The following is a 57,671-nucleotide window of genomic DNA, read 5'->3' on the forward strand; positions in this document are numbered from 1 at the left end:
CGGCCACCCGGCGCGGCCACCCGGCGCGGCCACCCGGCGCGGCCACCCGGCGCGGCCACCCTCGGCTACGCCTGGGTGGCCGCGCCTCACCTCGAGGCGTCGGCCGACTGCAACGTGCCGGCCGGCGAGGAGCTTATGGGGTTAAGGAATGGAAGGTGGCTGAGGACGGGGCACGCCTTGCGGACAGGTGAGCGGGAAGCCGTTGCAGGGTGAGTTGCGGTGGCCGGGGCCGCCGGGTTCAGGTAGATCGGGATGCGTTTCTGCACCGATATACAGTCGCCCTCGCCGGCGCCCGGCTCGTATAAGGCCTGTACTGCGGTGATGCGGTGTGCGGGGGCGTCGCATCCAAGGGCGGCCCCGGAAGCGGCCCCCGGAACGACTACGGAAACGACGGGGGAAACGCCAGCGAGCCATGCAGGCACTTCGCTGGTCCATCCGCTGCTGCATGGATGCCTCGGGATTCGCGGGGCATCCAGGGAAGAGTTGGACTATGCCGAGTGGACGGAGCGGCTGCGTGCTGTGAGCAGGGAGCGGGTGGCGGGGTCTGGTTCGAGGCCGAGTTCGTTGAGGTGGCGTGTGAGGAGGGTGAAGGTGTGGCGGGCGGTGTCGTGGCGCCCGGCGGCTTGGTGCAGACGGATGGCGTGCTGGTAGAGCAGTTCATGGGTGGGGCTGAGGCTGATGGCCTTTTCCAGCAGGGCGAGTGCGGAATCGGCGTCCTGCCGGGTGCCGGTGTGCTCGGCGTGGTGGGCGATGTGGGCGACAGCGTCGGCGGCCTTGCTCGCCAGTGATTCGCGAATGCTGTCACACCAGGGGTAGTCGCCGCCGTGGGCAAAGGGGCCGTGATACAGGTCCGCCGCGAGCCGTAGGGCGGACAGGCGCCCGGCTTCGTCGGTGGCGGTCGCGGCGCGCTGGAGGGTTTGTGTGAAGGCAGCGAGGTCGGTTTCGATCAAGCCAAGATGGAGTTTATGCAATTCTCCATGAAGCTGGATGAATTCCGCTTTGCTGTGCCCGGTGGCTGAGCGGAGCGCGCGCCTTACGGCCCGGCGAAGGTTCTTGAGTTCCTTCGCAGACTGGTCGGAATCCTCGCTGAGGCGGAGGTGACGCGCGATGTCGTCGGCGATCAGCCCGGCGGGATGGGCAGCGAGGAGGGCGAGGAATTCTCGTACTTCATCGCGCAGCCCCAGCCCGACGGGCTCGGGGTTCGGGTGAGCGTAGAGCGTCACCGGTCCCAGAACGTTCAGGCGGACTGGCTTGGCTGGTCCTGGCTCTCGTGGTTTTACGGGCCCTACGGGCTCCGACCGGACAGCCGGTGGATCGTCTTCCGGCTCCTGCTCGGCATCCTCGCTGTCCGCGTCTTGCGGCAGGTGTGCGGGGGCTCGGGCGCCGGGGACCATGCGCGGGCGCGGTCGCTCATCGTGCGCGGTGAGGAGGACGTCCAGGACTTCGCGGCCGGCCTGCGGGGTGAGGTGGAACAACCGCAGGCCACTGCTCCGATCACCGCTCTCCTTATCCCGGCTGACGGTGCCGTCTGCCGCGACATGCCAGGAGGCAGCGCCGGGCAGATCGCCCAGGGTGAGGACGACGAGGTTGCCATGCGTGGCCCGGGCGGCCAGTGCGGTGAGGCGGCCAGTGTGCGCGGCATCCGGCTCGGCGAGGAAGACCAAGGTGCCTGGGCTGGGCTTCTCGTCCTTGGCGTCAGGGGTTGCCAGGGGCGGTTCGCCTCCGGCTTCTTGCACATCGTGCCGGTGGCGGGCGTGCGCGAGGAGGTGCTCTTCTCCGCGGCGGACAGCGTGGTCCAGGTCCTCGGCCGTGGTCAGGGCACTGAAGTCGGGCGGGAGACCTGGCAGGAGCCGGTCAGCCAGGTCGTGGGTGAGGACCCCTGTGACGCGTGGTGTGCCAGGACGTTGGCGTTCGGCCGCGGTGAGGATGCCGACCACCAGCGCGCGGGCGGCTGCCTCAGCACCGGGCCCATTCCACGCGCATCCTCCGGCTTCCGCGAGGGCGTCCAGTGGGACTTCAGCGTGACCGGCGGTGCCGATAGTCACCGTGGAGGGAGGCTGGGCTGGTTGAGGCGGGGTGCGGCGTGTGATCAAGCTGTCTGGATCGGCAGTGGTGGTTCGGGGCAAGGCGGCCTCGCGGGCGGCCAGAACCGCTTGTTCGACCACGGGGCTCAACGGCGGGGGCTCCGCATCGAGACCGGGACGACGGGATCTGCTCTGGTAGAAGCGGAAGAAGCGCAGGGCGGCAAGGAGGCCGGCCGCAGTGGTGATGCCGATGGCGCCCGCCGCACCGATGCTCACCGTGGCCGGTCCTGGCCGCGTGTGGCTCGTGGTGTGCTCGCTGGTGGCTCGGCCGTCGGCGTCATGCTCCATAGCCAGGTCCGGCGTCGGCTCCGTGGTGGGGGTGACAGGCTTACTCGGGGCGGAAGGCTTGGCTTGCGGGGGCGTGGGCTGGGTGGGAGGGCGTGGTGGTGAGGCGGAAGCGGTGATGGGGATGGCGAGTTGCCAGCCGGGCGTGATCACATCGGGGTCGGTCAGTCGCGTACCGTCGGCCTGGACGCGGGTCTTGTTCAAGGCGTAGATCCGCGGCCACTTCAGCGGATCCCCGAGGTGGGTTTCAGCGATGTCCCACAGGGTGTCGCCTTCCACCACGGTGTACTCCACACAGCGGGGCTGGGCGCTGCCTACTGCTCGCGTCCGCGGGCGTCCGTCCTCCACCGGTCCCGGATGGGCAGGAGCCGTCGAGGCGACATCGGCACGCAAGCCCTCAGCCGGGGTGTGTTGGTGAGCATGCGCGGCGGAGGGCCGCCAGAGGCTGATCAGGGCGAGTACGAGTGTGCCCACGCACACTGCGGCGAACGCGCGTCGCAGAGGCAGAGTGTCCACATGCGCCGCATGGGCCGTTTGGTCGCGCAGCAGCCTCGGCAGATGAGCCGCGTACCAGGTGGTTTCCTTCAGGATGGAGTAAGCGAAGGCGGCCCAGCACACCCAGCCCACCATCGCCAGCAGGTCGACCATCACGAGATCGGTGACGGGCTGCGTCAGCCGGTCACTCAGGTTCCGCCACGAGCCGATACGGTCGGGCCACGGCACTTCGGCCGCCTGCCAGAGGATGTACGGCATGCCGCCCAGGAGGGCGAGGATGACGGCGCTGGTGCCGGTGGCCGTGACGGCGGCGCGCAGCCGCGCCCGCCACGAGGATCGGTAGGCCATACGCGGATTCGCCCCTCTTCGGCTTCACAAGTGCGCTACGGGTTGGCGCGTTCGGCACGCACGGTGGCACGGGCCGTGACGGTCAGCGTGCGTACGCCGATCACCCGCAGGATTTGAGCGCGCTGGTGGTGGGTGACCCACACGGTGACTTCATCGCCGTGAACCGTGGCCCTGCCGGTGTCACCGGTGGCGGCGACGTATGAAGTGGCGGCCCGGGTGGCTTTGCCATTCGAAAGCCGGATGTCATCCGCGCTGCGGAGTCGGCCGATATCGAGTTGCTGGGCACCGGCCCGGGCCGCCTCCTGCGCCACGTCCAGCGCGCGAGCCTTTCCGGCCAGAGCCAGTCCGCCATCGACGACGATCCCGGCGAACAGCCACAGCGCCGCCACCACGCCGATCACAAACGCGGTGACCTGACCCCGGTCTCTATTCGTCGCCACCGTCTCGCGGACAACTCTCGAGGACGCTGAGGGTTTCACGGTGCCTCCGGTGCACGTCCACCGGGGAGGAGGCGGTGCCGCTCACCGTCACCCGGCCCGGCATGCCGGTGTGGATGAGGTGGTGAAGTGCGACGGTACAGGTGACTTTCGCGGTGACGGAGCCACCGGGCTGGAGTCCGCTGGTGATGAGCGCGACCGTGGGGCGCGAGCATCCAGCCCCCGCGTGATGGAGCGCGGCCTGAGCGGTGCGCCGGGCGCCGGTGCGGGCGTCGGACTCGGTGCGGGCGAGGGAGGCTGCCCGGGCGGCCTGGTGAGCGGTGTCCGCCACGACGAGCCGGGCGTCGGCCAGACGCCCCAAAGCGACGACCGTCATAAGAACGAGCAGGAGAAGCGGGGTGACCAGGACGAGTTCCACGGCAGCCGAACCGCGATCCGCCGAGGACGGGGCAGCGCTCGTTCCCTCGTTCACGCGTGCCCTCCTGCGGGGGTTGTGATGCGCTCGACCGCACCCGAGGCCGTGCCGCTGGCCGTCAGATGCAAGCCCGGCAGAACCGGCATCACTCTCCCCTGCACACGCACCACAGCTTGCGTGGCGGTACGGCGGACCGTTACCGACGGGGCGATGAGGACACGGCTGCCGAGCTGGGTCAGGCTGCGGACGCCTCGCGCGTGGCCGTCTGCCGCGTTGCCGTGCTGTACCCGTGCGGCGGCCAGGGCGCGTTCGGCCGCGTACTGGGCGATGTGCCGGGCGTGCCAGGCCAGCGCGAACTGGACGATCAGCAACGTGAGCATCAGCAGCGCCGGAACGACGACCACCAGCTGGGTGGTCACGGCGCCGCGGTCGCCCCGGAATCCGCGCGGTACGCGCAACAGATGGTTCACCGGCTTATCCCAGGTCGATGGAGTGGGCCTTGGCGAGGACCTTGGCGACGATGATGCCGACCACGGTGAGGGCGAGGACGGTCAGCAGCGCGGTGACCACGATGGTTTCGGTGGTGTAGCCCGCGTCACCGCGGGCATGGCGGCGAACCAGTTCGGTGTGGTTGCGCAGTGTGGCGGCAATTGCTTGCAGGCGTGGGTGGAGCATCAAGAGCGTTCTCCAAAACGTCCGAAGGCGTGCAGCGGGGTGATTGAGGGCATGCTCGTCAGCTCACCGCGAGGACGTGCACGAGGGCGGGATAGCCGATGAGGAGCAGAAACGCGGCGAAGAGAAGCACGACGGGCAGGGACATCTGCTCGGTGGCCGCCTGGGCCGCCCCGTCGGCTTCTGAGAGTCGGCGTCGTCGCATGGCGCGCGCTTTCGCGGCCAGGGAAGCACGGACCTTGGCGCCCTCGGTGCCGGCCAGACTGAGCGTGGCGGCGAGTTCCGTCAGATCACTGACCTGTAGGTGTTGTCCGAGGTCGCCCAGGTGCTGCCAGGGGCTGGTCCGGGTGAGCTGGGCGACACGCAAGGCATGACGCAGTTTGGATGCGGCCCAGCCGTGGGGTGCCTGGACGGCGTCGGTCAGGGCCTGCTGCACGCCGGCTCCGCCGGCCAGGGAGATCACCGTCAGGTCCAGGATCAAGGTGAGCGTGTGCCGCATCTGGCGTCGGCGTTCGGCTGCCGCCTTGCGCACCGTGATGTCCGGGAGGAAGAACAGCACTCCCGCGAACACGAGTGATCCGGCCAGCGGCATCCACCAGCCCGCGTCGGCACCGGTGCCCACACGGGCCAGGGCGACCGCGATCCACGGTGTGGCCAGACCGGCTGCGGCGCAGGTCGCCTTGCCCGCCAGGTGCTTGTCCACATCCCGCCCGCAAGCGGCAAGATCGGCGCGTAGAGAAGCGGTGGGGAAACCGAGCGCCCGCACCAGCGGCACGGCCCTACGACCGAGGCGTGTTGCCCACTCCGTCTCCCCGTCCGGTGCGATCGCATCGGCCCGCTTCGGGGACGTCGCGTCGAGAGCGGCCACCACATCCGCAAGCGCGGGCCGCGGTGGGCGCAGGCCGTAGGCGAGTGCGACCAGTCCGGCGCCGAACACACTCCCCAGCACGACGGTAATCACCGCGTCCTCCCCGTGTCGTTCGTGGCTTCGGCGGGGTGGTGGCCGATGAGGCGAACGGGTTCGTGTACACGGCCGATAGCGGACAGCCAGGTGAAGGAGGCCGCGAACAGGGCACCGACGACGGCCAGGACCAGCTGGCCCGTCAGGGTGTTGAAGGGGTCCAGATAGGGTCGGTTGAAGACGGTCAAGCCAACAGCCATGCCGAGGGTGACGGCAACCGTGACGCGGACGCCGGTGCGGATGCTGGCGCGGCCCGCGTCGATGCGCTGGCGCATGGCCACCTGCTCGCGCACCGAGTCGGCCAGCTCACCCAGCAGGGCGGCGAGCTGGCTGGCCTGCCGTTCGGCGGCCATCACCAAAGCGGCGACCACGACATCGGCGAGGGGGTCGTCCGCGTCGTCAGCGAAGGTCCGCAAAGCAGCGGGCAACGGCCGGCCGGAGCGGACCGATAGGGCCAAGGCGCTCAGCTCTCGCCGCAGAGCGGTGGGCGCGATGTCGGTAGTGACCAGGACAGCCTGCTCCAGCCCTGCCGCCGCGGAGAGGGTGTCGCGCAGCATCTCCGTCCACAGCGCGAGCGCTTCCAGCCGCTCCGTCCGCGCAACCGCTGCCCGATCGCGGCCGAGCAGACCGGGGAGGGTCAGAAGCGCCGCGGTGGTCAGTACCGCTGCCACGGGCCATCTCGTCAGGGCTCCAGCCATCACCCCGGCCACCACGGCGGCGGTAAGGCGGCGCTGGTTCCACTCCGCGGGAAGGCGACGGGCCAAACGCCGCCCCCACCCTGCCCCCGATCCTTCGGAGACGGGCCGACGGAGCACGCCACAGATGATCAGGAGGAGGCCGGTGCCGAAGGCGACGCCGAGAACGGCCGCGATGGTACCTGCGGTGTCGCCCAGCCTCGTTGGTGTCATTGTTTGGCTCCCCACCAGGTGAAGCCCGCCGCTTCGGCGTCCAGTCCGGCATCGATCAGGTCCTGGAGCGTCTCAGCCCGCAAAGGTGTCGCCCGGACAGCGCGGCCGTCGGGTCCGGATCGGTAGATCTCGTTCGAGACCAGCTGCGCACCGTCGGCGTCGACGACCTCGCGTACGGAATCGATCACGCGTTTCCCCGTCGTGTCCCATCCCAGATGCACGACGAAGTGGACGGCGGAGGCCACCAACAGGTTGGTGGCCTCCAGCGACAGCCTCTCGGGAGCCTGGGCGGCGTATGCGGCGAGCTTGGTGAACACCCCTCGGGAGGTCGAGGCGTGGATGGTGGACAGGGAGCCGTCGTTGCCCTGGCTCATGGCGTTGCACATCGGGATGACCTCGTTGCCGCGAATCTCGCCGACGATCACACGGTCCGGTGACATCCGTAGCCCCCACCGCACCAGTTCCGCCTGGTCAATCGCGCCTTGACCCTCAATGTTCGGTTCCCGTGCCTGCATGGCCACCACATTGGGGTGAGCGGCCGTATCGGTGTTGAGGCCGAGCTCGAAAGTGTCCTCGATGGTGATCAGCCGCTCGGTCGGCGGGATCTGTGAGGCGAGGGCCCTCAGCACGGTGGTCTTCCCGACGTTGGTGCCACCGCCGATGATGATGTTCTTCCGAGCCCGCACAAGCGCCGAGAGGAAACCGGCCATGGACTCATCACACGTTCCAAGGCGCACCAGGTCGTCCATGGACGCGGCAGGGAACCGATGACGGCGTACTGACAACGAAACGCGGCCGGTCACGGCCATCACCGCGAACAGCCGAGACCCGTCGGGGAGCTGGAGATTCAGCCGGGGTACGCCGCGGTCGAAGCGGCGTTCCTCGCCGTCCACGCTCGCGGCCAGGGTGCGTACCAGTTCGATCAGTTCGGTGTCCGAAGCCGCCACTGGAGCACCTGGCTGCCAGGTGCCGTCCGCACGGCGGATCCACACCGCATCACACCCGTTGACACAGATGTTCTCGATCGTCTCATCTGCCAGCAGCCGCTCCAGCGTGCCGCTGCCGAACAGCGCATCCATAACAGCCTGCGCGATACGTTGCTCCGCCGTGCGGCCCATTGCACCACCGCCCCGGGCGAGGGCGACGCGGGCCAGCGACGCGAGCTCCTCGTCCACCAAGCGCCCCACCGTCGCGCGGCGCTGGGTCTCGGTCTCCGGCGGCAGCCCCGCGGCTTCTCGCTCATCGGCGTAGTGGGCCAGGCGGGCTACTACGCGCTGGCGCACCTCTGCGGCCAGCTTGTGCTCCTCGCCGCGGCTCTGCTGGACCAGTGTGTTGTTCATGATGCGGACTCCTTCGGCGCCAGGCCCGCCGCTCGACGGAGGTGCCCGCCGGGGGGTGGCACGGCGCCCAGCCCCGCGAGATCACCACTCAGCCCCTTCGTCACCACCTCGTCGGTGCCGCTCAGCTGCCGTGCGGCAGCCCCCGCAGCCGCCATCAACGGCGATGCCCTCCACCCCCTGGCCCGCAGCGCCGAACGAGCGCGCCCGGCCAGAACGTCAGCCGCCTTGGGGTCCCAGGGCAGGAAGATCACGCGGCCCACACCGAGCGTCGCGGTGATCTCCCCTGCCGCGTACGGGCACGGACCCACCACAGCCAGCACGTACCGCTCCACGCGCGGCCCGGCTTCCGAAAAGTGAGCGTATGCATGCGCCAACGCGTCCGCCCCTCCCCGGGACACCAACACCACCGCCTCAGCTGCCCCCACCACACCCGAGGCGTCGTCGCCGATGCGGCCCATATCCAGCAGAACTGTTCCCCGGTCGCTCTCATCTCCTCGCAGCACACGCTGCCCCGGGCCGGCCACCAAACGCACCGCCTCCCCACACGCCCCGCCACCCGCCGGTGAAGCCACCACACGGACCCCGAACGGCAGGTCCGTAGCCGCGGCCAGGAGCGAACCCGGCTGCTCCTGGCGGGCGGAGGTGGCCACGTCCAACAACCCCGGCGTGTGCGGACACCCGAACCGGACCGCGAGATCCCCGCCCGAAACGTCAGCCTCGACCACCACCGGCCGCACCCCGTGATCCGCCCGGTCCGGCCACACAGCCGCCAGCGCCAGAACGGTCGTCGTCACCCCCGGCGCGCCCTTGACCGAACCCACCGTGATCAGGCGCCTCACGGCGCCTCCCGCCCCTCGGCGGGGAGCACCACCACACGCGGGTGCTCCAACCCAGCGGCCCGCCGTACCGCCCCCGTCTCCACCAGGACCGTCACCACTCGCGGACCACCTGGAGAGTCAGCGGTCTTCGCGGCGGTCACCGTCCCCACGACAGGAGCGACATCCTCCTTCTCCTCGCCGGCCCTGCCTGCGGACCCGCCCGGGCCCTCCAGCACCGCCACTCGGTCACCTCGCACCACCTCGGGCGACGCATTGCCCACCTCGATGGCGAAGGCCACCTCCGACTGCCCCCGTGGCGGAAAGTCCCGGGCGCCTCCGAACTGTCCCGGTGCCAACAACGACCCGGCCACCAGTGGCACTTTGGCCCGCTGCCCCAGCACCCTCGCCCGGTCCGCCGCCAACACCACGCCAGTCCCGGATGCCACCTCCGCCTGACGCAGATCATCCGCGGCGAGAACGTGCCCAACCGGCACATCCCGCGCCAGCACCAACACCTTCTCCCGCCCCCCAACCGCTGAAGCGACCATCACGAAACCAACCGCAGAGACAACCACCGTCCCCACGCCTGCCCACACCCATCCCGGTCTGCGCCGCACCCCGCCGGTCGCCGCAACCGGCCGCTGCTGCGGATCAGACCGGCGCGCACCCGGCAGACCACTACCCGCGCCTCGGGGGCGCGAAGGTGACATAGAGGCACCCACAAATCACTCCGGAAGAGAAAGAAGACGAACTGATTGGCATCGGCATGCATTCCGACAGACCCCATGTACCGCCGTGGCATCAGCGCACGACGACAGCCTGTACCTCATCGACCGCAAGTGGCTTCTCGGCGGCTATCACCAGCCCTGGCACCCGCCCCGTCTGTCCGCCGCCATGCCACTCGACATCCCACAACACCCGGACCGATACCTTGAACGTCCGGCTCGGCTCGTCTGAAGACGACTTCCGGTAGGTGTAACCACAATCAGGCGACGGCCGATCCGGCCGGAACTTCCCTGAGTACTCCGTCCCAGGTCCGGCGCACGTGACACTGCCACCTTCACCCATCGACCACGTCGCCTGACGCGGCCGAGCCGTCGCCGTCACCCTCAGACCTGGCACGACAGCGGTCTCCGTCACCGGCCCCCACGTACCGTGTTCCACCCACATCCACGTGGGCACGCCTACCACTTGCACGAAATCCTCATCCGGACTCGTCCTGATCGCAGGCTTCGGCAGTTGCAAACTCTCCACAGCTCGTCGAGCGACAACCGCTACCGGCACTTTCTGGCGATGCTTGCGCTTGGGTCTTTTCGGCTTTCCACCGTCAAAGCTTGGCAAGATCCCCAAGCCATCACCGAGCCCGTACTCCCACCCGTCCGACGTGACTGTCGGCGACTTGGAGGAAGTACTCCGCCTATGCTGCAAGGGACTGCTTCGGGAATGGGCCATACCCTCTCTACTCACGCCAGCCGTACGTCTGCCACGACTTTCGGCACGCACTTTGCACCCGCCGGCCGCGCAACTCACCCCGCCAAAGATGCCTCGTCCGTCATCAGCTTGCGCGAACGGCCCGGTCACCATGACGTCCAAGACGCCAAGCAGTGAAGCGATGGTCCAAATGCCAACGCGTCGCGCGGTCAACATGTTCCGGCGTCATGCATGTAGAGATACGAGACCTTCCACACGGGGCCCTTACGCAGCACCGTAGCGTCAGCCCTGAAATGGCTGCCCGGAACGTCGTTCTTCAGCTTTCCGTCAAGCCCGTACTGAAGCCAATCGGTGCCATCCACACAGTCTCGCAGTTTCACTTGCCGAACGGCAGCCGTGACGACCTCAGGATTAACGTGCAGCGTTCCCTTGACGACGACCTTCTCCGCCTTGGCCTTCTCCAAGCCGTACTTCATCAGCTCCAGGGCTCCGCCTGTCGCGTGGTCATCCAACAGCGGAGAGCCTGCATCGGATGTGGTCGATGCGGCGGCCAGGTCCCGCCACATCGCACGGTAGGCCGCTCGGGCATCACTCTCGGGCCCATGAGCGATGTGCGAGGAACTGTTCGAGGTCGAGGCTGAGGGCTCATGCGTGGTTGGTGGTGCGCCATCCGAGTCCGTTCCCGAACAACCGGTCGCGCATAAGATGGCAACCACGATGGCTACGGGAAGAATCCAGCGCCTTGTCATATGTTCAAGATTCCGCACAGGCCCCCACCTTCCATTCAACAGCGAAGCAGAGAGTAGCAGGCCGATTGCTCCAGGCTTCGCAGATTCCCGTACCGACGCGACATCAATCCCGGCGGGCACTGGACCCCGCCGCTGCGCAACTAAGACAATCGCATTGACGCCTGAGGTGATATTGCGGCCGCACTTACGGTTGTGGTTCGCGCTCAAGTAATATGTAGGCGCGGCCGCACGCAGAACTTGATTCTCCACGACCAAGTTCTTCTCGTGAACGCATGCGACCGCGCTTGTCGTTGGATCAGATTGCGAGGGGCCTCTTTCGCCGTCGAGGTGCTTCAGTCCTCAGATGCGGTAGAGATTGCCATCCAGGCGACCTTTGTCTCGCTCTCCGACAGGCGGAATCCCCATCGGCCACGAGCAAACGCCTCCACGATCAGCAAACCCCGCCCTCGTTCCGGCAGCTCCGTATCGGCCTTCACTCCGCTGTTGCGGAATGAGGGCAACGCCGGTAGAAACGGATCGCTGTCTTCGATCTCGAAGACAAACGAGGGGCCCTTGCGAAGGAGGCGCATCTCGTACGGACCGCGCGCGTGTTCCAAAGCGTTGGCTGTGAGCTCCCATGCCGCCATCACCGCGCCCCCGACGGTCTCATCGGGGATCCCTAGCTCATGAAGTGCGCACCACAGCGCAACGCGGGTTTGTGAAGCGACATGGCGGGTTCTATCGTTCCAGCGCCAAATCAATACCTGACCACCGTCTCTCATCTGCGTCATGGCCGCATCCCTCGCGTCTTTCGGGGTGCCCGCAGCAACGGGCTGTGGGTGGCGTTTCTGGACGCAAGTTGTATGGCGCTCGTATCGCTCGACAGGAGTGGTGTGGCGACGAAAAGGATTGCGGCCATGCGGATTCCTCCGATTGGTTCGCGAATGGAGCGTAGCCACGACACCGTGGACCAGCGCTAGAGCGGAATAGCCCCGTGGAGTGAACTCTGCATGTCGCTGACTTGCGACTTAAAATCCTTCTGGCAGAGAAATCGACGCTCTCGCTGGTCGGCTACGAGATCGCTTATCTTTGCTGATACGCCTCTCACGTATATGGCAGGGGCGACCCAAAAATGGTTATCGAGCGCGCTCCGGGCATCCGCGAGTCAAAGGAATTCCTGGTCACCTATGCCAAAGCAAGTCCATGGCGTGACTTCACGCGACGCTGGGCCGAAGGTGCGGAATGCCTGGCCTCGAACGGCTACTGCGATACCGGTGCGCGTGGCCTTGAGCGGTGTGACTAATGTGTCGCGTGACACGCATACGCGACCTCCCATGGGGAAAGCGATCTTCCCATGGATGAGTTGAGCGGGCCTTTGTCCTGGCAGAGGGCAAGTCGTGGTGAGTGGGCATGAGAGCGAACTGGTGATGCGCGAGGTGGACGAGCCGACCGGTGGCGGTCCGATCGGAGCCCGCTTGGCCACGTGGCGCCGTCGCCGAGGACTCACCCCGGATGAGCTTGCTTCCCGCACGGGCCTGGCGCTCGATTACGTCACCGAGCTGGAGGCGGGCCGGAACTGGATGGACCGGCGCGGTCGGCTGGCCGCGCTCGCTGCCGCCTTGCGACTGGATATCGCGGACCTCACGGGCCAGCCCTACACGCCGCGTGGAGAGGACCATGCGGCGGTTCGAGCGACCGCCTTCCACCTGCGGCGCTGCCTGCACCGCCACTACCCGGACACGGCGCCCAGGGCGGTGCTGGAGGACCTGGCGGAACGATCCCGCGCCGCCGCGCAGGCGGATGCCGCTGGCGATGAGCGCCGACTCGCGCTCGCGCTGCCGGAGCTCATCGAGGCGACGGACCGCGCGGTCGTCGTCACTTCTTCTGCATCAGAGCAGGAGGAGGCGAACCGGCTGCGCGTGCAGGCGTATCTGCTGGGCTCGGGGCTGTTGCGGCGCCTGGGCTACAAGGACCTGGCTTGGGTGTTGCTGCACAGAGCCCGCCCTGGCACCCGCGAACCGCTACCGATGTTGGTCGAGGAGGTGCGGCTGCTGATCGACCTTGGCTTGCCGGAGCATGCACTGACTCGCGCCGCACGGGTCGTGGACGCCGACACCGGATGGGAGCTGTCGGCCCTGGGCGCCGTTGCCCAGGCGATGGCCGGACGCCGTTTGGAAGCGGAGAAGTTCCTCGCCACAGCGAGTGCGCGGGCCGCTGACGCACAGGAGTCGGCCCTGGTGATCGCGGCCCGTGCCGCCGTCGCCGTCGAGTTCGGCGATGCCGCCGAAGCCGCCGATCATGCCCGTGCGGCAGATCAGGCCGGGCTCGGCGGCGCCCACCGCTCCAGCCTGCTGATAACAGCCGCGGCGGCCGAGGCTCGTCAGGGCCGCAGCGATGAGGCAGCCGTCCATCTCGTCGAGGCCGATGTGGAGGCACCGCTGCGGCTGCGGCTTGCCCCCTTCGCCCGGGACCTGATCGTCGCACTCACCAACCGCACCACTACCCAGGCCGAAGCCATACGGGACCTGGCCGAGCGAGCTGGACTGCGGTGATACCGCCCGACTCGATGGAAAGTTCCCTGATGGCGGGAGTTCGCCCTACGCTAGAGCTGACGCACGGAAGTTGAGGCGGGGGCTATGGACGAAGAGCAGGCCCGGAGGATCGGTGACCGTCTGCGCTCGGCCCGCCGCCAGCGCGGGATGAGCCTGCGCACCTTGGCGGGCCTGGCCGGGGTGTCTGTCGGCTACCTGTCGATGGTGGAGAACGGCCGACGGCTGCTGGACCGCTCCAGTCTCATCACCGCTTTCGCCGAGGCATTGCAGATCGCCCCGTCCGAACTGACCGGCCAGCCCTTCGCCGCAGTGGACCCGCGCTCCAGTGAGGCCCACGAGGCGATCCCCGCTTTACGGCTGACGCTGATGGGCGTGACCATGGCCGCCCCGCCGGACCGCCGCCCACCGGAGGTTCCGGTGGCGGTGCTGGCCGAGCGCGTAGAGCGGGCCAACCGCCTTTATCACGCGGCCGAATACGGCACTCTTGCCGCAAAGCTACCGGCGCTGTTGGCCGACCTGCACGCAGCTGTCGAGACAGCCGGCAGCGTCGCACGGCACGAGCTGCTGAAACTGCTGGCGGACGCCTACCACCCGGGCTGCACCTTGCTCCTGAAGAACCTCGGCTACACCGACTTGGCGTTCATCGCCGTCACCCGCGCCGCTGAGGCGATCGCCGAATTGGACGACTCGGTCTACTCCGCGCTGTCCGGCTTCTTCCACACCCATGTACTCATGGCGGTGGGCAGCCCCGCCGAGGCTCTGGCCCAGGCCACCGCCGCCGCCAACACGCTCCAAGCCCACCTGACGAGCCCGGACGCCTATGCACTGCTCGGCGAGCTCCACTTGATCTCCGCCACCTGCCTGACCCAGGACAGGAAGAGATCGGGCAAGACCCGTGCGGAAGAGGTCCGCGGCCATCTCACCGAGGCTGCCGACCTCGCCGACCGCACGGGGGAGACACGGGCCTGGCACCTGAACTTCGGCCCCACCAATGTCGGCATCCACCACGTCAGCCTCAACACCGACCTTGGCCTGCATGGCGAGGCCGTGCAAGGGAAGGACGGGGTGCACCCCGAGACCCTTGCGGAGGCTCCTGGGCGGCAGGCCGCGTTCCATGCCGATCTGGGCCGGTCATTGACACATTTGCGGGGCCGGGAAGCCGAGGCGGTCGCCGCCCTGCTGACCGCCGAACAGATCGCCCCGCAGCGCATCCACGCCAACGTGCCCGTGCGAAACACCGTCGAATATCTCGCTGATCGGCAGTTGCCCACCCGCGCCGCCCGGGACCTGCGGGGTCTGGCGCACCGCATCGGCCTGTCACTCTGACCAGCGGCGCCCCGAGGCTGAGTACATGGGCCCGGGCGTGCCTGAGTACACCAGCCGCACACGAGCGGGAACGTCCGCCCGTACTCGACGTGTGTGTGGGTGCCCTACGCGACCGGGCAATGGGCGCGCGTACGGGATTCCTGCTCCCTGGTGGACGTTTCACTGGGGCGCACCGACCCCGATCCATAGCTCGGAAATCATGGGTTCACCGTCGTGAACACCCCGGTGTGCCCGGACCCTTACCTTCGGTGACGGTCCGGGCGGCTGCCGCCTGGAGAGAGGGTGAGCCCCACGATGTCCAGCACTGTGCTGCACCACGAGTTCCAGGTGATCTCCACGGCCGAGCACGTACGGCCGGCCCGCCACGAGACCGCCAAGGTCCTCACTGACTGGGGCATATCCAAGAGGGTCGTGGACACCGCCTGCCTGATCATCAGCGAGCTGGTGACGAATGTGGTGCGGCATGCGGCTGTGCTCTCGCCCACCGCCACAGTCACCCTGGCCGTGGACCAGGCCGCGCTGGTACTGAGCGTCGCGGACGCCCATCCACTCAAGCCGAAGGCCCTGCCTGCTGCCCACAGCGTCGGCGGTCGCGGTCTGTTCATGGTCAACGCGCTGGTGGGGGAAGTCCACGGCCGAGCCGAGGTCCTCTCGGACATCGGCACAGGCGGCAAACGGATCGTCATCCACCTTCCCCTGGCTCCCGCTGCCATCTGATCCACCGCACGGCACCCGCGTCAGAAAGCGCCCACAGCGCCGCTGCCGAACACCACTCCCCACCTGAAGGGACAGCTCATGCTCGAATCCGTCCGCCACCTTGATCAGGTGGCCCGTGAGTGGAACATCAACGCCGAAGACGTGCTGCTGATCGCGCTGAACGCGTCCGGCGCCCGGTCCCCGCTGACCAAGCCCCGCATGCGCTTTCGACTGCGGCTGGACTCCCGTCCCGACACCCCGCTGTTCCTGATCCTCTCGCTCGGCCGCCAGGAGTCACCGTTCGAGCTGGACGAGCACGAACTGCGTCTGAACGGCGAGAAGGTCGGCGAAGTCGACGGCATCGAGGACGACGACGCGGTGCTGGGCTACTGGCGCAACGACACGAAGATGCTCACCCTCAATTCCAATGCCCGTAGCCAGTGCACCGGCTGCGTGTTCTGCCCGAACACCCTCGAGGACGCGTCCGACCCGAAGATCAAGGCCTTGGATCTGCCCGGCTACCTCGGTGCGCTGGCCGCGAACTCCGACATGGAGGATCTGTCGTCAGTGCAGACGGTCACGGTTTGCACGGGCTGTTTCCTCCATGAGCACCTCGCCCTGGACCACCTGGCCGAGGTCCGTACGGCAATGAGCGCGAACGGCTGCACCGGCACCCTGCACTTCCTGTCCTCCGTACTGACCAGCGAGAAAGGCATGGACTCCGCCGCCGATCTGGGACCGTTCCACCTCACGCTGACCGCCGAGTGCTTCACCGAACGACGGCAGATCCTCAAGGAGTCCAAGGCCAAGCTCACTCCGGCCGAGATGACCGACGCCCTGGGCCGAGCGAAGCAGCGGGGTATCACCACCGACTTCACCTACATCGTCGGCCTGGACCCGATCGAGGACGCCATCAGGCACCTCAAGGACTTCGTTCCGGTCACCACCGCTTTCCCCCGGTTCCAGACCTACCAAGCCCACAACGCGCTCATGGACATCTATCGCACGCCCGGGTCGGAGACGATCGAGTGGCACCTGACCATGCGCCAATGCCTGGAAGAGCTCTTCGCTCCTACGGGGCTGCGTCCACAGTGGTGGCAGAACTACCGCAGCCCGTGGTGCTTCACCTTCGCCGGGGAGGAATTGACGGGAGCGAAGGTCTGATGACGCGGCCCACCACTCCCGCGCTGACTGGGATTGGGACGACCGTAGTCCGCGCCGTACGTGCGTGGCGGCTATCTCCACAGCCCGCTGGGTTCCCTTCCGTTCTTCCTCAGCCGGTCGCCGCCGCCGTGGGGGAGCCGCCGGCAGGCCCTGCCTGGGCCGAGCACCGCACCCGGTTCGCCATCGAGCTGGTCGGTGACGGAGTCTCCGGCTGGCACGCCCCGGTGGGCGAGGCCGTTCTGCGGATCGTCGTCGACGACCTGGCCGCCGGACTGATCGGGCACGACGCCGCCGCACCGCGTCGCCTCGGCTATCGCAGGAAGGCCGGGCGGCACCGCTGCGGGGCGCACGCCCGGCAGGCCGCCTCCGCGGTCGAACTGGCCTGCTGGGACCTGCTCTCCCGGGCCACTGGGCTGAGCGTGACCGGCCTGCTGGGTGGCACGATCCGCGACACCGTTCCCGCCTACGCCTCCGCGCTCGGTCTTGACCCGGCCCACGCCGCGGCTCCGGAGGCGGCGGCGTGGATAAGGGAGGCGGGGTTCTGGGGCCAGAAGTGGCCGTTGACCAAGCCGTTGCTCCTTGCCGGGCCAAGAGAAGTCGCGAGGGGGCTCGGGCCGTTACGGGAGGCGGCGGGCGAGGGACGGTTCATGGTCGACGGTCTGGGCCGCTGCCACTTGGACGAGGCAATGCGGTTGCTGCCGGTACTGGCCGATCTTCAGGTCACCTTCGCCGAGGAGCTCCTGCCGCCCGGCTCCTGGGGCTGGCATCGGCTGCGGGCGGCCGGGACGAGCGTCGTTCCCATGGCGGCGGGCGAGCACGCCGTCGACGAGGCCGAGCAGATCCGGATGTTGTCTGGTGGGCAGGTGGATGTCTGGCAGGTCGATCCGGGCTGGTCGGGCGGGCTGACCCGGTCACTGCACACCACCGAGCTCGCTGCGGACCTGGGCATGGCGACCTTTCCCCACGGCGACCGGTTGTCCGCCGGCCTGGCCCTGGCCGGAGCGTGCTGCCGTGACACGATCCCGGCCGTCGAGTGGCACCTGACTCTGGAGCCGCTGCGGCAGCAGATCTTCTCCGCCCCCGTCCACGCCGAGGACGGGATGCTGCCGGTCCGCAATGCCGCGGGACTCGCCGAGATCCCGACACTGCCGGAGAAGACGGCGGTACTGGAGGTGACGGGCCCGTGATCGCCCACCACCGGTTGCGCCGGACCCTCTGGGAAGGGGTACGCGGCGTCTGCTTCGACCTGGGCGGCACCTTGGTGCGTACCGAAGCCGAGCCGACCACCGGGCAGGTCGCCCAGGTGCTGGGCATCTCGTTGGATGAAGCCCGAGCGGTGATGGCCCACGAAGCAAAGCGTCGCCGGATCAACCCCGGTGACCTCGCCCGTGATCTGGCCGCCGCCTTCGGCCGCCCTGCCTTGGTCGATCCGCTGACCCACGTGCTGGAAGGGGCCCGGCAGCGGGCCGCCGAACCGGAGCTGTTCGAGGATGCCGAACCGGCTCTGACCGCGCTGCGGGAGCGGGGCTTCGCACTGTTCGCCCTGACCAACAGCCTCGGCTCATCCATCCCGACCGAGCCTCCACCAGCCTTCCGGAAACTGCTGGACCAGGTGATCTATTCGGCGGAGACCGGGGCGGTCAAACCCGAGCGTGAAGCCTTCGCGGCCGTTGAAGATGCCTCTGGCCTGGGCCCGGACCGGCTCCTGCACGTCGGGGACTCGCCCCGGGCGGACGTCGCCGGAGCCGCCGCGGCGGGTTGGCACACCGCCTGGCTGGACCGCCGCATGGCCAGTGTGCCGCCGCTGGCCACCCGCACCGTCCGACTCCACACACTCACCACCCTGCCCCTGCTGCTACCCGCCGGGACCGCACCGGCCCGGACGACGATCTCGGAGACGCGCTGATGGACCCGACCCGCAATCCCTGCCCGAAGGCACCAGCCCACGACCCGCTGGCCAGCTCGGTGCCGCTGTTCGACAACGTACAGCTGCCGCTGCGCGACTGGTGCACCGGCAGCCGTGAGGATGCGGTGACCGGCCTGGTCGCCTTTCCCGACTTCCACAGCCACATCCCCCGCGCCCTCGCGGCCACTTTGACCAGCGGGGGCTTGGTGGGACTGGCGATCGGGGACGTCGACGGGCTCAAGAACCACGTCGAGCAGGCGAATGCCACTGACCCCGGCTCCTACGGACACCTGGCCGGGAACAAGGTGATGGCCCGCCTCGGAGCCGTCACCCGCAGCTGGTTCCGTACCCAGCCCTGGGAAGCCGGGTGCGCGGCCACCTTCGGCGGTGACGAGGTCATCATCGCCGCCACCCTGGACAACGCGGCCGCTTTCCACCGAGCCGTCGCCCGCCTCCGGGACCGGCTCACCGACGAGCTGCCGGTCCGTGTCTCCTTCGCATTGGCCTTCGCCTCCGCCGAGCATCTGCCAGCCGAACGCGGGCCTGGCGGCTGGAAGCACGTCTTCACCGACCAGCTGCTGGCAGCGGTGGACCGCTGTTTGTTCACCCACAAGGCCACCCGCCGCGCCGCGGGCGGCGAAGGCGGCATCATCGCCGTCACTCAGCCCCTGTCTCCCGGCCACACGACCCCGCTCCAGGATCACCGCACCCTGGTGCCGTTGCCCGTCGGTGCCGAGACGCTGCACGTGCTCGCCCGGCCTGTCAGTGCCAGGGGCCGTGGCATGCTGCTACTGCCCTGCAGCGGACCGATCGGCCTGCGCGGCAAGCGACTGCGGGTGACCTTCCCCGACGGCACGGCCCGCACCGGCGTCGCCATCTCGTTGCACGGCCAGGCCGGCATTCCCCACGAGACCGCCAGAATGAAGGAACCCGGCGTCCCGCTCGTCCTCCAGACCGTCCGTGAGAAGTCCGCCCGGGGTGTCCCCAATGACCTGGCCGCCGTCTTGGAGCGGACCGGACTGGACTGGTCGGCGCTGCCCGCCCACGAGCAGGCCCAGATGCTCCACCTGATCAGCGAATCGGCCACCGCCGACATCCGTACCGCCCGTATCACCGCCGTCATCAACGCGGTTGCCACCCGCGCCGGGAGCTGACCCATGGCCCTGACCCACGCGCGCACCGCCGAGCCGGCCCCGCCCGGCTTCCCCGACTGGAGCCACACCGCGCGGCAAGCTGCCGAAGCCGTGCCCGACCAAGCCATCGACGCCTTCTGTCGAGCGTTGAACCACGTATCCGCCGCCCAGCTCTACCTGACCGACAACCCCCGCCTCGCCCGCCCGCTCCGGCCCACGGACGTCAAGGAGACCCCCTGCGGACACTGGGGAGTCTGCCCGCCGGTCAACTACATGCTCGCGCACCTCGGGCCACTTACAGCCCGGCGGCCCGCCGGGTGCGAGGTACTGATCCTGCACGGCGCCGGGCACGCCGGGCCCTCGGCGCTCGCCCACGCCTACCTCAACGGCACTCTGCGCCTGACCGGAGACGGGCCCGGCTGGTCGATGCCTGAACTGCGGGCCCTGATCGCCGGTTTTCCCCACCCGGAACGGTTCGGCGGGGAGATCACCCCGCTCATCCCCGGCGTCCGGCACACCGGCGGACAGCTCGGCCCCGCCCTCGCCGTCGCCCAGGGCATGGTTCTGGACGCGCCGCACCGTCTGGTGGTCCCACTGGTCGGGGACGGCGAGTTGGAGACCGGGGCGACCGCGGCGGCCTGGCTCGCCCGCCGCGCTCTGCACGGCAGCGGAGACCACGGGGCGGTGCTGCCGGTGGTGCTGGCCAACGGAATGAAGATGGGCGGCCCTTCCCTGCTGGCCGGCATGAGTGAGGACGAGGTACGCGGCTATTTCATCGGCCTCGGCTACGAGCCACTGATCCACGACGGCGCCGACCTGCCCGGTTTCCGCCGACTGCTGGCCGAAGCCTTCAGCCGACTGCGGCCACTCGGCACCACCGGGCGGCAACCGGTGCTCGTGCTGACCATGCCCAAGGGACACACCGGACCGCAGCAAGTGGCCGGGCGGCAGATCGCTGGAACTCCGGCCGTCCACAAGACCCCGCTGAAAGACCCCCGCCGCGATGAGGCGGAGTTCGAGGCACTGGAGGCCTGGCTCGCCTCCTACCGGCCGGTCGAACTGTTCACCACCCAGGGCCGTCCGACCGACCTGGTCCGCCAGGCTCTACCCGGTCCGGCCCGCGAGCCGGAGACGACCCGGCCGTCGGCCTCGCTCGACTCCCAACACTCCCGGCCCTGGCCGGACGCGTCCGCGGTCATCCGCGAACGCGCGACGAACAAGGCGTTCCGCCTGTTCAGCCCGGACGAACTCGCCTCCAACCGGCTACAGCTATCGACCGGTGGCTCATTGCCGCCCTGGGCCGTGGAGATCCTGAATGAGGAGATCTGCCACGGCTGGCTTCAGGGCTACACCGAGACCGGCCGGGACGCGCTGCTGGCCACCTACGAAGCCTTCGCCCCGGTCAACACCAGCCTGCTGATCCAGCACCTCAAGCACCGGCGCCTGCGCTATCTCACTGGGCAGGGCGGGCTGCCGTCGGTCAACTATCTGATCACTTCGCTGGGCTGGCACAACATCTACACCCACCAGAATCCCGGCCTGGTCTCGTCGATGCTGGAGAGCGAGGACGGGTTCGTACACGTCTACACGCCGGCCGACGCGACGCGGGCCGCCGCCGTGCTCGCGCTGATGCTGGCCGGCCGCGACCGCGTCAACTTCCTGATCACCGACAAGCATCCCGGCCCCTCGTTCCCGCCCGCCCCGTTCCGCGATGAGCTCACCGACGGCGCCGCGGTCTGGCCCCACCTGAGCCACCGAGGCCTCCCCGACCTGGTCCTCGCCTCGGCGGGGGACGTCCCGGCTCGCGAGTTGTCCACCGCCGCGACGCTGCTGCGCCGATCGCACCCCGAGGTCAAAGTCCGCTATCTGCACATCAACGATCTCTCGGTCCTCGGTCCGGCCCCGCGCTGGCCCTACGCCCTCACCAACCAGACCTTCAGCCGCCTGTTCGGCACCGATACCCCGGTCCTGATGGCCGTCCCCACCCGTCCCGGCACGGTCCGCGCGCTACTGGCCGCCCGCGGGGAGACCAGCCGATTCCACGTCGTCGGCTACCAGGAGCCCAGTCGCCCCACCACACCCGAGGGCCTGCTCGAACACTGCGGCCTCTCCGCCGCCGCCCTGTCAGCCCGCGCGGCCCTCATGATCAAGGAGCACTGCGGATGACCACCCTCGATACGGCCTCCCCGCCCGACCCGGAAGTCCTGAACGCCTTCGAGCGCGAAGGCTTCGTGATCCTTCGCGACGTGATCTCACCCGAGTGGCGGGAGCAGGCCGCGAGCGCCGCGACGCGGCTGCTTGCCGACGACCGCACTCGCGGGCGGGACCGCAGTGCCGACGGCAAGGACGGCTTCCGTGGCATCGTCGCCATGGACGACACCTTCCTGCCCCTGGTCACCAACCCCAAGGTGCTGCCCACCCTCGTCGCGCTGCTCAGCCCGAATCTGCACCTGATGTCCAGCAACCTGATCTACATGCCCTCCATCCCACGCGGCGCCACCCGCACCATTCGCGTCCCCGAGCGGCACGGCTGGCACCGCGACATGAGCCCCGCCACCCGAGACCTCGGCACCCACACCGTCGGCCGCCTGTCCATCAAGGCCGCGTACTTCCTCAGCGACCTCACCCCCGACGCCGGCGTCACCATGATCCTCCCCGGCAGCCACACCGAAACCGGCCCGGTCACCGTCCCGGCCGGAGCCATCGACCCACCCGGCGCGATCACCCCCGACATCGGACCGTGCGACGTGTTGCTGTTCGAGAACCGCACCTGGCACGCCGGTGGCCTGAACACCTGCGGCCACCCGCGCCTCGCGGTGATGATGCAGTACGGCTACCGCTGGCTCGCCCCTGTCGACGACCCCGCTCCCCAGCTCCTGGGCCGCGAGGACCTGACCGACATCGAGCGGCAGCTGCTCGGCCAACCAGACCGCCACCCCGACGGCTCCATCGCACACGAAGGCGCCGGAGGAGCCCCCTTGCGCACGTGGTGGCAACACCTGAACCCGACCCCGGCTCGTTCTCCGAGATGACCGCGACCTCGGCCAACAGAGCAGAAAGGACTGACGAGATGACCCACTACACGCCTGACGAGCTGTTTCCCTCCACCGCCCCCTACTACGCCCGCTACCGGCCCGGCTACGCCCAAGCCTTCTACGACACACTGGCCACGCGCTTCGCCCTGGACGGCACCCAGCGCATCCTGGACCTGGGCACCGGCACCGGCGTGCTGGCCCTCCCTCTCGCCAAACTCGTCGGCCACGTCACCGCCGTAGACCCCGAGCCCGGCATGCTCGATGAAGGCCGCAAGCTCGCCGCCCAGCACGACATCACCAACATCGACTGGCGACGCGGCGACTCCACCACCCTGCTCGGCATGGGCCTGGAACCGGTGCTGCTGACCGTGATGGGCGCGGCCTTCCACTGGATGGACCGTGACAAGACCCTGCGCGACCTGGACCAGCTCATCGAGCCGAACGGGGCCGTCGTCCTCGCCTCCGGCGGCGCGCCGGGCGACGTCGAGCCCGCCCCCTGGCTCCAGGTCATCACCGACGTCCGCACCCGCTACCTCGGCCCCGCGCGCCGGGCCGGATCGAGCACCTACACCCACCCCAAAGAACGCCACCAGGACATGCTGGCCCGCTCCCCGTTCTCCACCGTCGAAACCGCCCACTGGGACCGCATCGTCACCCGCACCCTGGACGAGGTCGTCGGCCTGCAGTTCTCCTACAGCTACTCCAGCCCCGCCCAGCTCGGCGACCGTAAGGACGCCTTCGAACGCCACCTGCGCCAAGCCCTCACCGACTTCAACCCCGACGGCCGCTTCGAGGAACTCGTACGCACCGAGGCCATCATCGCCACCCGCCCGTGACAACGTGCTTGCTGCTACCTGGCCTGTATGAGTCGACGCCTGCCTTCGACGGTGAGTGACGCGTTCTTGTGTCTTATGCAGTGGGTCCCGGGGCAGAGGCGCGCTGCGCGGTGTCCCGCTGGCTGATGGCCTCGGCGACTTGCTCGATAGCGGTACGAATCGTGTCGCCGTAAGGGCCTTGGGGGAGGTTAGGGGCGTGTTCTTTGGCCATGTCGATGTGCTCGGTCGCGGCTTCGAAGGTTCCGAGTCGGCGGTAGTTGTCCGCGAGGTTGAGGTGCAGAGACGGGTAGAAGCCCTCGATATGGAGGCTGACGTGATGCTCTTGAACGCGTTGCTCGGTCACGGCGTCGGCGGCGTCCAGGGCTCGAATGTCCCAGGCCAAAGCCTGGGCGGGATCTTCGTAGAGGTCTGCCAGGTAGTGCGCGAGGGTGCAGCGGTGCAGTGGGTCGCCGGCGACCCCGATCGCGGTCCACAGGCGCAGGAGTTGGTGACGGGCGGAGGCGACGTTGCCGAGGCGGCCTTCGGTGACGGCGTGGCCAATGGCTTCCATGGTCGGGTCGGGGTCGGCGGGAGTGGTGGTCATGGGAGTGGTCCTCGTCGTCTTGCTCAGGCTGAGTGGTCGGGCTTAATGGGCATGGCCAGGGTGGTGAGATCACCGCGGTCGGCCGAGCGGATCGTGACGGGTTGGTCAGGTGCCCGCAGGTCGAGCATCACCTCGGGACCGATGGCGACGCTGACCGCCGGATAGAGCGTGGTCAGCTGGAAGGAGATCTGCAGGTCCCGCCCCGTGACGGCGGCCGGGATCGGCACGTCGGTGTGTGCGTCACCGGTTGGCAGGACGATCATGCCGTGGTGGGCCACGCGCAGCGCGATCCGTTCGCCGGGATGTTCTTCGAGAGCCCGCAGGAACAGATCCTTCGAGACCGTCACACGGGTGGTGACCTCGGGCAGTGACGCGAGCATCAGCCGGTAGTCGGGGAACTCTTCCATCAGCAACCGGCAGTGCTGGTCTTCTCGGTCCGCCAGGCGTAGCCAGATTCCGTGCGGTGTCGCCTCGACACGCACCAGTGCGCTGCGGCGGATCTCGGCGACCGCGGCCCGCAGCTCGTCGCCGTGGAGCGTGGCAGCCCATGTCGAGGTCGCTGGTTCGCCAGGAACCAGGGTTCGTGTGGAGAGCCGGTAACGGTCGGTTGCGGTCAGCGTGACCGCTTCTGGCGTCGCCTCGAGGCGCAGGCCGCCGAGTACCGGCGTCCCTGGCTCGCAGGCGGTCGCGGTCAGGACCTGCTCGACCGCGTCAGCCAGTACGGGGCCCTTCAGAGCGGTGATCGGCAGACTCGGCGTGTCGAAGAGCGAGGACTTGAGAACGACGGCGGCACGCTGCGCGGCTACCGCGTCCCCGAGAACTTTGGCGACGTGCTCGTCGATCAGCCGGAACGCCTCGTCAGGCCCGGCGTCGAGAACGGCCTCGACGGCGGTGAGGGGCATGGCGATCTCGCGCAGCTGCCGCAGCGCGGTGGCCCGTTCCACCTGGTCGGCGCTGTAGTAGCGGTAGCCCGAGACCGGGTCGGCCTCGGCAGGCCGCAGCAGCCCGGAGTCGGCGTAGAACCGCAAGGCGCTTGAGGTCAGCCCGCTTCGCTGGGCGAAGGCCCCGATCGGCATCAGCTCAGAATTCAGCACCCCGCCATCATTGGGCTTCAACCAACTTGAAGGTCAACGCCGTCCGACCGGGCAGCGCCAACAGCCCTCTCCTTCCTGGTAGTGCGTCGTCATCCCTCGGCATATGCGCCGTTGCTGAGAGTGCTCATTTGGGTAGTCTGGCAAGTCGGGGCAGGGCGAGCTATCAGAGTGGGAGGCGTCGGTGCGGCGTGACATGGGGGAGCACTACCAGAATCTCGCCAGCGCGTATGACGACAACTGGGCCTATAGTCTGGACTTCGTGCGGTGGATGTCCGGACAGATCGCCTCGACTCTGCGGCTGTCGGCGAACGACCGTATGGCGGACATCGGCTGTGGCACGGGCCTGTTCGCCGGCGGTATAGCGGAGGCCCTACGCCCACGCCATCCGGTGCTGTGCGCGGATCCTTCGGCGGCGATGTTGGATCAGCTTCCCTCGTCCCCCGCTCTGTCGCCGCTCCGCGCCTCGGCCGAGGAGATCGCGGACCAGACGGTGCCCCTGCCCTATGAGCAGTTGGACGCGATGTGGCTCAAGGAGTCGGTGCACCATGTCACCGACCCTGCCACCACGCTCACGGGCTTGGCCCGGCTGCTGGCGCCCGGCGGTCGGCTGCTGGTGGCGATGTTGCCGGCCACGATCGACTACCCGTTGTTCGCCGAGGCCCTCAAGCGGTACGAAGAGCTCCAGCCCGACCCGGCTGTCATCGCCCGGCACCTTGCTGATGCGGGGCTCCGGGCCGAGCTGACCTTCGTGGAGCATGAGCTGCGCCTGGACAGGGAGCGTTACTTGTCCATGGTCAGGTCCCGGTATATGTCCGTGCTGTCGACCTTCAGTGATGCGGAGCTCGACGCCGGGATCGAGGAGATCCGGGCCCGCTATCCGGGACCGGAGTTCGTCTTCCCCGATCGATTCGCGTTCGTCCTCGGCGTCCGCGACGACTCCACAGGCGCCACCGAATCCGACGGAGGTGCGCGGTGAGCGCTCCGGTGGACGAGCGGTTGCGCCGGTTACGGCACGAGCTGGACGATCACGCCCGGGTCGCGGAGCACCTCGGGATCGATCTGGAGCGTCCCTTACGGTCGCTGGACGATGGCTATCCGGAGAACGCCATCGCCCTGGTCGGCAAGATCACCGAGAAGCTGCTCAAGCAGCTGTGGCGCCACCATGAGGTGGCCGGCGATCCGTCCGGCCGCATGCTCAGCGAGCTGATCAAGGGCTGCCGCCCGCACATCCGCAGCTCTACGGTCCTCGATGCGCTGACCGACATCCAGCGCCTGCGCAACCGCTCGACCCACGACGGCTACGAGATCGCCGAAGAAGATGGCCTGCTCGCCGTGCGCCGCCTGGTCGATGTGCTCGCCTGGTTCACCAGCACCGCCAGTCCCGCCCTGACCGGGAACGACCCGCGGATGCAACCTGAAGTCGCGCGCCGGGTGGAGTTCCTCGCGGGCCTCTACCTGACGCTGGGCTACCGGGTCTCCAAGCGCTTCGTTCTCTCCACCGAGACGGTCTACCAGCTGTTCTGCCGCGAATCCGGCGTACGTCTGGAGTACGTGGAACTTCTGCTGTCCAAGGATGCCGCCGAGCTGCGCAACGTGCTGGAGACCACCGGCGGGGAACTGCTGAAGACCCGGCTGCCCAAGCTCACCCGGTTCGTCATCCTCGACGACGCGGTGGAGCAGCTCCACCCTCTGCTGGGGCACGATTACCGGATCGTGGGCTACGAAGGCTTCATCGACACCGTCGTCGACCTTCAGACCCACTTGGCCTCCTGCGCCACGGCCGTACCGGAGATGCCGCGCGAGCGCCAGCCCTTGCCCGGTGCCCTGCTCACCACCGACCCGCACACCGGCGAATCCCGTATCACCGAGACGGAAGACGCCGAACAACTCCTGACCCGGCTCATGCAGGAGTCGGCCAACGTTCTGATCACCGGCAAGCCGGGAAGCGGCAAAAGCACCCTGCTGCGCGCCCTGGTCAACGACACCCCTGCTACGGCCCGCCGTTTCCGTTTCTACTTCGACCTCAGCCTGAAGCCCAAGGACGAGGCCTTCGCCGAATACGTGGCCCGCATGCTGGCACCCTGCGTGCCGGGCGAACGCGCCCGTGCCTTCGACCTGTTCCTGTACCTGATCCGCTCCGGTTCAGCCCTCTGTGTTCTGGACGCCGTCGACGAAGCCGTGGACGAGCCCAGCCCCGAGGGGTTCCTGCGTTTGTTCGCGGACCTGGCCTCGGTGCTATCGGCCGAGTCCTGCGTCGTGCTCAGCTCCCGGGTCTCCTTCCTGGCCGATTCCCCGCAGATCCGGCGCCTGCTCGACTGCTCTAGCGCGATATCCGAGCAACTGGTCGAGCAGATGTACGCCAACGGCGTGGATCCTCAGCGCGTCCCCCGCTTCAGCATGCTGCGCCTGACGGACGCACCGACCGACCGCGAGCCCGCATCGGATACCGGCGCCGCCGCCCTGTCCACGCCGCTGGCACGACGCCTCCAGAACGCCCTGGACATCGCTGGGGCCCCAACGGTCGCCGAGTTGATCGACACCCACATCGACCACGCCCTCGCCGACGCCGGACTGGCTCACCTCGCCCCGGCCCTCGTTGATACGTGCGGCCGGGCCTTCCTGGAAGACCGCACCGTCTTCCCCCTCCTCGAGCTGCACAATGCGCTCGGACCGCAAGCCTTCGACGGCGGCCGGATCACTCCCGAGGATTTCCGCCTGATCCCGCTGTTCCGCCCCGCCGGCCCCCAGGCACTGGCCTTCATCCACTCCGCCCACCAGGAGCTGCTCGCCGCCCGCTACCTCAGCACCCCGGACGGCCGCGAACAGGCAGCCGAGCTGCCCGGAGCCCCCTACCTCACGGAACAAGTCCGCGCCTTCCTCGCCGCACACCCCACCGCCAACGCACATCCCGCACCAGCCGAGGACTGCGTGCTGCACCCCGGGGTGTACCTCGTCGGTCCAGCCGAACGGCTGCTGCTGCGCCGCGTCCACCACCCGATCCGATTCGACCGCTACCCGGTCACCGTCGCCCGCTACCGCCCCTTCCTCCAGGCCCTGCGCCCCGACGGAACCTCACCGTGGGACCACCCCGACCAGCCGCCCGGCACCACCCACGCGCCCTGGACCGAGCGGCTGCGTGCCCCGGACTACTACGACGACCCCCGCTTTGACGATCACCCGGCCATCTGCGTCAGCTGGTGGGCCGCGTACGCCTTCGCCGCCTTCGAAGGCAAGCGCCTGCCCACCTCCCTGGAATGGGAAGCCGCCGCCCGCGGCACCGACGGCCGCCTCTTCCCCTGGGGCGATACCCCCGACCTCGACGCCGTGAACTGCGCCGACACCTGGGCCGGCCGCCCCCTGGTCACCTACCAGGCATGCAAAGAAGAATTCGACCGCGGCGGCCTGGGCCACGCCTGGGTCACCCCGGTCGACGCCCGTCCCGCCAACCGTTCCCCCTACGGAATCGCCGACATGGTCGGCAACGTCTGGGAATGGACCTCCACCAGCGTGGGCGATCCGGACGAGGCCGTCATCTGCGGCGGCGCCTTCGACAACCCCCTACGCGCCGTCCAGGCCAGCGCCAAGGGCCTGTTCCGCCGCTCCCGAGCCAGCAACGCCGTCGGATTCCGCTGCGTCACCGAACTGTCTCCCACCATCGGTGACGACGTGAAGGAGGACCCGCAGCCATGACGGCAGGCCGCCAACAGAAGTTCGCCTCCGCCGGGGCTCCCCGATTCGGACGCGTCGTCGACCGCCGCCCCCACGGCGGCGGCATCCACGGCCGCGCCAGCAGCTACATCGTCCAGGACGACGAAGACGGCCGCCACTACACCTTCGACTACACCCACATCGTCACCGAAGGATTCCGCACCCTGCACACCGGCGAACGCGTCCGCTTCCACATCGCCCCCAATGACACCTGGCGAGCCGAATTCGTCATCCGGCTCAACCAGCCCCCCCGGAGGCGTTCTACGAGTGAGGCGCACGCGCACCGTCCCCACCGGCGCACGCCAGATCATCGCCGTAGTCCTGCCCGCACGCCTACCCGCCGACCCACCCTGGCCCCAAGGCCCCCTGCCCTTCACCCACGGCACCCGGACCACCACCACCGACACCCGCCGCACCTACTTCACTCCGGCCGCCGCCAGCGTCCTCTACGGCACCCCCGACCGCCCCACCCGCTGGCACCGGCAGGTCCGTCACGCCCACGGCTCCGCCACCATTGACGGCGTAGAACTCCTGCGCACCCCCACCGACGACGACCCCGACCGTGCCCTGGCGGTCCTCCACCTGACCATCACCGGCCCGGAACTCCTCGACACCCTCCGCTCCCTCGCCCACCGCCCCGGCACCACACCGCCGTTCGAGATCACCGGCCCCGTCCTCACCGCACTTTTGCAGGACCACGCCCACACCAGGCCGAACACGCTCCTCGAGGGCTACGCCACCGTCGAGACCGATGCCCTTCCCTACACCGTCACCCTGCTCACCCCCGGCCGACGGCCCCTGCCTCGTCTCAACCGCGGCCGGGACCATCGCCACTGGCCCGCAACCCAGCAGTGGCTTTGGGCACTCGCCTCCCGCACCAACACCGACGACTACCCACCCGACCCCGCCACCGTCCCCCAACTCACCGCCGGTGCCCTGCGCATCTCAGCTGACTGGAGCGCGCTCGTCCTCCGCCAGGGCGCGGCATTCATCGGCCACCGCCGCGACCACGGGCCCGCCGACCCGTTCTACGGCTACGCCGAACTCCACATGCGCAGCATCTACCTCGACGCCCTCCTGTTCGGCATGATCCAGCGCACCCACATCGACCACCTCACCGAAGACCTCGCCCAGGTCTTCACCGGCCCCGGCGAAGCCAACCGCCTCGCTGGCCTCGAACGCCGGATCGCCCATTTCCGCAGTACCTACTGGCGCCAGCACCTCACCACCCACGGCACCGCCAACGACCTCCTCATGGCCTACCAGCGCCAATACCGCCTCTCCGACCGTTTCACCGAAATCCTCGCCGAGGCCGCCGACCACAACCGGCTCATCCAGACCCAGGAAAACCAGCAGATCAGCGGCGCCCTCGGCATCCTCACCATCCTCGGTCTGCCCCTGGGCACCGCCCTGGGCGCACTCCAAGTCCTCGGCGACCAGAACCCCTGGCACCTCCTCACCGCCACCACTGGCGCCCTCGCCGCCACCGCCGCACTCCTCACCACCCGCTACGGCCGCCTCGTCCTCACCTCACTCCGAGGTCGTCCCCTGACGGATTCGCGACAACTGACTCGCTGTCACCGGGACTGCTGAGTGCCGCGAACTCCTGTTGTCGGAGCCTCGCCATACGCTGGATCCTGCGCAGACCGTGCCGCACGTACAGCATCTTGTGCCGTGGAACGACGCAAGACGGGATGGACGGGTACGTGCTGGCCCAGAGCCCCGCTACGCGTCCCGATCCGACTCGGGCGAGGGGGGCCGGATCGAATCGTGCCACGCCCAACCGCGTTGCGGGCGAAACGCGTTGCACGAGAGGATGTTCGAGGCGCAGGAGACATCACTGCGACGAGCGCAGATCGCGATAAACGGTTATCAAACGGCACGCGAGGCATCCGGGGGAAGATGCATGAAGTTCGACATGGGAAGCACGACTCTGTCGACTCTCGGGAAGAGCACGACGGGGTCCAGTGACGACCTGGGGGCGCTGATCCGGCTGCTGATCGCCGCCGCGGAGCCGCTGGAGGGGAAATTCAACGGCGCCGGCAAGGTGGCGTTCGACTCGTTCAAGCTCCGCGCTGATGAGATTTCGGCCGCGCTGAACGGATCTCTGCAGTCCATCCTGGGCGGGCAGTCGGGCATGGATACCGCGTTCGCCACGGGTGATCAGGAGCAGGAGGACAACGCCCATCAGCACATCGCCGGTGCCAATTTTGAGGCCGCCCGGTTCTCCGGGCGATAGGGCGATAGGGGGATTCCCGATGGGGCAGAGCCAGGACCGTAACTCTTACGACGTGGGCGCCTCGGTGGAGGTGCAGGGCAGCCTGCAGGGGATTATCGGCCAACTTGAGCGGGTCCTCGCCGACCGGGACCGCGCGGTGAAGGCCGCGATGGCCGACTTCACCGCTGATGGCGTCTCGGACGAATACCACGGCAAGGAGGTCCGCTGGAACCGTGCGGCGGCCGAGGTGCGGGAGATCATCCGCCTGGTGCGATCGACGCTGGAGAAGAACGACGGCACCGCTCAGTCGACCCTGGCCAAGGCCAAATCCGCTGTGGACAACATCGGTTGATCAGAGCCTTGAGGACGCGGTGAGCAGGTGACGGGGCGGTAGCTGGGGGGATTGGGCAATGTCCAAGTGGGACATCACCCCGTCCGGGGTCGAGTTCGTGACCTCGCTGGTGGGTGACGCGATAGACGACATCGACGCAGGCGTCAGGTCGTACGGGAAGAACATGGAGAGCGCGGCCACCTCGGCCGGCACCATCAGCGAGCCCATGTGCGGGGCGGCCCCGACCGGCCCGGTCGGGGCGGCTCTGGCGCTGTTCGTCGAGAAGACCACGCGTGAGGCGCTGTTCATCGGGGCACGGGCGGCCCAGTCGGCGAACGGCGCTCGCGAGGCCACCGCGTACTACGTCGCCGGGAATCACCACATGGCTGCCGACGCGCAGCACAAGGCCCTCGCGGCACCGAAGATCGACTTGCCGGGCGACGACACACGGGGTGGCGGCCACAAGTGAAGATGATCGATCCGGCGAGCATTCCGGAGTTCACCGGCGATCTGGAGCAGCTGGACAAGGACGTCTCCGGGCTGCGCGGCGACGCGATCACCATCCGCGACGGCGGCATGCACGCGCATTCCCGCTTCCAGATGCTGGAGGGCTTCTACACAGCGCCGGAGGCGGGCCAGCTGTTCGCCTCCACATGGCCGGCAGCCGTGAAAGCCGACGCCTTCGCCGGCGACCTGGAGAAGGTGGCTGACGCGCTGGACACGTTCGCCTATGAGATCCGCCCGCTCGTCAAGCGGCTGAAGCAGCTCAAGGCAGATGCTTTCGCGTTCGTCGACAGTGTCGAGGGCGATGACGACTGGACCGAGGATGAAGGCAAGGTCGACCGTCATCAGCAACTGTGGGACGGCGTGAACGCTGCCGTAGCCGCCTTCCAGGAGGCCGAGCGCAAGGCTTCTACTACCATCTCCGGGCTCGTGGGCGGTCCGAAATTCCTGGCGGACGACGGCAGCCACACGCAGAACCGCAAGCAGGTGATGTACGGCTACGACCTCGACAGCCTCGAACAGGCCAAGGAACTTCCCTGGGGCAGTCCGGTCAGCCAAACCTACGACGCTCTGGACTTCGGCCACCACTTCAAGAGCTTCGTCTGGGACGGCCTGGTAGTCGACAACATCTGGGGCGGGCTCAAGGGCCTAAAAACACTCACCGGACTCGACGGGGGCGACGCGGCAGGCAAGGCCTGGGGACATCTCGGAGATGTCGTGGGCGGCATCGGTCAGTACACCATCAAGCCCTATGACGCGTTCATGGACTGGGCGTTCGGGGAGGATCAGGACAGCCCCGACGAGGCCCGGCAGAAGCAGGCCGCCAAGGACTTCGGCAAGTCCCTGGTCGCCTGGGACATGTGGAGCGAGAACCCCGCCCGTGCCTCGGCGACGGTGGTTTTCAATGGCCTCACCCTCGGCGCGGTCCCGGCCGCCCGCGTCATCAAGGGAGGCAAGGCAGGCGCGGCAGCCCAAGGAGCGGCCAAGATCGGCGAGTACCTCGACCCGCTCTCTGCAACCTTCAAGATGGGGGGCAAAGCTGCCAGTTCCCTGCCCAAGCTCTCTGAGCTCACGGCCAACGCCCGTGCTCTCGACAACGTCCCCGGCTCGCACCGCCTCCACAGCCAGATCGAACTCTCGGACGGCTCCAGGGTCCGCATCGAGGACGGGGCGTTCATCCGCCTCGATGCCGATGGCAATCCCGTCCACGACACACCACGCCAGGAGCCACGGGCGGACCAAGGGGCGTCCCAGCACCAGGGTGCACCCGCGCAGCGGGAACCAGCCGTAGTCGGGGGCCACTCGGGGGCCGAGGCTATGCATTCTGGGCAGGCCCGGGGTGAAGGAACGGGCCCTGCATCTGGCAAGGTGCCCGACGGGAATCACCATGATTCTCCAGGCCCGTCCGCGAACCGTGACGTGCCACACAGCAGCGGCCAGACAGGTGACAGCCATCCTGGTCCCAGCGGAGGCGGTGGCGCCTCAGGGGGTCATGACAGCGATCCGACGCCAGGCCACAGTGGCGAAGGAAGGGATACCGCAAACACTCCACCAGGAGGTGAGCCGTCCGGCGCGTCACCTGCTGAGCATGGGAGTGATCCGCCACCCGAGATGACGGCAGCCCAAAGGGCAGCGCACTGGGGGCATCTGGAAGAAGTGGAGAAGCGAAGCAACGAGGACTTCGACCACCTTCAGCGCGACCCAGACAAGAATGGAGGAATCTCCGAACCTTCGAAGGACGAAGCGAGAGTCGGTCTGGATCTACGCGAACAGGGACGTCTTCCAGAAGACATTCGCCGCCCTTCCGAAGCTGACCGCGGAGAATTCTACTCGCCTAGCACCGGGAAGTACTACGACATCAAGGGAGTGCATTCCGACTGGCCTCCCTTCAACAACGTGCGTGACAAGTCCCAGCCCTTCCGTGGTGCATACAATCCAGCCAACAACGGCAAGTGGGTCAAGAAACTGTCGGAGCAGATCGTCGAGAAACATCGCACCGTTATCATTGATGTACGAAACGCAAATCAAGCGGCAATAGACGACGTCAAGTCGATTGTCCAGAAGAACGGCTGGGAAGACAATGTCATCTGGTACCCGTAAGGGCTGGGCTCCAGGCCAACTCCCTGGCGCCCCTGAAGCCGCACAACGCCTGCGGGAATGGCTACAGGACGACGAAGGAGGACTTGACGCTGTCGGGCTCGACTTGAGTGGTGCCGATCTGTCACAGGGCGACTTCTCTGAGTCCTGGTTCACCGACTCCAAGTTGGTCAACGTAAAGCTGATCGGAGCCGATCTCTACCGCTCGGACGCACAGGGAGCGGACTTCACCGGGGCAGACCTAACCAGGGCATCCCTCGTACGGGTGAATTTTGACGACGCGGTTCTGCGGGGAACCACTCTAGACGGGGCAGACCTCGTCAAGGCATCCCTGTGTGATGTCGATGCCACAGGAGCAAGCTGTCGTGGCACGCAATTCATGGGAGCGTCGCTACTCGACGTGGACCTCCGCGACGCCGACTTGACGGACGCGGTGCTGCGAGAGAATTCATTTAAGGTGGCGATGAACCATGCGACCAACCTTAAGGGAGTGTCGGGCTCAGTTTTTGGCCCCGTGAAGCTCTTCGAGCAAGGCTCCGTTCGCGAGCTGGGCGGCGTCGCCTTGGAAGAATGGATAAGAGAGAAAGGCGGCAACGTCCAGGTAATCACCGGGGCTTGATCTCACGACCGCGCAGTTGATGCTTGCCAGCGCCAAGGTTACTGGTAGACAATATTGTTTGATCTGCGCCGCCGGGTGCCGGAAGCAGGCGCTGGGGCGGTAGCTGGGGGGATTGGGCATGTCTGGGTGGGACATCACCCCGTCCGGGGTCGAGTTCGTGACCTTGCTGGTGGGTCACGCGATCGACGACATCGACACAGACGTCAGGTCGTACGGAAAGAACGTAGAGAGCGCGGCCACTTCGGCCGACACCATCAGCGAACCCTACTGCAGGGCCGCTCGGACCGACCCGGTCGGATTGACGGTGGCTCGGCATGGCAGCCCAAGCCCTGACAACGAGGGCTATGCGCAGGACCTCGGCGAGGGGCTGGCCAAAACCATCTTGAGGCTGGAGCGATCGTCGCGCTGGTTCGGAGGCGCGCTTGACAAGGCCGTACTCCATGTGCAGGCGCGTCTGGCCGTGGATCCCAGCGCGTCTGAAATCGAGACCTGGGAAGCCGTGGTCTCGGCGATGCAGGTGGGTTCTGCCGTCTTCGCCTCAGCGAGCGCTCCTGAGGGCACCGTGCAGTGCCGCATCAACCATGAGATGCGGACCCTGCCCGCCACCGGGCCACAACCGTACGCCGACGCTGGCAATTGGCTGACAGCATTGTGGTTCGCCATCGTCTGTCGTGACCAGAAGCGCATGACCCAGCTCTGTGAGTTGTCCCTCGACTTGTTGCGTGCTTCGGGAGCGGAGTACGACGAGTACATCTACCACTGGGTGGACAGCCTGCAGACCTACTGGCTGGAGCGGCCGGGTTTGGTCGATAAGCTGGTAGCCGCGATCGAGAACTCTGACCCGAGCGTGGCACGGATCGCCACACGAGAGCAGCTCAACAAGATTCTCTACCAGCCCATTAACCTCTTCCGCTGTTTCCTACGCAAGGACCACACCGCGTTCAACGACGCGCTTCAGGAGGCCCTGGAGCTGCACAAGTCGTACTGGACCGCCAACGAGGAGCGGGAGGAGAGCCCGGCCGGATATCTGGCCCTGGGTCCGCTCGCCATCACCTGTCTTGCCTACGACGCCGGATTTCCCATTGAGGTCGAATCGGACTACCTGCCCAAGCATCTGCTCCAGCGCGACTGGCTGGGCGAATTTCCGACGTGACGCACGCACACTCTGCAAGAGGTAGTGAACGACCATGGCAGCGCAGGATTATGACAGTCAATTGCTGGAATCGGTGTCGGTGCGGCGTCGACGGTTGCGGGACGCCTTGTTGCTCGGAACGCAGCGGCAGCGGCGGTCGGTGGATGAGCGGCTGGGGAAGGTCGTTGCCGGGACGGTGATTGCCGGGGTGTTGTGTGCCGGATGCGTGGGCTGGTCGTTCATTTCGCACCGGGTCGCCGGGCAGAGCCCGTATGGGCCTTCGACGCCGTCGACCGCGCCATCCGTGGGGAGTTCGGCCCGATGATAGGTTCGAACGCGTGGTAGCAGCGGGGACGACAAGCGGTACGGAACTGAGTCGGGTCACTCTCGTCGGTGAGCGGCGGCGCATCGATCTCGTCCTTCCTTCCCAGGAACCGATCGGTCGGCTGCTGCCGGAAATTCTGCGGCTGCTGGACGATCAGGTTGCGGCGCGGCCTTCATCTCGGCACCTCGTGACCGCCAGCGGCTCGGCGTTGGCTCAGGACAGCACGTTGCTGTCGGCCGGGGTGCCGGATGGTGCGGTGTTGCGGCTGGTGCGTGTCGAGGACGCGCCGTCGGCGCCGGTGGTGCATGACGTCAGCGATGAGGTGGCGGAGGACCTTGGCCTGCGCGCGTGGCGCTGGCGCCCGGCTGCACGTCGCGTGTCGGCGGGGGTCGCCCTGCTCGTGTGGGTGCTGACCGCCGGGTTGGTTGCTCGTGGCGAGTTCACGTCGTCCTCCGTCATGTCCGTCTTGCTGCTTGCGGCGCTGGTGCTGGCTTCGGCAGGCGCGCTGGCTGGGCGTGCGGTGCATCGTGGGGTGGCCACGGCGTTGATCGTCGCGGCGGGTGCGCTCGGCGTCCTGGGCGCGTGGACGCTGGCTGACGCGCAGGCGTGGTCGGGTGCGGCGCGGCTCGCCGGGACGGCGGGTGCGGTGGCAGTCGCGCTGTTGCTTCTGGGGTGGTTTTCGCCGCTGGGGCGTGGTGGGTTGATGGGAGCCGGGGCGGTCGCGGTCATGGCCCTCGGCTGGGAGATCGTCATAGCGCTGCAAGGCGGCGGTGCGACGGCTGTGGAGCAGGCTCGCGTAGGAGCTGTTCTGGCGGTCGTGTCGGTTGTGGTGCTGAGTGTGGTGCCGCGGCTGGCGATGATGGCATCGGGGCTGTCCGCGCTGGACGACCGGCGCTCGGGTGGGACGTCGGTGAGCCGCCACGAAGTGGCTACGGCGTTGACGGCCACCCACCGCGGGCTGGCGCTCGCCACGCTCGTCGTATCCGTCTCGGCAGGCGCGGCCGGGTTCCTCGCACTGCGTTCCCCCACGGTGTGGACGGTCCTGTTGGCCGTGGTCGTGGCTGTGGTGGTGTCGCTGCGCGCGCGGGCTTTCCCGTTGACCGTCGAGATCGTGGGCGTGCTGCTGGCCAGTGTGGTCGTGGTCTTGCGGTTGATCGCGGTGTGGCTGGAGCGTTCCTCGGCCTACGGGCCGCTGGCGGCGCTCGTCGCGCTCGCGGTCATCTCGCTCGGGGCTTTGGCGGTGCAGCCCGCCGAGCATGTCCGGGTGCGTCTGCGGCGTGCGGGGGATCTGGCCGAGTCGGCCGGGGTGTGCGCGTTGCTGCCGCTGTTGATCGGGGTGTTCGGGGTCTACGGGCGCCTGTTGGACACGTTCGCGTAGGGGTGGCGGCATGTCTCAGGGAGACTGGCAGCAGGACGTGTTGCGGGAGCTGGGCCAGAGCCGAGCCGAGGAGAACCCGCAGAGGGGTTCCGCGGCGGTGCCGCCCGCCTCGGCATCGCTCTCGCCTTCGTCCGAACCTCCGGAGAATGCGGGGCCAGACTCCACCCGGACCGATGCCCCGGTTCCGGCGCCCGGATCACGGCCAGCCGACAGCCGGGAACCCCGGGATCCGCAACTGCCTCTACGGACGCCGGAGTCCGCGCCGACCGTAGACCCCCGGCTGGCGGGCGCGTTGGGGCGTCCGCTGCACGGGGACTCAATGGCACGGCGGGCCCGCCGCTCCGTGCGCATGCTGGGGACCTCCGTGGCTCGGGAGGTCACGGAGGGCACCCGGCTGGCGCAGGAGGTGCAGCAGCCGGTGACCACCGGACGGGTGATCGCCGTAACGTCCATACGCGGTGGCGTGGGGAAGTCCACGGTGACGGCCTTGCTGAGCCGGATATTCAACCACTACCGGCGTGATCCGGTGCTCGCGTTGGAGGCGGACGCGGCTCTGGGCACGTTGCCGGTGCGGCTCGGCGCGGAGTCCGTGCGCTGGTCGTGCTCGGATCTGGCGCAGATTCTCACCCCCTCAATGCAGCTGACGGATGTCATCGGCTACCTGGTGCCGGTGACCGACGGCGGCTGGCTGTTGCCCGCGAGTCAGGGGCGGGTGGGGGCACCGCTGGATGTCCGCACATACCGCACGGTGACGATGGCGCTGCGCCGGTACTTCGCGGTGACCGTGGTCGATTGCGAGACGCTGCCGGGTGAGGTGGCGCGCACGGCGATGGACACCGCGCACGCCCGCGTGGTCGCCGCGCCGATGACCGCCGAGGGCGTCAACGGCACCCGCGTCGTCCTGGACTGGCTTGCCCAATTGCCGCACGCGGCCCTGGCCAGCACAGTGGTGGCGCTCACCGCGAGTTCCCCCGACACGACACTTGATGTGCGGGCGGCGAGCGCGTACCTGCGGGAGACGGGAGCAGCGGTCGTACCCGTTCCATACGACCGCCATCTGGGCGGAGGAGGCCCCATTCTGAACACCATGCTGGGACGGGACACCCGGGAGGCCGCCACCCTGTTGGCCGCCGAAGTGATGCGGCGTGCGGTAAGGGTGCGGTGAGGACGGAATGACCCAGCATGTGATCCACCGGCCCGCCCGCAGCACCCGGCCGCTTCCCTCCGCCTCCCCGCGCACCGTAGAGCCACCGCCCAACCTCCCCGAAGGCAAGATCGGCAATGCGGCGACCACGATGCTGCCGATGGCCGGCGTCATGAGCTCGGTCGTGATGATGACCGTGATCCGCAACAGCCAGTTCGCCGCGCTCGGTGCCATCGTCCTGGTCTTCGCCCTGCTGGGGGCCGTTGCCCTCTTCTGGTCCCAGCGTGGCAAGGCGCAGCGCACGCGCCGCACGCAGCGGGAGCGTTATCTGGAGTATCTGGAGGAGCTGCGCGAGGAGTTCGGGCGGCTGGAACGGGAGCGCCGTCAGGGCGCGCGGGTGCTGAATCCGCCGCCGGAGGCGCTGTACGACATCGTGCGGGATCCGGCGCGGCTGTGGGAGCGTCGCCGGCTGGACGAGGATTTCCTCCGGGTGCGGGTGGGCGTCGGCGAGGTTCCGGTGCAGGAGCTGACGGTGGGGCAGCACTCGGGCAGCGTTCTGACCCCGCCGGACCCGTTCATGCTGAACGAGGCCCGTGCGCTGCTGGGCCGCTTCGCCACCGCAACCGACTTTCCGCTCACGGTGCCGCTGGACCGGGCGGGCGATGTGTCGATCGTCGGCGACCGTGACGGCGTACTGCGCGTCGCACGAGCACTGCTGCTCCAGGCCGCCGTGGCCCACGCACCGGACGACCTCTCCGTGGGTCTCGCATTCCCCACGGAGCGGGAGGAGGACTGGTCCTGGGGCAAATGGCTGCCGCACGTGCTGGACACGGACGAGGGCGACGGGCCGGTGGCCGCCCGCCGTATCGCGGCCGGCCTGCCGCAGCTGTCCAAACTGCTGCCCACAGAATTGCGGCGCCGCGCCTCGTACGCCGCCGAGGTACGGCGCGGTCTGTCCGACCGGAGCGCGCTGCAACTCACCAACCGACTCCTCGTGATCAGCGACGCATACGGGGAGGCGGCCTGTGAGCTGCCGCGCCCGGACGAGGCCGTCGCCCTGCGCGACATGGGCGTCACCGTGCTGCACCTGCTGGAGCGGCAAGTCCACGAGCCGGACCAGGTGAGTGTGCGCATCACCGTTGACGGAGAGCGGATCGAGGTCGAAGACCTGCGCACGCCGGAACCCGCACGCTCCACGGGCACCGTGGACGCTGTCACGCTCCCGGGTGCGGAAGGACTGGTGCGCGAGCTCGCACCGCTGAGGCTATCGGCCACGTCCGCGCCGGAGGGCGCACCCGTGTCCGGACCGGTGGACTTCCCCGAACTGCTCGGCATCGACGACCCGGCCACCCTGGACCTGGACCGGCTGTGGGCGCCACGAGGTGAGCGGGCCTTCCTGCGCGTGCCGATCGGGCTCAGCGACCGCCACGAGCCCGTGCTCCTCGATGTGAAGGAGTCCTCGGAGCTGGGCATGGGGCCGCACGGGCTGTGTGTGGGGGCCACCGGCTCCGGCAAGAGCGAGTTGCTGCGCACGCTCGTACTCGCCCTCCTCACCACCCACCCGCCCGAGGACCTGGCGCTGGTGCTGGTCGACTACAAGGGCGGCGCCACCTTCGCGCCGTTCGACGATCTGCCGCATGTCGCCGGTGTGATCACGAACCTGGAGAACCAGGCCGGGCTGGTCGAGCGGGTGCACACGAGCCTGGCCGGAGAGGTCAAACGCCGCCAACAGGTACTCAGAGACGCCGGGAACGTCGCCGACATCGGCCACTACGCCGCGCTGCGCGCGACCCGACGGCCGGAGCTGGAGCCGCTTCCGCATCTGTTCGTGGTCATCGACGAGTTCGGCGAACTGCTCACCGCCAAGCCCGACTTCATCGACCTGTTCCTGTCGATCGGCCGCATCGGCCGGTCGATCGGGGTGCACCTCCTGCTGTCCAGCCAGCGCATCGAAGGTGGCAAGCTCAAGGGCCTGGACACCTATCTGTCCTACCGCCTGGGCCTGCGCACCTTCTCCGCAGACGAGAGCCGCACGGTCCTCGACACCACCGACGCCTTCCACCTCCCGCCGCTCCCGGGCTTCGGCTACCTCAAGGTCGACACCTCCACCTACGAGCGCTTCAAAGCGGGCTACGTCTCCGGCGGCTACCGTGGCCCATCCCTGCGCAAGCCCCAGGACGACGAACCCCTCGCCCTGCCGTACCCGACCTTCAACACCCATCAAGCCCCGGAGCACGCGGCCGCTCCCGAGCCGGAGAGCACCAAACGGGACACCGGGCCCACCGTGCTGTCGGTGATGGTCGACCAGCTGCGCGGAGCAGCGGAGCCGGTACGCCGCATCTGGCTGCCGCCACTGCCGGACACCATCACACTCGACACCGCGGCCGGACCAGTCCAGGCATCGGACCGCGGCCTGCACCTCACCAGCCGCACAGACCCCATGCGGGTGCCGCTCGGTGTCCTCGACGACCCGGCCAGGCAATGGCAGGACCCATGGCTACTGGACCTGACCGTCGCGGGCGGGCACGCGGCCATCATCGGCGGCCCGCAGACCGGAAAAACCACCCTGCTGCGCACCATCGCCCTGTCCCTCTCCCTGACCCACACTCCCCGCGAGGTCGCCCTCTACGGACTGGACCTGGCCGGCGGAGGGCTCAGCGCCCTCACCGACCTGCCGCACGTGGGCGGCATAGCCGGGCGCGCCGACCATGAACGGGCCACCCGCGCCGTCGCCGAAGTCCGCGCCATGCTGAACGAGCGCGAACAGCTCTTCCGCGAACACGGCATCGACTCCATCGCCCAACTCCGGTCCCTGCGCGCCCAGGGTCGACTATCCGGACTCTCCTCCACCGACATCGTGCTCCTCATCGACGGCTTCGGCGCGCTGCGCGACGAATTCGCCGACCTCGAGGACGCCGTCACCGACCTGCTCAAACGCGGCAGCGGCTACGGCATCCACGTGGTGGCCGGGATGCTGCGCTGGAACGGCGTACGCATCGCCACCCAGTCGATGTTCGGCACCCGCGTCGAACTGCGGCTGAACGACGCCGCCGACTCCAGCATCGACCGCAAACTCTCCGAAACCCTCAGCCCCGACACCCCGGGCCGGGTCCTGACCGACGCCAAACTCTTCGCCCAGGTCGCCCTGCCCCGCATCGACGCCCACCCGGCAACGGGCGACCTCGCCGTCGCCCTCGAAGAGGCCGCACACACGGCCCGCGCCACCTGGCACGGCGAACTCGCCGCCCCGGTACGCGTCCTGCCCACCCATCTGCCCTCCACGAAACTCCCCTCGCCCGCCGTCGAGCCATCACGGATCCCCATCGGCCTCGACCAGGACGCCCTCGCCCCCGCACACCTGGACCTCTTGGCACACGACCAGCACCTGCTGATCCTCGGCGACAACGAATGCGGCAAGACCAACCTCCTGCGACTCATCACCCGGCAGCTCACCGACCGCTACTCGGACGAGGAACTCGTCTTCGCCGTCTTCGACCCTCGCCGCGGGCTGCGCGGAGTCATCCCCGAGCCCTACCGAGGCGGCTACGCCCACAACCCCAAACTCTCCGCAGCCCTCACCACGGGCATCGCCAAGGAACTCGACAAGCGTCTCCCGGACGAAACGGTCGACCACGACGCACTCGCCGATGAGCCCTCCTTCAACGGCCCACGCATCGTCATCCTCGTCGACGACTACGACATCCTCACCACCGCAGGCCAACAGCCCCTGGCCGGCTTCCTGCCCTACGTCCCCTCCGCCCAGGACATCGGGCTGCACTTCGTCATCGCCCGCCGCACCGCCGGATCCTCCCGGGCCCTGTACGAGCCGCTGCTGACCACTCTGCGCGAGACCGGGACCGCCGCCCTCGTCATGACCGGCGACCGCACCGAGGGCCAGCTCTTCCCCGGCCTCTACGCCTCGGCGCAACCGCCCGGCCGCGGCACCCTCGTCCGCCGCGGCCGCCCCCACCAGCTCATCCAGACCGCTTTCGCCCCCGAGGCCACCCCCGCCACCACACCGGACGACGCCACGTGACCAAGGACGTCATCGCCCTCACCCCGACCATGCCCGACGTACGCACCCTGCTGGCCGGGCTCTACGCGGGCGGCCCCGACCTGCGCGTACGCACCGCCGCTGACGGCGCCGTCGTCCAACTCTGCACCCCGGACGGAAGCACCCTCGTCTCCATCGAAGCCCCCATCCTCATCCACACCCCCGGCGAACCGTCCCGCCTCCTCGGCACCGGAACCACCACCCCGGACAGCCCCGTCTGGTGGACCGAAGCACGCGCCACCACCGCCGTACTCGAGGCCGGACAGCTCGCGGGCTCCTTCGCCGGACGCCTCGCCACCGTCCTGGGCGGCACCACCTGGCCACCGGAAGCGGCAACCACCGAGGTCATCCCCCTCACCACCGACACCACAACAACCCCAGCAAACGCACACCCAGCCATAGACGTCCTCACCGACACCACAGCGGTCGTCCTCCAGGACCGACCAGTCATCCCCATGACCAGCTGGCTCTCCGACGCCCTACGAAGCGCGATCACCAGCGACCGAGCCCTCCACATCGTCACCCCCAACACCGCCCGCCTCACCCTCCCCACCCGCAACGCCCTGGGCGGACACCCCCACCGCTGGGTCGTCCAAGACCCACAGGACGGCTACTACGACGGCCTCTCCGGCGCCGTGCTGCACTGGCAAAACGGCACCTTCGCCCCGGCCCGCACCACGTCCGGCACCACGCCCGTCGCACAAGCCTTCACCAACACCACCAACACAGGCGACCGCCAACTCATCCTCGCCCTCCGCACCCGCCACCCCGCAGACGACCACCTCATCCTCGGCCGCGCCCTCGAAACCACCTGGCACCACCTCACCGGCACCCCACCCGCCGGATGGAGCACCGCCGAGCCCGTCAACCTGCCCTGGTCCACCCGCCAACTGACCGACCTCGCCCGCCGACGCGCACCCCGCCCCACCTGGCTGATCGCCATCGGCCACCCCGACCGCCCCGCACTCGCCACCATCCGTATCGCCCGCACCACCGCCGGAGTCGAAGAAGACATCACCCTCACCATCGGCTACGCCGAACACGAACCCCCGCCGCTGGACGCCATCCCCCACCTCGCCGAGGCCCTCACCACCGCCGACCACGGCCTGACCTCGATGCTCACCTCACTGCGCCACGGCCCACGCGACCTCACCATCGCCCCACACATCGCGACACCCCCCAACCCCGTCGCCCTCACCCTCGGCCCCGACACTGTCCACGCCATCGGCACCCACCACGCCCAGCACCCACCCCTCAACCTCACCCCCACCCAACTCGGCCCCGCCTCCCGCCCCGCCCTGCACTACCCCCTCGGCGACGCCACCAACGACCAGACCTGGACCACCCTCAAACACCTCACCCAACACCTGCGAACGGGAACCTGACCCAGCCGATCAGCCTCCTCACCGCACGACATGCTCGCGGCGAGCGGTGAGGCACATCCGAGGCGGTGATGACGGCAGTGAAGCACTTCTTCGCCACACTCGACGCGCTTCCTGCGCACTCTGATGTTCTCCCGCCAGCCGATCCCCTACCCCGCAGCGGTCAAGCGACGTACCTTCGCCAACTCGGCTTCTACGCTTTCACCAAGGAAGGACTCGACGCCTTCCGCAACCTCGAACAAGGTCCCCTTGAGCAGGCCGAGGAAGTCGAGATGCTCCGGCTCCTGGAACACGGGCACCGCGTACGTATGGTCCCCGTCAGCTGGGATCGCCGTCGACACACCAGAGGATCTGGTGCGCGCCGATGCCCTCCTGAAATCTGAGGGGAGGCAACATCAGGACCGGTAATGGCCGTGGCCCGGAACACGGCAGCCGCATCGTTTAGCGGGGGAACCTCAAAACGACCGAGGCGGACGATCGGGTCGTCGCGCAAGCACAGGACAGGTCTCCCCACGACTCACGCTGTGTGTCCAACCACCCCCCGCCCACGACGACTGCTTACGCTTCGCCCAAAGACTCGTCCTCCTCGCCGTGCTCGGGCGTGGCCCCGATCGAGGCCGTCCCCGGATCGGCTTGCTCCGTGTCCTCCATGGGCTCGGCGTACTTCGCGGCGAGCCGGGCGAGGTGCAGGGCGAGTGGAAGCTGGAGCGCGTTGGCGTAGTCGTCCGGGAAGCGCTGCTGGTGGACGTACATGGCCCACTGCTCCGGATCGTCGCCTGGCTGGAGTGCTGCCATGCAGAGGTCCAGGATTTCGGGGTTCCACGCCGGCGTACCTGGCATGCGTAGGGACCGTCCGGCTGCGTTGCGGTGCTCGGTGAACTTACTCATGTCACGGGGGTGGCCGTGCTGGCTGGCCTTGTCCGAGGTGCTCTGGAAGAGGCGATTGTCCTGTGGCGCGTCAGCGGGCACCCAGAGCCCCTTGGCAACCCCGGCGCCCGAGTCCCCGTCGGGTGCCCACCACTGCGGTGTCTCCTCCCGGTCGTTGCTCGCGATGCGGACAACCCGCAGGCGGCGGCCGTGCGCGGCGAGCCGCTGAAGTGGTCCGGCGCCCAGGCTCAGGCGGTCGGCGGCCAGCCCGGGGTTGGTCAGCCACGGCCAGCGCTGGCGGGTGTTCTGTGCGTGGGTGAGGACGAGGGTCGGCTCGCCGCGCAGCTTGTACAGCGTCTGCTTGACGAACAGGGCGGTTGCGTCCTCCTGCTGCTTTCGCGTCCTGAGATCCGTGCTGCGGATCTTTCCGGTGAGGCTGCGCAGCAACTCGGGGTACGGCACCCAGTCTGAGGTTTCCGCCGTACGGCCGAGCACACAGTCCTGGCCAGGACGGATGAGTACGGCGATCGGGGTGAACTGCGGGTATTTGTTGTCACGGCTGACGTTGCGCTTGACGAGCCAGAAGGCGAGCTGGTTCAGGTCCTCCGGGATGGCCGCACCGAGTGAGTGCTCGGGCAGGAACCGCATCCCGAGCTGCCGCAGGCCATCGCTCCAGGCAGCCCTGGCCCGGTGCGGGTCCGAAACAGCCTCTGGCTTGGCGCTGTCCGGGTCCGGGAGGTCCAGGAACTGGCTGACCAGGCTGGCATCAGCGAGCCCCACACGCAGCGCGGACTTGGGGTCACTCGTGCGGCGCCGGAAGCCGTCCTTGCCCTCCAACTCGACGAATGCCAGCTGAGGGTGTGTACCCAGCTCGGTTGCCCACACGCGTAGTTCGTCGCGCACCGCACGCCGTCGCGCATCCATGGCGGCGTCCCATTCATCGCCGCGCCGCAGGGTGCTGCCCTCACCCAGGGGGCCGACGAGTTCCGCGGCCTGCCGGACGTGGAGACGCACGGTCAGGTCGGGATGGTCCCACTGCCACAGGTCAGGGCCACCGGCCGTGCGGTACCGCGCGAGGCCGAGGTTCTCCTCGGCCGCCGCGACCAGGTGGTCGCGCATGATGTCGGTCTGGTGCAGCAGCACGGCAGTGAGCCCCGAGGGGCCGACGGCGCGAGAGAGAAGGGGGCGCCGGCGGGCAGCGTTGCGCGCCTGCCGTTCAGCGTTCTCCCGGTCGATCCTCGCCTTGTCCTCGTCGGTGGCGTTCTTCGGCACGGAGGCGGTGGACTCGAGCACGTTGTGCGGGGTCTGGCGCCGGATTCCGCTGCGCCGGGATGTGCTGACGCGCGTGAACTCGGGGGACAGTGACGCTGCGGCCCACTCCGTCAGGCGCCGTCGCTCCTGCGGCGCGATTCCGGCCTGTACCCCGTGTCGTCCCATCATCGTGTGGTGCACCACTGCAGCGGTGACGCCGTCCCGGCTGGTGAGCCAGGTCTCCGGCTCCTTGGCCATGAGGTCGGGTGAGGGGAAGCGGGGGACGGCAGAGATCTGGTTCAGCATCCCCTCCGGCCCGCCCTGAACCCACGCGTAGCCCCCGGCCTGGGGCACCCAGCGCAGGCCGCCGACCGCGAACCGTTCCGGGGCGGGTCCGTCGGGCACAAGACTCTGGTCCGCCAGCAGGTAGACGGAGGCGCTTCCCCGCTGCGGCAGCCAGACGGGACCGCGTACCCATCGGCGTACACCGGTGGAGAGGTGGATACGGGGAGTCGAGTCGAAGGGAGCGGTGCGCAGACAGATCCGGATGTACGCGGAGTAGTTCCACACCTTGGCCTTCGCACCACGTCCGGTGGGGTGCTCCAGCGGCGGCCAGGAGACGAGCTCGGCCCCGGGAGCTCCCGCGTCCATCGCGACCTGCCGGAACGTGAGCCGCTCGCCGAAGTGCTCGTAGGCCGGTTCCTGTCGTGCGATGCGAGCGGCGAGGACCTCGGGCAAAAGCCGCCACAGGTGGTCAGCGGGCACGGCGGTGCCGCCGTCACTGACGGTCTGCTCCAGCATGTCGACGCTGAGGAGATCCCACTCCAGGCCGTTGATGTCCAGCAGAGAGGCGGTTTCCTTGACTTTGGCGTGTCCCTCGGGGCCTGGCTGCAGATCGCGCAGCCAGGCGTGGATGAAGGTGCTCGTCACCGCCTTTGGATAGGGTGCATTCGCGTACAGCCAGGGCCGACCGTCGTCGAGTGGGGCCCTCTTGGCCACGGATACCAAGTCGGGAGCGACGGCTGCGATCACCTGGTTGAGCCGCTTGATGGGCACCGACACCTTGCCGCGATCGCGCCGCTCGGGCTTACCGTGCTGCCAGTGGTCCTTGAGAGGGTCCCGCCAGGCTCGGGGGAAGGCGAGTGCGTAGTGGGGCATGAGGAAGGGATCGCCGCCCGGTGTGGGGATGAAGGCGGCGGGCTGGATGTGGTCGTAGGCCATGACGGGGTGGGTCTCCGTTCGGATCGGTGAGAAGCGTCAGTGAGTGTCATTCCGATGCGTGAGAGTGCGTCGATGCGTCGGCGCGGGAGTGTCGGCGAGGGCCTCAGTCCATGTCCGCCAGTGCCTTGTACAGCGGCTCGTACAGGGCCTCGACCAGGGACTTTTCGATCGAGGGCACGGCGGATTCGGTACTGAAATAGGGGGCGAGGAGCACGCGCATGCTCGCCAGCAGGCTGGAGGCGGGGGTGTCGGTGGCCGCGAGGCCAGCCTCGCGTGGTGAGAAGGCAGCGTCGACGAATACGACGCGTGCGGGCACTCCGCCCCGCACGAGGCGGCCGATGACCTGCCAGATCACGACCAACTGGTCCCAGGTGAACGACTCCTTCTCGGTCTTCGGGAGACTGGTCCACGACAGTCGGCGGGTCAGGAAGCGGTTCCAGGCGTGGCGGGCGTCGCGCCGGAAGGCGAGCCCCGCTCGGTCGGGGGTGCCTTCCCGGCGGGCGAGGCGCCGCAGGCCCTCGCCCGGGCCGCGGGTCTGCCGTACCGCCCAGTCGTTGACGGCCTGCACGGCGAGTGCGATGTCGTCGGGGCGGGGGTGTGGGCGGGCCAGGAAGTAGACGGTGCCGATGGCGGCCTTGCCTCCGGGGACGACGATGTTGTGGCCGCGTTCGACGGCGAGGAGCGGGGCGACGAGGAGTTCCCCGTCGGCCTGGCCGCCGCCCGCCCAGCCCGCGACGTCACCGCGGCGCAGGGCCTTCGCCTCGGCGGTACGTGGCAGGGCGCTCCAAGCTGTGTCGAGGTCGGCGTCGTCGGAGACGAGCCGGGAGACCCGACCGACCCATTCGGGGATCGAGTTGAGGTATGCGGCGGCCCTGCGGGCCTCCTCGTAGCTGCCGACGAGGAGTAGCAGGCGGCGCCTCTCGGGGTCGTCGATGTCGTCGAGTTCCTGTTGGAGGGCGCTGACCGAGCCGCTGAGGCCGCGGTCGGGCTCGGCGAGCTGGTACAGCATCTGGACGAGGGCGGCCGGGCGTTCCTCCGGGTCGCAGCCGGACAGCCGCAGTGGTCTTGTACTTCCGGGCCAGTACAGGAATTCCTTGCGGAACTCGGTGTCGAGGATGGCGCGCACCTCCTCCTTGTGCGGGCGCAACACCGCATCGACATCGGCGTGCACGTGGTAGCGGCTGGAGGTCCCGGCCCAGCTGGTGGCGGACATCAGCATCAGATGCGGGCCGGGCCGTCCGTCGACGGCTGGCAGGTCGGGCAGACCGAGCAGCAGTTCGCGTCCCACACCGTTGCAGCGGAAGAAGCGCAATTCGCCACTCTGCTCGCCCTCTTTTCTCCTCTCGTCCAGCTGGAACTGGAAGCCGAGGACGTTGCCCATGGGTGACTCGGGCATCACGGGCTCGTAGTCACGGGGCGGGCGACGGGAGAGCACATTGGAGGCGGACTCCAGGTTGAGGGCCGCTTCGACGCGCTGCCAGAGCCCGGTCATGAAGTTGAGCCGATGGTGGAGAGCGGCGAGGACCAAGGTGAGTTCGAACCGGGGCACGTGGGGGTCGGTTCCGTCGTCGAGTCGTACGGCGCCGTTGAGGAGCCGCTCCAGCACGGGCCGGACTTGGGTGCGGGTGTCGGAGCCGTGAGGAGCGTGCAGCAGACCGAGGGTGAGATGGACGAGCTCGTTGACGAGCACGGTTTCCGCCGGGTCCGTCTCGGGCTCGGTACCGGCGGTACGGGGCTGGAGCGGGTCGTCACGGAAGCGGTTGAGTACGCCGTCGATCCGCTCGCGCTGCGCAAAGCGCCGGGCCTCGGGCATCCCCTCGGACACGGTGCTCTCGTCCACGTCCTTGAGGTCGGGGAACCAGGCGTTGATGAGCCACTGGTGGAGGGTGACCGCGCTGAAGTAGTCCTGGGTGATCCAGTGGCGCAGCGCGCGGTTCTGGATGAGGCGCGAGTACAGTCGGTCGGTGGCGTGGCGCACGGTGTGAGTAGCGTTCGTCCAGTCGTCGATGTCCCGTGCCGAGAGCTGGAGTCGCGCCTGACCGGCGAGTTCGGCAAGGGCGTGGGCAGCGACCTCGTCGATCCACGAGTTCGGGGCGCGTCCGGCGAGAGTGGTGGCGGGGGCGAACGCCGTGTCGAGCTGCATCTGCACCCGGTCCGCCTCGTCCACGACGACCAAATCGCTCATCCGGCACGCGAGTTCGAGGTAACGCAGCCGCTGCTGCTGAAGCTGTTCGGGCACAGCAGTGTGGACGAGACTCGCGGGAGTGGCCACCCACACCCGGGCGTCGACGAGTTGACGGGCTGCGTGATGGCGAGGGCAGCGGGACCACAGCGGGCAGCCGTGACGCCGCGGGCGTTCGTCGTCCGTGGGCGCGGCACTCGCAGCGCGTTCAGCGGCCGCTGCCCCGTCGAGGGCCTCCCCATCATCATCGGGATCTGCCTCGGAACCCTCCCTGCCGAGCAGTCCTTCCCGCGGGTCCGCCGCCTCCGTGGGTGTCCGGCGCACCTCGTAGAGGTTTCCGCACGGCGCCTCGCCGACGCGCAGCGGTCGCTCCGCCTCCACACCGCGCAGGGCGTCGAGTGGGCAGGCACTGTTGACGTGGTCGAAACCGTCGTGCCAGTGGGTGAGCAGGCTCGGGGTGCCGCTCGACGCGATGCGCCGGTGGAGTCGCTGGATGTGGCGCTCGCGCGTGGAGTGGCCGAGTACTGGTGCGGTCGGCACGCCCAGGCGGTCCAGGAGTCCGGTGACGGACAGGGCTTCGGCGACATCGCCGACGACGACGGTGATCCGCAGCCCGCGTTCGGTGACGGCCCAGAAGGTGAGGATGTCGCGCAGGGTGCTCTTGCCGGCGCCGACCATGCCGACGAGATGGAGGAGCCGGTCGATGCGCAGGGTGTCGCTCTGCTCGAACTTTCCTTGTCTCTCGTCGCGTACGAACAGCTCGACGCGCCTCAGGCGCTGGAGCCAGTGGCCACGCGCAATGTCCGAGGTCTTTGACTCGATCGCGTCCATACGGCGCGCGGAGGACTCCAGTTCACGCCACTCGACGGTGATCGGCTCACCCTTGCCGGGCAGCGGCGCATCGAGGTCATGTGCGGCTGTCGGTCCGTCCGGAAGCAGGTCCTCGGTGAAGGTGACGGCGTACCGACGGTCACGGACGGGGAAGACGTAGTCTCCGGCCTGGGCGTGCGGCAGTCGGTGGCGCGCGTACGGGGGCGGCTCGCCGAGTACCTTCTCGTAGCGTTCGAAGCGGCGTGCGGCTCGCGCGGGCGAGCGACGCACGGGCACGGACTCCGCGGATGCCAGATCGTATCCGCGCAGTTCCTGGGGAACGGCGAGGTAGGACTCGAGGGCGAGCAGCCATTCCCGGCGCCTGCGCAGGGGCAGCAGGTAGTGCCGGGCTCGCCGGACGCGCAGTCGCTGCGCGTCGGTGGTGATATCGCCGAACGCCTCCCCGAACGGGTAGCCACTGACGAGTGTCCACGTGTCGATGGCGGCCCGGCCCGGCATGACCGACTCCAGGAGGTACAGGCCGAGTTCCACATCTAGTAGATCGCCGGGGTTGAAGGAGCGGGGTCCGTCCTGCCATGCATCCTTCAAGGGGGCGGTCAGCCCGCGGTGCCAACCGCTGCGGTCACGCATCGAGCTGTCCTCCCTGGGGTTTCGGTGTCGTTCGCTGTACTATCCGCGCTGTCCGGGGCGCCGGCCGGGCGGTTTCGGGCTCGGTGCGCCGCACGGTGCGGGCCAGGGTGCTTTTCGCCTGCCGCACGACCTCCTCGTCCGTGAGCAGGCTGACGTGGCCTTCGACTCCCTCGGGCAGATGGTGGTGGAAGACTTCGCGGTAGCCGTCCCGCTCCTTGAACCGGTAGAAGGGCACGACGAGCAGTCCCCGGTCGTAGGGCGGTTCGCCGCGCAGGGCGGTGGTGGTCCGGCCCAGCAGCGCGGGGTTGGCGCGGTCCTTGACGTCGATGCCCCACGCCCGGCCGTCGGGAAAGACGACACGGAGGTCGTACGCGTCGAAGTTGGGCCACATCGCGACGTCGAGGCCGAGTCTCACAAGCCGCCGCTCCAGGCCGGTCTCGGCCAGTCCGGGGCCGGTGATGAAGACGCGAAGCGGCCTGGTGAGGAGGTACAGGCCGCCATCGGCCCCGGGCTCGAGGCGTTCTCTGACGACCACAGGCTTCCTGCGGCAGCGGTCGAGCGTGCAGGCGTAACCGCCGTCCCTCAAGGGCACCAGCAAACATCCGCAACCGGCGCACAGCGTGCACCGCCCCTGGCTGACATAGGCGGCGGTGACCGGCTCGTAGCACCGCTTCACAGTGTCGAGCAGCAGCGAAAGGTCCAAGTCGGCGCTGAGCAGGGCGAGTTCGACACCGGTCAGGACGGGGCGCTCGATGAGCAGCCTACGGAAGGCGGTGTAGGAGTCGGGGGCCTTGGCCGCCCGGCACAGGGTGAGCGCCTCTTTGAGCAGTGCGTTCTCGATCTGCTCGGCAGCCGGGTCGGGCGCGAAGACGGCCCACTCCAGGCACTCCTGGGCGGGGACGCCGGTGTCCGCGTCGACCAGCCGCAGGTCACCGATGTGCTGGTCTTTGAGGAGGTACGGCCACCAGTCTGCCAGTGGGCGTGCAGCCGCCCACCGGGCGAGCTGCGGCACACTGCCGGGGGCCGGACGCCCGGTGCGCAGGCAGACGAGGACGAGATGGTTGTAGGCGGCCTGCACGACGTCGGGGTAGACGGGATCGCCGGGCGTGCGCAGCCGGGACAGGCGCACCAAGGCGGTGGCGACCAGCCTCAGCAGCCGCTCGGACTCGGCACCTGCGACGTCCGGGGGATCAACGGCGGCCACGACGCACCTCCTCGGGGGCGCTCGCGCACCACTCGGTAACGGGGCAGGTGTGGCAGTGGGCGCCGGGCCTGGGCGTGAAGACCTCGTCACCGCGCCACGCATCGACGTACTCCCGCACAAGCCGACGGGCGGCCTCGACGCGCTCGGGCTCGTTGCACGGCTCGATGTATGAGGGGTCGCCACTGTCCGGCCGCAGCACCTCCAGCTCGACCCGCGAGCCCGCCGGGTCGCCACCGAAGGCCCCTTCGGCAAGAAGGACGACGGCGAGGGCGAGTTGCGGGTCGGTGGTGAACGGGTCCCGGCCCATCCAGGCGTCCGCGCTCTGCGTGGTCTTGGTCTCGCGCCACACCCACGAGCCATGCTCCAGGTAGAGCAGGTCCGGTTTCACGATCAGGACGGCATGGGCGTACGGATCGTAGAAGGCGCGCCGGGGCTCGGGCAGCACGGTCGTGACGCCGTCGTTGAGGAACGGGCACATGTCGATGTGCTGGGCGAGCATCCTGGACCCGATGCGAGCCCACTCGCCGGTCATGCGCAGCTCCCCGTCACCCCAGGCGGTGTCACCCCAGGGCATGTCCGCGCCCCCACATGGCGTCAGGAGACCGCTCCTGTGGTTGGCCTCCAGATGGGCGTGGACGGCCTTGCCGAGCTGGTTCTCCGGGGAGTACTCGCGAGTGCGGGGGAGGTGCTGGGCGTAGGAGAAGTACATCTGCGGACACTTGCGGTAGTAGCGCAGGTGGCTGGCGGACAGCTCCCGCAGCGGGAAGGGGCCTCGGCCGGCGGGAATGCCGAGCAGGCCGGGCAAACGAACCGGAGCGTCACAGGTCTCCAGCCGGCGGCAGCCCGCGCAGCTGCCGCCGGGCGTTGCAGGGCCGCCGCCCACGATCTCCTTGACGCGTGCTTCGGCATGCTGTTCGTAGTAGGCGCGGACCTGGTCGGGCCTGCCCTCGAAGAGGAGCCGGTACGAGCCGTCGTGCAGCCCGGTGAGGGCCACGCGCACGTGGTCGACGGGCTCGGCACCGAGGAGCCGATACGGGTGCCAGGGCTTGGCGCCCTGCCGTGCGGGTACCCCGCAGGCGGCGGCGAGGGCGGCGATCGCGACGCGGTCCTTCGGGACGGACCGGGGGTCGGCGCTGCCGTAGCAGAGGAAGGAGAACTCGCGAAGCCGCCGTCCCGGGTTGTGGTGGCAGGCCCCCCATCCGGTCAGCTCCCACGTCCGCCCGTCCACCTCCCGCATCCGCACCCACGGGCCGGGAGCGGGAATCACAGGCGGCGCCTCCTTGGGCCGGTCGCGTTCGAGCCACCGCTCGACGGCGTGCCGCAGGAAGCGGCGCTGGGCCCGGTGGAGGGAACGCCCGGCAGAGTCTTCGGCCTGCCGAACGGCGTCCTGTGGGGCCATGCCCTCGCACTCGACGAGCCGCACAGCGGCCAGGACGAGGCCGAGGACGAAGTTCTCCAGATATGGCTTCGGCCGCTCGACGCGGTGGCCCGGCCAGGCGTTCGGCCGCGTCTTGCCCTCCGCGAAGCGCAGGCAGGTGTACTGCTCGTCTGCCGCGTGCGACGCCTGCACCCGGATCAACGCGCCGCTGCCGGTCATCCCCTCCGGGGGTGGCCACTCCGGCACTGCCGCCCCGCCCCTGCCTCTGTCCTGCACGGTCCGTCTCCCTCGGCCAATGCGGTGCCCACGGCACATCCCACCCGTCGCTGCGGCCACCCGGAGTGACCGTGATGAGACCGTACCAGATACCACTGTGAATATAACCAACCAGAGTTTGTGATCTAGGCTCTGCGCTGCTGTGATGCTGTTCATTGCGCGCGAATTCACGTAGGGTCGACCGCGCACCACACCCCGAGCTGCCGGAAGACGAGGAGCCGAGGAGCATGACGACAGGCCGAGTGGAGGTGACCGCGGCGGACATCGCCCGGCTCGCCGAGGTGAAACCGACCGCCGTCAGCAACTGGCGCAAGCGGCACGACGACTTCCCCCAGCCCGTGGGCGGCAGCGGCCGCAGTCCCCGCTTCGACCTCGCCGAGGTCGAAGAGTGGCTCGGGCGCCAGGGCAAGGCCCGACGTATCGCGGTGGCCGAGCGGCTGTGGCAGAGCTTCGAGTCCGCAAGGGCCGGCAGTGCCGCCGAGGACGCCCTGGCCCTCACCGGCCTGCTCCTGTTCCACCTCCACCGCCATCCCGGCGTACAGAGCCCGCGCGACAAGGCGGGTCTGCTCCATCTGATGGAGCGCGCCGAGCGCACCTTCGCCGAGGCTCCCGGCGGCACGGTCGGCAGTCTCGGCGAACTTCTCAGCCCCCTTCAGTACGAACTCGGCGCCCGGTTGCGCTCCCTCCTAGTCACCGCCGCTGAGGCCGCGGCGGCCGACGGCGCGCGCACCACTTTCGACGACCTGTGCGCCCGCTTCCTGCACCAGGGCCCACGCTCCGGCCTCGCCGCCACCCCCCGTGAACTCGCCGACCTGATGGTCGCCCTCGCCGGGCCGCCAACCGACGGCGCGGTCCTCGACGCCTCCTGCGGCAGCGGAGCCTTCCTCCTCGCCGCCGCCGACGCGGGCGTCACCCGTGTCCAGGGCCAGGAGCTCAGCCACTCCCTCGCCTTCCTCGCCGCTCTCCGCCTGGCCTTCCGCAACGCCGGTCCGGCAGCGACTGCCGTCTCCTTCGATGTGCACACCGACGATTTTCTGCGCCGCCCCGCGTTCCGCCCCGGGCGCGCGGCGGCCGTCGTCGGTCACCCGCCATTCGCCGACCGCAACTGGGGTCACGAAGAGCTCGTCGACCATGTGAGCTGGGAGTACGGCATCCCACCGCGCGGCGAGTCGGAACTCGCCTGGATCCAGCAGGCCCTGGCCCACGCAGCCCCGGGCGCGCCCGTGGTCCTGCTCCTGCCCCCGGCGGTCGCCTTCCGTCCGTCCGGTCGCCGCATCCGCCAGGAACTGCTGCGACGCGGAGCGCTACGCGCGGTGATTTCGCTTCCCGCCGGGTACGCGGCCCATTACGCACTCGCCCTGCAGATCTGGGTTCTGCGCCGCCCTGAACCGGGTGAACTTCCGCCTGCCCGCGTCCTGTTGGCAGACAGCAGGGGGGAGCAGGACCCGCGCATGCTGATCCAGGATCTCTGGGCGCGATACGTGGCGGCGGCTGATGACGACGCCACCTTGTTTCCGGAACGCCCCGGCGTGACTCGACTGGTTCCCGTGATGGATCTCCTCGACGACGACATCGACCTGACCCCCCGCCGCCATCTGCCCCAGTCCGCCACACTCGGCGTGAGCGCCGAAACGCTGGACGCGGGCCGCACCGCCGTGGACGAAACCCTGCGCGCGCTCAGGTCCGCGCTGCCCACCGTCGGCGCGCTCCCTAGCCTGCCGGACCTGACCGAGGCGGCGCGCGCGGGCGTTCGCGTCGCCACCCTCGCCGAGCTGGCCAAGAGCGGCGTTGTGGTGCTGCGCCGCCCCGCCCACACGGAGCGCCACGGTGGGGCCGCCGGTGTTCACCGTGGGCAGACCGGCTCCGCTCCGCCCCCCGCCCCTGGCCCCGGGGAGGCTCTCTTCCTCACCGCGCGAGACGTCGTGACCGGTCGGCCGCCATCCGAGGTCGGTCCGGCACCCGACGACATCGTCCAGCACCAGCCGGTGCGCGTCGGTGACGTCCTGTTGCCCGTCACCGCCCGCACCGTCGTAGCCCGCGTCGCCACCGCTGAGGATGCGGACGCCTACCCGGCGGCCACCCTGCACCACATCCGCGTGGCCAACACCGACATCCTGGATCCCTGGTACCTGGCCGGCTTCCTCTCCAGTGTGGAAGGCGCGCACCAGGCCGCCTCCACCACCAGCAGTCTCGGCTCCCACACACGCCTGGACCCGCGCCGCGTCCGTGTCCCTCTGTTCTCCATTGACCGGCAGCGCGCGTACGGCGAGGCGTTCCGCGCCGTGGCCGACTTCAGCCGCCTCCTGCGCACGGCGCACGACATGGGGCAGGATCTGGCCAGGGTTGCCACGGAGGCAGTAGCGGGGGCGCTGCGCGGCCGGGGCGGTGCGGAGGCCCACGACGCACCGGCCGGTGCACGGGCCAACGTTGCTCGGTGAACCCCCGCTCTTGCTGCCACCGGCCTCCCCCTCCGGCTTTCCCAGGGCTGAGTTCCTCTAACCCCAACTCCCAAGAAGTGTAAGGACGTACGTACGTGGTGACCGATCCGAAGGCCCAAACAGCCGCGGAGTACGCACAGGCGACGAAGCTCGCGAACCTCATCTGGGAGGTGGCGGACTTGTTGCGGGGTGAGTACAAGCGTTCGGACTACGGCAAGGTGATCCTGCCGTTCACCGTGCTGCGACGCCTTGAATGCGTGCTGGCGCCGACGCGGAACGAGGTGGTCGCCGAGTTCAAGCGCATCGCGGGCAAGGGGAGAAACCCTCACCCGTTCCTGCCGGCCAAGTCCGGCCACTCCTTCTACAACACGACGCGCCTCACGCTTGCCTCTATCGTGGGCGGCCATGAGGAAGAGAAAGCCAATCTTCCGCAGTACGTCCAGGGATTCTCACCGGATGCCTACGACGTGTTCCTGAAATTCCGCTTCGAGGAGCAGATTCAACACCTTGTGGACACAAAGCTCCTCCACAAGGTCATGTCCGCTTTCGCGGGTTACAACCTTCACCCCAAGACAGTGTCCAACCACATCATGGGATACGCCTTTGAGGAGCTCATCCGGAAATTCTCTGAGGAGTCCAACGAGACGGCTGGTGAGCACTTCACACCGCGGGAGGTCATCCAGCTGATCACCCGCCTCCTTATCACCCCGGACCTCGGGGAACTCAAGGTCGGCAGACCCACGCGCACCATCTATGACCCGACGGCCGGCACTGGCGGCATGCTCAACGCGGGTCAGGACGTGATCCACGAGCACAACACAAAGGCCGACGTGTATGTGTTCGGGCAGGAACTCAACCCCGAGTCCTGGGCTATCTGTCGCTCTGACATGATGATCAAGAACCAGGACATCGAGCGCATTCAGTTGGGCAACACCCTCAGCGACGACAAGTTTGAGGACCTCCGCTTCGATTACATGCTCTCCAACCCGCCGTTTGGTGTGGCCTGGAAGAAGGTCCAGAAGGAGGTCGAGGACGAGCGGGACAACCTGGGCCACCGAGGCCGCTTCGGCGCGGGCACCCCGCGCATCAGCGATGGCTCGCTTCTGTTCCTCCAGCACATGATCTCCAAGATGCGGCCTGTGGAGGAGGGGGGCAGTCGCATCGGCATCGTCTTCAACGGCTCGCCGCTCTTCAGCGGGGCGGCGGGTTCCGGCGAGTCGGAGATTCGCCGCTGGATCCTCACGAAGGACTGGC

General features: G+C 68.7%; 45 protein-coding genes (1 of these 45 running past the window's edge). 26 read left to right on the forward strand and 19 right to left on the reverse strand.

Annotation, left to right across the window (positions count from 1 at the left end):
- Positions 1-488: 488 nt before the first annotated feature.
- The 12 genes from NQU54_RS10145 to NQU54_RS10200 form a co-directional block, all read right to left on the reverse strand.
- Complete coding sequence (locus NQU54_RS10145; RefSeq protein ID WP_257630769.1) at positions 489-3,212, reverse strand: BTAD domain-containing putative transcriptional regulator; 2,724 nt, start codon at positions 3,210-3,212, stop codon at positions 489-491.
- 35 nt (positions 3,213-3,247) lie between these two features.
- Complete coding sequence (locus NQU54_RS10150; RefSeq protein ID WP_257630770.1) at positions 3,248-3,652, reverse strand: pilus assembly protein TadG-related protein; 405 nt, start codon at positions 3,650-3,652, stop codon at positions 3,248-3,250.
- Positions 3,639-4,121 carry a TadE/TadG family type IV pilus assembly protein gene (locus NQU54_RS10155; RefSeq protein WP_308408477.1) on the reverse strand — a complete coding sequence of 161 codons (483 nt, stop codon included), beginning with the start codon at positions 4,119-4,121 and terminating at the stop codon, positions 3,639-3,641. The genes NQU54_RS10150 and NQU54_RS10155 overlap by 14 nt, the downstream gene beginning before the upstream one ends.
- Positions 4,118-4,534 carry a TadE family protein gene (locus NQU54_RS10160; RefSeq protein WP_257630771.1) on the reverse strand — a complete coding sequence of 139 codons (417 nt, stop codon included), beginning with the start codon at positions 4,532-4,534 and terminating at the stop codon, positions 4,118-4,120. Before NQU54_RS10160 ends, NQU54_RS10155 begins: the two co-directional genes overlap by 4 nt.
- 4 nt (positions 4,535-4,538) lie before the next feature.
- The gene (locus NQU54_RS10165; RefSeq protein ID WP_257630772.1) at positions 4,539-4,739 is read right to left on the reverse strand and encodes a hypothetical protein; all 201 of its coding nucleotides are present in this window, start codon (positions 4,737-4,739) and stop codon (positions 4,539-4,541) included.
- A 58-nt stretch (positions 4,740-4,797) separates the two neighbouring features.
- Positions 4,798-5,697, reverse strand: coding sequence for a type II secretion system F family protein (locus NQU54_RS10170; RefSeq protein ID WP_257630773.1), 900 nt, complete (start codon positions 5,695-5,697; stop codon positions 4,798-4,800).
- The gene (locus NQU54_RS10175; RefSeq protein ID WP_257630774.1) at positions 5,694-6,368 is read right to left on the reverse strand and encodes a type II secretion system F family protein; all 675 of its coding nucleotides are present in this window, start codon (positions 6,366-6,368) and stop codon (positions 5,694-5,696) included. The genes NQU54_RS10170 and NQU54_RS10175 overlap by 4 nt, the downstream gene beginning before the upstream one ends.
- Positions 6,369-6,601: 233 nt before the next feature.
- Positions 6,602-7,945: a TadA family conjugal transfer-associated ATPase gene (locus NQU54_RS10180; RefSeq protein ID WP_257630775.1), complete on the reverse strand. Its 1,344-nt coding sequence runs from the start codon at positions 7,943-7,945 to the stop codon at positions 6,602-6,604.
- Entirely contained in the window at positions 7,942-8,784 is an 843-nt protein-coding gene (locus tag NQU54_RS10185) for a MinD/ParA family ATP-binding protein (protein ID WP_119992053.1), read from the reverse strand. Before NQU54_RS10185 ends, NQU54_RS10180 begins: the two co-directional genes overlap by 4 nt.
- Entirely contained in the window at positions 8,781-9,311 is a 531-nt protein-coding gene (locus NQU54_RS10190; RefSeq protein ID WP_251982886.1) for an SAF domain-containing protein, read from the reverse strand. Before NQU54_RS10190 ends, NQU54_RS10185 begins: the two co-directional genes overlap by 4 nt.
- Positions 9,312-10,403: 1,092 nt before the next feature.
- The gene (locus tag NQU54_RS10195) at positions 10,404-10,961 is read right to left on the reverse strand and encodes a hypothetical protein (RefSeq protein ID WP_257630776.1); all 558 of its coding nucleotides are present in this window, start codon (positions 10,959-10,961) and stop codon (positions 10,404-10,406) included.
- 314 nt (positions 10,962-11,275) lie between these two features.
- Complete coding sequence (locus NQU54_RS10200; RefSeq protein WP_257630777.1) at positions 11,276-11,713, reverse strand: ATP-binding protein; 438 nt, start codon at positions 11,711-11,713, stop codon at positions 11,276-11,278.
- A gap of 609 nt (positions 11,714-12,322) precedes the next feature.
- Here NQU54_RS10200 and NQU54_RS10205 point away from each other — a divergent pair.
- The 10 genes from NQU54_RS10205 to NQU54_RS10250 all read left to right on the forward strand — a co-directional run bounded on the left by NQU54_RS10205 (position 12,323) and on the right by NQU54_RS10250 (position 23,570).
- A complete protein-coding gene (locus tag NQU54_RS10205; protein WP_257630778.1) occupies positions 12,323-13,474 on the forward strand; it encodes a helix-turn-helix domain-containing protein in 1,152 nt (383 codons plus the stop codon).
- A gap of 84 nt (positions 13,475-13,558) precedes the next feature.
- The gene (locus NQU54_RS10210; protein WP_257630779.1) at positions 13,559-14,800 is read left to right on the forward strand and encodes a helix-turn-helix domain-containing protein; all 1,242 of its coding nucleotides are present in this window, start codon (positions 13,559-13,561) and stop codon (positions 14,798-14,800) included.
- Between the two features lie 294 nt (positions 14,801-15,094).
- Positions 15,095-15,517, forward strand: a complete 423-nt coding sequence (locus NQU54_RS10215; RefSeq protein WP_257630780.1) for an ATP-binding protein — start codon at positions 15,095-15,097, stop codon at positions 15,515-15,517.
- A gap of 78 nt (positions 15,518-15,595) precedes the next feature.
- Entirely contained in the window at positions 15,596-16,660 is a 1,065-nt protein-coding gene (locus NQU54_RS10220; RefSeq protein ID WP_257630781.1) for a radical SAM protein, read from the forward strand.
- A 128-nt stretch (positions 16,661-16,788) separates the two neighbouring features.
- On the forward strand, positions 16,789-17,847 hold the full coding sequence (locus tag NQU54_RS10225; RefSeq protein WP_257630782.1) for an enolase C-terminal domain-like protein: 1,059 nt from the start codon (positions 16,789-16,791) through the stop codon (positions 17,845-17,847).
- On the forward strand, positions 17,844-18,566 hold the full coding sequence (locus NQU54_RS10230) for an HAD family hydrolase (protein WP_257630783.1): 723 nt from the start codon (positions 17,844-17,846) through the stop codon (positions 18,564-18,566). The genes NQU54_RS10225 and NQU54_RS10230 overlap by 4 nt, the downstream gene beginning before the upstream one ends.
- On the forward strand, positions 18,566-19,720 hold the full coding sequence (locus tag NQU54_RS10235; RefSeq protein ID WP_257630784.1) for a nucleotidyl cyclase domain-containing protein: 1,155 nt from the start codon (positions 18,566-18,568) through the stop codon (positions 19,718-19,720). The genes NQU54_RS10230 and NQU54_RS10235 overlap by 1 nt, the downstream gene beginning before the upstream one ends.
- A 3-nt stretch (positions 19,721-19,723) precedes the next feature.
- Positions 19,724-21,865: a phosphoketolase family protein gene (locus tag NQU54_RS10240; protein WP_257630785.1), complete on the forward strand. Its 2,142-nt coding sequence runs from the start codon at positions 19,724-19,726 to the stop codon at positions 21,863-21,865.
- A complete protein-coding gene (locus NQU54_RS10245; protein WP_257630786.1) occupies positions 21,862-22,731 on the forward strand; it encodes a phytanoyl-CoA dioxygenase family protein in 870 nt (289 codons plus the stop codon). The genes NQU54_RS10240 and NQU54_RS10245 overlap by 4 nt, the downstream gene beginning before the upstream one ends.
- Before the next feature lie 38 nt (positions 22,732-22,769).
- Positions 22,770-23,570 (forward strand): class I SAM-dependent methyltransferase, encoded by an 801-nt coding sequence (locus NQU54_RS10250; RefSeq protein WP_257630787.1) that lies wholly within the window; start codon positions 22,770-22,772, stop codon positions 23,568-23,570.
- A gap of 73 nt (positions 23,571-23,643) precedes the next feature.
- Here NQU54_RS10250 and NQU54_RS10255 read toward each other — a convergent pair whose 3' ends face one another.
- Both NQU54_RS10255 and NQU54_RS10260 read right to left on the reverse strand, forming a co-directional pair.
- Complete coding sequence (locus NQU54_RS10255; protein WP_257630788.1) at positions 23,644-24,153, reverse strand: hypothetical protein; 510 nt, start codon at positions 24,151-24,153, stop codon at positions 23,644-23,646.
- Positions 24,154-24,176: 23 nt separating this feature from the next.
- Positions 24,177-25,247 carry a DNA polymerase III subunit beta family protein gene (locus tag NQU54_RS10260; RefSeq protein ID WP_257630789.1) on the reverse strand — a complete coding sequence of 357 codons (1,071 nt, stop codon included), beginning with the start codon at positions 25,245-25,247 and terminating at the stop codon, positions 24,177-24,179.
- Positions 25,248-25,428: 181 nt separating this feature from the next.
- Here NQU54_RS10260 and NQU54_RS10265 point away from each other — a divergent pair, with 181 nt between their 5' ends.
- From NQU54_RS10265 to NQU54_RS10330, 14 genes are all read left to right on the forward strand, one after another.
- The gene (locus tag NQU54_RS10265; RefSeq protein ID WP_257630790.1) at positions 25,429-26,223 is read left to right on the forward strand and encodes a class I SAM-dependent methyltransferase; all 795 of its coding nucleotides are present in this window, start codon (positions 25,429-25,431) and stop codon (positions 26,221-26,223) included.
- Positions 26,220-28,937, forward strand: coding sequence for an SUMF1/EgtB/PvdO family nonheme iron enzyme (locus tag NQU54_RS10270; RefSeq protein WP_257630791.1), 2,718 nt, complete (start codon positions 26,220-26,222; stop codon positions 28,935-28,937). The genes NQU54_RS10265 and NQU54_RS10270 overlap by 4 nt, the downstream gene beginning before the upstream one ends.
- Before the next feature lie 285 nt (positions 28,938-29,222).
- On the forward strand, positions 29,223-30,548 hold the full coding sequence (locus NQU54_RS10275; protein ID WP_257630792.1) for a hypothetical protein: 1,326 nt from the start codon (positions 29,223-29,225) through the stop codon (positions 30,546-30,548).
- 313 nt (positions 30,549-30,861) lie between these two features.
- The gene (locus NQU54_RS10280) at positions 30,862-31,194 is read left to right on the forward strand and encodes a hypothetical protein (RefSeq protein WP_014055916.1); all 333 of its coding nucleotides are present in this window, start codon (positions 30,862-30,864) and stop codon (positions 31,192-31,194) included.
- A 19-nt stretch (positions 31,195-31,213) separates the two neighbouring features.
- Positions 31,214-31,525: a pore-forming ESAT-6 family protein gene (locus NQU54_RS10285; RefSeq protein WP_014055917.1), complete on the forward strand. Its 312-nt coding sequence runs from the start codon at positions 31,214-31,216 to the stop codon at positions 31,523-31,525.
- Positions 31,526-31,583: 58 nt separating this feature from the next.
- A complete protein-coding gene (locus tag NQU54_RS10290) occupies positions 31,584-31,973 on the forward strand; it encodes a DUF6507 family protein (RefSeq protein ID WP_257630793.1) in 390 nt (129 codons plus the stop codon).
- Positions 31,970-34,108: a hypothetical protein gene (locus tag NQU54_RS10295; RefSeq protein WP_257630794.1), complete on the forward strand. Its 2,139-nt coding sequence runs from the start codon at positions 31,970-31,972 to the stop codon at positions 34,106-34,108. Before NQU54_RS10290 ends, NQU54_RS10295 begins: the two co-directional genes overlap by 4 nt.
- Positions 34,109-34,211: 103 nt before the next feature.
- Positions 34,212-34,724: a pentapeptide repeat-containing protein gene (locus NQU54_RS10300; protein WP_257630795.1), complete on the forward strand. Its 513-nt coding sequence runs from the start codon at positions 34,212-34,214 to the stop codon at positions 34,722-34,724.
- Between the two features lie 118 nt (positions 34,725-34,842).
- The gene (locus tag NQU54_RS10305; RefSeq protein ID WP_257630796.1) at positions 34,843-35,877 is read left to right on the forward strand and encodes an Imm49 family immunity protein; all 1,035 of its coding nucleotides are present in this window, start codon (positions 34,843-34,845) and stop codon (positions 35,875-35,877) included.
- A 34-nt stretch (positions 35,878-35,911) separates the two neighbouring features.
- The gene (locus NQU54_RS10310; protein WP_078505226.1) at positions 35,912-36,181 is read left to right on the forward strand and encodes a hypothetical protein; all 270 of its coding nucleotides are present in this window, start codon (positions 35,912-35,914) and stop codon (positions 36,179-36,181) included.
- Positions 36,182-36,194: 13 nt separating this feature from the next.
- On the forward strand, positions 36,195-37,559 hold the full coding sequence (eccD, locus tag NQU54_RS10315; RefSeq protein WP_257630797.1) for a type VII secretion integral membrane protein EccD: 1,365 nt from the start codon (positions 36,195-36,197) through the stop codon (positions 37,557-37,559).
- 10 nt (positions 37,560-37,569) lie between these two features.
- Entirely contained in the window at positions 37,570-38,724 is a 1,155-nt protein-coding gene (locus tag NQU54_RS10320) for a CpaE/TadZ family protein (protein ID WP_257630798.1), read from the forward strand.
- 7 nt (positions 38,725-38,731) lie between these two features.
- Positions 38,732-42,739 (forward strand): type VII secretion protein EccCa, encoded by a 4,008-nt coding sequence (eccCa, locus tag NQU54_RS10325; protein ID WP_257630799.1) that lies wholly within the window; start codon positions 38,732-38,734, stop codon positions 42,737-42,739.
- Complete coding sequence (locus NQU54_RS10330; protein WP_257630800.1) at positions 42,736-44,142, forward strand: DUF6177 family protein; 1,407 nt, start codon at positions 42,736-42,738, stop codon at positions 44,140-44,142. Before eccCa ends, NQU54_RS10330 begins: the two co-directional genes overlap by 4 nt.
- Positions 44,143-44,288: 146 nt before the next feature.
- Here NQU54_RS10330 and NQU54_RS10335 read toward each other — a convergent pair whose 3' ends face one another.
- The 5 genes from NQU54_RS10335 to NQU54_RS10355 form a co-directional block, all read right to left on the reverse strand.
- The gene (locus NQU54_RS10335) at positions 44,289-44,432 is read right to left on the reverse strand and encodes a hypothetical protein (protein WP_257630801.1); all 144 of its coding nucleotides are present in this window, start codon (positions 44,430-44,432) and stop codon (positions 44,289-44,291) included.
- A gap of 265 nt (positions 44,433-44,697) precedes the next feature.
- Entirely contained in the window at positions 44,698-47,478 is a 2,781-nt protein-coding gene (locus tag NQU54_RS10340) for a pPIWI_RE module domain-containing protein (RefSeq protein ID WP_257630802.1), read from the reverse strand.
- 103 nt (positions 47,479-47,581) lie between these two features.
- Positions 47,582-51,121, reverse strand: a complete 3,540-nt coding sequence (locus NQU54_RS10345) for a pPIWI_RE_Z domain-containing protein (protein WP_257630803.1) — start codon at positions 51,119-51,121, stop codon at positions 47,582-47,584.
- Entirely contained in the window at positions 51,114-52,325 is a 1,212-nt protein-coding gene (locus NQU54_RS10350) for a pPIWI_RE_Y domain-containing protein (protein ID WP_257630804.1), read from the reverse strand. The genes NQU54_RS10345 and NQU54_RS10350 overlap by 8 nt, the downstream gene beginning before the upstream one ends.
- Positions 52,312-53,979, reverse strand: a complete 1,668-nt coding sequence (locus tag NQU54_RS10355) for a PD-(D/E)XK nuclease family protein (protein WP_257630805.1) — start codon at positions 53,977-53,979, stop codon at positions 52,312-52,314. Before NQU54_RS10355 ends, NQU54_RS10350 begins: the two co-directional genes overlap by 14 nt.
- A gap of 227 nt (positions 53,980-54,206) precedes the next feature.
- Here NQU54_RS10355 and NQU54_RS10360 point away from each other — a divergent pair, with 227 nt between their 5' ends.
- Together NQU54_RS10360 and NQU54_RS10365 are read left to right on the forward strand one after the other, a co-directional pair.
- Positions 54,207-56,417 carry an N-6 DNA methylase gene (locus NQU54_RS10360; protein WP_257630806.1) on the forward strand — a complete coding sequence of 737 codons (2,211 nt, stop codon included), beginning with the start codon at positions 54,207-54,209 and terminating at the stop codon, positions 56,415-56,417.
- Positions 56,418-56,515: 98 nt separating this feature from the next.
- Positions 56,516-57,671: the 5' portion of an N-6 DNA methylase gene (locus tag NQU54_RS10365; RefSeq protein ID WP_257630807.1), read on the forward strand. The gene runs 863 nt beyond the window's last position; the window shows 1,156 of its 2,019 coding nt (coding positions 1-1,156); it begins with the start codon at positions 56,516-56,518; its stop codon lies beyond the right edge, outside the window.

This window comes from Streptomyces malaysiensis subsp. samsunensis, assembly GCF_024519315.1.
GTDB classification, from domain to species: Bacteria; Actinomycetota; Actinomycetes; order Streptomycetales; family Streptomycetaceae; genus Streptomyces; species Streptomyces malaysiensis.

Excerpts from the sequence above, each read along its gene's own strand:
- NQU54_RS10145 (WP_257630769.1), bottom strand. The coding sequence starts at position 3,212 with ATGGCCTACCGATCCTCGTGGCGGGCGCGGCTGCGCGCCGCCGTCACG.
- NQU54_RS10165 (WP_257630772.1), bottom strand. The coding sequence starts at position 4,739 with ATGCTCCACCCACGCCTGCAAGCAATTGCCGCCACACTGCGCAACCAC.
- NQU54_RS10180 (WP_257630775.1), bottom strand. The coding sequence starts at position 7,945 with ATGAACAACACACTGGTCCAGCAGAGCCGCGGCGAGGAGCACAAGCTG.
- NQU54_RS10190 (WP_251982886.1), bottom strand. The coding sequence starts at position 9,311 with ATGGTCGCTTCAGCGGTTGGGGGGCGGGAGAAGGTGTTGGTGCTGGCG.
- NQU54_RS10200 (WP_257630777.1), bottom strand. The coding sequence starts at position 11,713 with ATGACGCAGATGAGAGACGGTGGTCAGGTATTGATTTGGCGCTGGAAC.
- NQU54_RS10210 (WP_257630779.1), top strand. The coding sequence starts at position 13,559 with ATGGACGAAGAGCAGGCCCGGAGGATCGGTGACCGTCTGCGCTCGGCC.
- NQU54_RS10215 (WP_257630780.1), top strand. The coding sequence starts at position 15,095 with ATGTCCAGCACTGTGCTGCACCACGAGTTCCAGGTGATCTCCACGGCC.
- NQU54_RS10220 (WP_257630781.1), top strand. The coding sequence starts at position 15,596 with ATGCTCGAATCCGTCCGCCACCTTGATCAGGTGGCCCGTGAGTGGAAC.
- NQU54_RS10235 (WP_257630784.1), top strand. The coding sequence starts at position 18,566 with ATGGACCCGACCCGCAATCCCTGCCCGAAGGCACCAGCCCACGACCCG.
- NQU54_RS10240 (WP_257630785.1), top strand. The coding sequence starts at position 19,724 with ATGGCCCTGACCCACGCGCGCACCGCCGAGCCGGCCCCGCCCGGCTTC.
- NQU54_RS10245 (WP_257630786.1), top strand. The coding sequence starts at position 21,862 with ATGACCACCCTCGATACGGCCTCCCCGCCCGACCCGGAAGTCCTGAAC.
- NQU54_RS10250 (WP_257630787.1), top strand. The coding sequence starts at position 22,770 with ATGACCCACTACACGCCTGACGAGCTGTTTCCCTCCACCGCCCCCTAC.
- NQU54_RS10255 (WP_257630788.1), bottom strand. The coding sequence starts at position 24,153 with ATGACCACCACTCCCGCCGACCCCGACCCGACCATGGAAGCCATTGGC.
- NQU54_RS10280 (WP_014055916.1), top strand. The coding sequence starts at position 30,862 with ATGAAGTTCGACATGGGAAGCACGACTCTGTCGACTCTCGGGAAGAGC.
- NQU54_RS10285 (WP_014055917.1), top strand. The coding sequence starts at position 31,214 with ATGGGGCAGAGCCAGGACCGTAACTCTTACGACGTGGGCGCCTCGGTG.
- NQU54_RS10290 (WP_257630793.1), top strand. The coding sequence starts at position 31,584 with ATGTCCAAGTGGGACATCACCCCGTCCGGGGTCGAGTTCGTGACCTCG.
- NQU54_RS10305 (WP_257630796.1), top strand. The coding sequence starts at position 34,843 with ATGTCTGGGTGGGACATCACCCCGTCCGGGGTCGAGTTCGTGACCTTG.
- NQU54_RS10310 (WP_078505226.1), top strand. The coding sequence starts at position 35,912 with ATGGCAGCGCAGGATTATGACAGTCAATTGCTGGAATCGGTGTCGGTG.
- NQU54_RS10320 (WP_257630798.1), top strand. The coding sequence starts at position 37,570 with ATGTCTCAGGGAGACTGGCAGCAGGACGTGTTGCGGGAGCTGGGCCAG.
- eccCa (WP_257630799.1), top strand. The coding sequence starts at position 38,732 with ATGACCCAGCATGTGATCCACCGGCCCGCCCGCAGCACCCGGCCGCTT.
- NQU54_RS10340 (WP_257630802.1), bottom strand. The coding sequence starts at position 47,478 with ATGGCCTACGACCACATCCAGCCCGCCGCCTTCATCCCCACACCGGGC.
- NQU54_RS10345 (WP_257630803.1), bottom strand. The coding sequence starts at position 51,121 with ATGCGTGACCGCAGCGGTTGGCACCGCGGGCTGACCGCCCCCTTGAAG.
- NQU54_RS10360 (WP_257630806.1), top strand. The coding sequence starts at position 54,207 with ATGACGACAGGCCGAGTGGAGGTGACCGCGGCGGACATCGCCCGGCTC.